Raw genomic sequence first — 57,671 nt, 5'->3', positions numbered from 1 at the left:
ATTCTGCTAACTCCTTCATGTCTAGAACAAGTCCTGTAAGTCCAGGAATTTCGTCTGGCGTGGGAGCATCAGTTTTAGGAATTTCATAGGCAGGAACGACACGAGTGCAAAGGCGAATCGCGTGATCACCACTTCCTTCTGATAATTCAGCGTGAACGCCCGTTCCGTGTCCAACAGCAAATTCAATTTGATGCCGATAAAGCATCTCCATCGCTTGTTCTTCGGCGTACTGTACAGGGTCGAGCTTACCCAGAGATCGCTGAGTTGCTTTACGGATGAAAATGCCGCGATGATTGGGGTCAGCAGATTCAACGCTGAGTTCAGGCTGAAATAGCCATGCCTGATCCGGAGAGCGATCAGGTTCTCGCTGTTCATTCACGAGAAACAAACTGATAATCCAATCGGAGCCAACAGCACGAATTTGCCCACGCACATAGACTTCGCGCTCTGGGTCGATCCGCCAGGACTTCACTGCACCTGCTTTTAGAGCAATGGGCGGAGATTGCCCAATAACCGGATACCTACGCCATACGGCTTTAGGTGCGCCTGTTGGAGTCTGGAGGTACTCGCTCTTCGTGCGATCGTATTGTCCCCATCCTGCTTTGATCATGATTGCTTTGGCAGCAGCACTCACACAGAAGCTCATTCCCAGCGAGGAAGGAAACATCGTTTCGATCGCAGGAGTGATCGTTTCAGTTGTGCCGTCCTCGATCGTACTGGTCCCACCCACAGCCAGTTCATCCAGTTGCTCAGTACTTTCATCAACCGTTCCAGTCTTCGCCGCAATCAGTTCATCAAGCTGTTCGAGTTGATCGTCAGATTGAGCAGGGCGATTGCGTCGATGTAGGGGAGCCAGTAGCCCAACGAGATAGCGATCGCTGACTCGCGCTTCATCCACTTCTTCGTATTCTCCGCCTGCTGGACCTAATAAGTCCGCTAAGACAGCCTCCTCTAACTCGGCTCGAATTTGGTAGTAGGAAGGAGGCTGTAGAACAGGTGCAGCATCAGAGGATGGCACTTTGTTGTTTTCCGCAGCAGGTGGCTCAGCTTCTGATGAGGGAGTTGGGACAAATTGCATCTCAATCAGATTGCCTTGCCCCTCACCTTGTTCTTGATCGGTTGCTACGAACTGAGGCTGCAATAAGTTGGATTGCTGCCAAATGGCAGGAGTAATTTTAGGTTCAGTTGGCTTTGATTGTTGAGTCTTAACAGGTTCCGGTTGTTCCTGAAGCACCTGCACGATCTTGCCCGCGATCGTTTCCGATAAAGTGCTATCCCCTAAAACATCCGCATCGTCTGATAAATCAAGTCCAGCAAGCAAGACATGAAGAGACTCATCAGAAGCTGAAACGACTGCACTCCAATTGAGTTGAGCAGTACGATCGCGCAACTGTTGATTGATCTTTTCTAGATCTAGATTGCCGGGAAGAATTGCTGGGAGCTTGATAATCTTCATGAGTCGCCGAGGTTCCAGAGTTGGGGATCAAAGGATTGTAAAAGCAGTGACGGTTTCTTAGCAGGAACGAGAACGAGTAGGGCACGCATCGCTCTTGTCATCGCAACATACAAGGTACGCCGTTCCTTGACGAGAATCTCAGTGGCGGCTTCGGAGGGAGTGCCTTTTGGAATTGTCGGATAGGGGGTTTCTAGAAAACCTGCGATCGCAACGATCGGGAACTCTAATCCTTTAGCAGCTTTGAGTGGCAGAATTTTCACCCCCTTACAGTTAAGGTCTAAGTCTTTGCTGGTCATGAATCGTGCTTCAATTCCCAGATAATTCAACTGCCCAGTAATGTTCTTTCCAGCTTTTTCAGTCGGAACGAGAATCGCACACGCTCCAAGTCCCAATCGAAATTCATGTGCAGCGGTGCGACAAAATTGAGCGAGTAAATTTCCTTCTGAAGCGCGATCAGAGATGGCACGAACCGCAGGCGGTGGACCTGTGTGAACGTAGAGTCGTTCCACATCGTCGGCATCAAGTGTGCCGTCTTGAAGATACGAGTAGGCAGCTTCCCCAATTTCTTGAGTGGTGCGGTGATTAATTTTTAGAACGCCTGTACGTCCAACGAATTTGAGGGAGTCATGCACGTCACTCCAGCGAAAACTGCTGCCATAGATGGATTGATTAGCATCGGCAGTGATGAAGAGGTGACTGGGTTCCGGGCAGAGTTGGATCAGACATCGGAGAACCGTGGGGCTGAGATCTTGAGCTTCGTCGATAATCACTGCATTATAAAGCGATCGCTCTGCAAGCTTTCCAGGGAATCGCGCTTCGGCGGTTTCCAGCACATTTAATGCGCGAAGTCGCAGTTGTGCCCAGGTCTCCAGTCCTTGTGCTGCAACCAAACGATCGAACTGCTGCCGTAAAGTCCAAATCGCTTGGCGCTGAATTTTGTTCAGTGGAATGTTACGACCTGTTCGGGGTGTTGTCTGATAGTCTTCCAGCGCTCTGATGCCTCTCGCATCGATCACTTCTGTGAGTTCTTCTAAGAGATATTCTGGTCGCAGCCGTTGGAGAATCAGTCGTTGCGCCTGCTGTTGCAGCACATTTCCTTCCAAGGCGGCAAGCGTTGTTGGAATCGCTTGTTGAATCAGCTTCAGAAGTTCTTTCGTCGAAGCGACCTTTGGTTGTCCTGTGAATTGAGAGGCGATCGAATAAATCAAAGCGTCGGCTGTTTTCACTTCCACAAACTGAGCATCATTGCCTAGAAGCTGTTGCAGCAGTTGTTCGGAGAAAGTCACCAGGGCATTTGTATAAGTGGTAAAGAGAATGCGGGGATGCTCGATTCCTTTGGCTTGAAGTTGACGCAGGATTTCGCGAGTCCGATAAAGGGCGACAGTACTTTTACCTGTGCCGGGACTGCCTTTGAGGAGGGTTGGACCTGTTGCTTTCAGTGCCCAGGTGACAAATTTCTCCTGCTCTGAATTGAGTTTGAGCAGAAAGCCCAGTAGATCGCCTTCTTTGAAGCGCAGCAATTCATCAGAACTCCCGGTCACAAAGCTGGGCTGTCTTAAAACCAGATCGAAGTTGGGAGCAGTGATGCAGTCAAAGACGCGATCTCGGACGGCATCCGATACATCTGCTTCCAGCAAATCATCGAAATTGCGACAGGCAAGCAGAACAGGGTAACAGGCTTTGGGAACGAGCAAGCGCTCGAAGAGTTCTTCAGTGAGTTCGACAGGTAGAAGAGTTGAGGTTTCATTGGGCTTAGGGATCGCTGTTTCAGGGGTGAGAAGCGTATCGAGATTAGAAAGGGCACCAACATCGATTTCTGTTTCTTCAGCGACTAATTTGCTGCCGCGATAAACATCTTTGCGGGCATCGACTCCAAGCAGTGCCACCCAGCGATCTCCATAGGTATAAATAATACGGTAGTCACCGGAGCGCAAACGGTAAATGTCGCCTTTGTACCCGTGTAATTTCTTCTTCAGGCTACCGTGGGACTTGGGATCATCCCGGAGCACCTCAATTTTCTCCAATATCTGTAAGACTCGCTCTTTCGGAATCGCGAGAAGCTGATTGGTGAAGGTGGGTTTGTGAATAATTTCAAAGGGCACAGGCGTTCGGAGGCTGAATCGCTACTTCGTGTGGACCTAGAACATGATCGTAGAGAAGTGTTGTCTACGGATACGACAGAGTTAATCTTGGCACATCATAGCGAACAATTGCTTAAACGAGTATTGGATTATTGCGCCCAATCTTCCTCAGTATAATGTCTAGGACATCTAGCGCTTGAGGATCGTGAATAGAAGTTCCATTTTTTAGCTGTTGATAGACATCCCAACAGCGATCGCGGGTTGCTTTGATCGAGGGAACAGAGATGATCGATTTTCCGACTGTTGTGCTAGTCATCATCATCACCAGGTGCCCAATGTTCAGAAAAGCCCTCTAAGCCAATCATTTCCAAGTAGTCTTCAGTCGTAATGCTGACATTAAAATCCTCTTTCAACTCGAAGTTCTCTTCATCGCGTCCGACAATTTCTCGAATAAAGCGATCGCGCACCCACTGATAGACTTTTTCAAAATTTCGGTTGCTATCCAGATAAATCACGGCAACAAGCGCTTCAAACATTTCCCCGTAGATTCCCGGCTCAGTTTCGGGCGGTCTGCGGTTTGGCTTATTCCAGGATGAGCAGAAATTAGGCAAGCCGAGCGCGATCGCAAATTTGGTTAAAGATTCCCGGCAGGTGATATTTTGTCGCCAGTCATCCAGGTCCTGATTCGTCAGCGATAGATGAGTTTCAAAAAGGTAGTCTGCGAGAATTGCATCCAGTAGTCGATCGCCTAAGAATGCCAAACGTCGATATTGCAGCACGATCGCTTGCCGTTCTGATGCTAAAACGCTTGGAAGTTGAAGAGTTGAGAGATCTGTGAGTGCAAGGCGAAGGAGATCGTCGCGCTGAAAGTCAGGAAGCGCGAGCGCTTGCTTCGCCGCTTCGAGCTTGATGTTGAGCTTGTAAGTCATCAGGGAACTATGCCGCAGCTAAAGAGTATTTTCTCAGGATGCTGGAAAACCAAAGAATTGCGGCTTCGCCATCTTTGATGATGACATCCGTTAAATCGCGATTGTGAGCCAGAGTGTTTCTAAGGCTTTGAAGTTGGGTAAAACGACTCTGAACTGCTCCTTTACTGCCAAAGTAGGATTCAAAGTACTGCCAGTTACTATTGCTGACAATTAATTCACAGTATTCAGACATATCAAAGAATTGCAGTCGCTTCTTGAGCGATTTGAATGTCTCTAAATTTTCAGAGGGATTGTCTCTCAGGTATTTCTGAACTCTACCATCGATTTTGGCGACGAAGTGCTGTGGAATATAGGAGTTGGGATTAATGTCTTCCTCATATTCTGTGGCAATTTCTAGAATCAATTGACGAATTGCAAGTTCTGCTTGGTCAAGCCGCTGTCGCCACTGATCTATGTCGCGTGAAACGTGAATAGTCGATTTGCCCTGATAAAGCTCATTGAGAAATTTGTTAATTCCGAGAGCGAGAAGCCGTCTGCGTTCTTTGATAAATGCCAAGTAACCCTCTCGGCTCATTTGCCAAAGTTCAGATTCAACAGGAACAAACTGACAGCGCAGTTGATTTTCATCAATGTTGAGTAGGTATGCTGATGGATCAGTGTTGAAGATGCTGTGATTGGTTGCAGAAGTGAGCAGAGCAATGTTGGCTAACTCATTGACCAGGCTCTTATCGTAAGAAGAGTTGGAACTGAAGATTTTGTAGAGCTTGCTTTTGGGGAAAATGTGATGTCGCTCGATCGAATAAGTGCGCCCCACAATATTGTTGTAGAGGGGCAGTGAAGGATCAGCCCAGTCAGCGGCTCCGTTGCGACGAACGAGGATGTAAAAGATTTGGTAGAGTCGGCTTCTCACGCCCTGTAGCTCTAAATCAGCCTCAGTCACTTCAAGATTTCCACCCCGGACGAGAGCGACCATTTTGATCAGTTCATCAACGGAGTTGGTTTCTTTCAAAGTTCTGACATCTCGATCGAGCGATGATTCAGAACTGCTGCTGTATCGTCCCCACATCAAGGCATTGTAGACCCAGTATAGAAATTTATCGCGTGTTTGGGTGTCTGGAAACTTGAAGCCGTTGTTGGAAATGTAATAGACAAGCGGGAAGAAAATATACGGCGTACTCAGGAAAGAAGTGTCATCGATGTACCCGTGTTTTGGCAGAACATTGACGAGATAATCGAGGGATTTCTCAGTTCTATTCCAAGCATCGATCAAATCATCTTTGGTTAAGCTTGAAACATTGTCGAAGACTCCACGAGAAGTTGCAATCACGGAAATGCAGCGAGTGAAGAAATCTAAGTCGAAGTGAAAGTGGACTTTGCTGTATTTTTCGGCTGCCGATCGCATTTTATCTTTGCAGTCTTCCCAACGTCCGGTGATGAGCGCTAAAGCCAAATCTGCATCGGATAGCGGTGTACCTGCGCTGTTCACAAGATTGAAGATTTCAACCACTTGCAGCGGATCTTGTTGTTCCACTTCCTGAATGTAATATTCGTAATTTTTGATGTTGTCGAGACGGTTTAGGCGTTCTAGCTGGGTGAGGAGATACCCAGAAAGTTCAGGATTGCTGCTGGCGACGCTGGCAATGTAAGCACCTGCCCCTTTCTGTAACAAGTCAGCAACTGCAATCCATTCTTTCTTTCCACTCATCAGGGTTTGGGTGAAGTATTGGAATTCCTCGGCTTCTAGATTGAAGTAGAGATCCGTTCTGGGCGGTTTGCCTTCGATCCAATTCGGCGGAAAGCCTTTGATCAGTGTGTAAAGGGTAGTAAGGCGTTGTTGCCCATCCAGAATTAGACGAGTGAAGGTGTTGTCCTCGGTGGGAGTACTGCCTTTGATTTTCGAGGGTATCTCAGCTTTCCAAACTAGAAAAGCACCTGTTGGATAGCCTCGGTACAGGGATTGGAAGTATTTTTTCACTTGCTCGGAGTTCCACCGGAAGCCGCGCTGAAATTCTGGGAGAAAATAGCGATTCTTTTGAATATCGTCAATGAGGGATTGAATTTTCTGCGTGGTTGCCATCGCGATCGGGACTCCGGGGGAAGATTGAGGTTAGTTGATGCCTTGGAGTTGCCGCAGACGAAACAACACATCTTGTAATTTCTCCATGCGATCCCAAAGCTTGTCAAGGGACTCTTTATTATGGACAAGCGATCGCACCGGGTGCATAATTTGATGCCGAAGTTCGTTCAGAGTGTTCAATTTTTCAAATTGCTTTTTGCTGGGATACCCTATCTGCTCAAATAGCCTCTCAGTTCGCGCTAAATCGATTAGTGAAGACAAATACAGATATTGAATTGGATCATTATCAAATCCTCTATCTTGGTCATTTTGATAATCCTGCTTAGCAGATTCATCCAGCTTGGCAAGAATTTTAGTTTCATCCAAATTTATTCGGATCAACTTTCCTAAGCGAGTTTCAAGCTCGCATAGCAGAGCAAAAAGGTAGAACTTGACTTGTCTAGAATTCAAATTGGCAACTGAAACTAAGCCTACAATGCGGTGTTCGTGAGAGAGGAAGAAGAACAGCCGATCGTTGTTCACAAATTCTTTGATCAAGTCAAGTACAGAAGTTTGAGCAGGCAACACGTCTTTGAAATTCACCTGCGATCGCACAACTGTTTCATCCGTCCATTTTCCCCAGTCCTGTGTGTGGAAATAGTCATAGATCGGTTTGTCAATGCCCTCGTCAATCGGCAGGACATCGAAACAATGGGTTCGCATCGTCTGAATTGCTTTTTCGGTGGACGCTGCATCTTCAGGAGACAATGAAGACCAACGGGCACGACCGACACCAATCACAGCAGCATCTACATCTACTGCTCCGGCTCTCAAAAACAGTTCATCTCCCAGTGCCATTGCTGCTCCTCTAACCAAGACGGTTCTGTAGAGCAGGATTGAAGCACAATTTTCCTTGTGCTTCTTGGCTTTTTGCTTACTATGCAAGTCCTGCTCAACTTCTCCAGCGTAGCGCTTACAGATGAGTTTGAGTTGGTGGTTCAGGTGCTATCGGACACACAAATTTGGCAAAGAATTTGAGCATTTTTGCGGTCTTGGGTTTTATGTTGGGGTTTAGGCAGGAATTTGCGATGCTTCAGGAATGATCGTCTGATATGCCGATCCAGAGAAAGGATGAAAATCTTCTGCCCATTCGGTGGTCAAATTGCAGAGGAGACGGTACTGGAGCGGAGTCGGAGGAGGATTAATGCGTTCCACTGAAATCTTGACTTTGTGGGGAAACTGGCAGACCAACTCAAAAAAGTCTTGCACTAGATAGCGGGGGCAGAATCCAACGATGTGTAATTTTTTGGTACGTAGAATTAAGGCTCTGGAATCGACGGGATTTTGAAGATCGTGCATGACCTGCAATTCCTCTCCAATTTGCAGAGCTTGAATATATTGCTGGCTTTCGGGTGGAATGTACCGAAGTCCGTGTGCGAAAAAGTGAACGTGATACTGCCCCTGCGGATCGCGCTCTGGACAGGGGAAAACTTCAAAGGAATCCGTTGCGCGTCTACCGCCGCTACGAGCGAGGAGGGCAATGGGATCGTCTTGATGTTCAGGCAAGTTGAGCCATTGCACGAAGTCTGCATAGTCTGGACGAGAGGGGCGCAGGAGGCGATTCGCAAACAGGGGAAACAGTTCTGGTGAGCCGTAGGTTTGATGAAGGTCGGGAAATGACAGCAGGGGTTGGAAATCTGCTTTCTGCTGTGCCTCTAAAGCCCCTTGAAGATAGGCAAAGTGATACAGTTTCCCATCGTAGGTGAGCTTACCGATCGGGAACCAGGCGCGTGAAGATGGGTCTTGCCAAGCGAGGAAAAGCATTGTCATAAGAGAGTCTCCCGCAAGCCGAGGAATCTGGTTTGGTTGATTTCAAGGATTTGACAAGCGAATTAAATGGCAGTCTAAGAGATACGAGTTTGAGGGATTCTGAAAAATGTGTTCTCATATCATCTTCTAAATATGCTGAAGAAGAGGTGGCGATCACGAGGTGATTGGGGTAACTCAGGAGATAAAACATGGCAATTCTGGAGAAACTTCACACTCTATTTCACATATCTCTCCTAAGATGGGCATGGGGAACCATGAGAAATGTACGCCAGTTTCTCAATCCAGGTTGTTTCTCCACCCTTACCAGAATATGGATCAAGCGACTCACTTTAATCCACTCACAGCGCTACCGCCTGATGAAGTGCCATTGAAAAACGCACCTTTGGTTCGTGTGCTTGCTCAAGTTCGTTTCCCGCTGATCCTATCGATCGAGCGAAAAGAGTTTGTGAGCGGATTTCAAGAAGCACTACGGAAACAGTATCCCATTCTACAACCAGAGCAAACTCAGGGGTTTGTGGTGGGTATGCAAGGAATAGTACCGACTGAACCTCGGACAACATGGCGATTTACAGACCTAGGTGAAAACTGGCGAGTTACATTAGCACCTGACTTTGTTGCACTGGAAACTACTGCTTACTTAAGCCGCAATGATTTTCTAAAGCGATTAGAAGTAGTGTTGGCTGCGCTGGAAACATATATTCAGCCTCAAGTTGTGGAACGTCTTGGACTCCGCTATATCGATCGATTGGTTGGAGAAGATGTCAATCAGCTTGCAGATTTGGTGCGCCCTGAGATTTCAGGGATTATCGGTTTAGACATTAGAGCATCTGTTCACCAAACTATTAATGAATCACTATTCAATCTTCCCAATGGAGAGGAGCAGATTGTTGCTCGATGGGGGTTAATACCTGCTGGTACGAGCTTTGACTTGTATGCGATCGAGCCAATCGATCAGCAAAGCTGGATTTTGGATTTAGATATGTCCTTGTCTAAAAATCGCGAGTTTAACATTGGAGTGCTGATGCATGAAGCACAACATTTCGCTGAACGGATCTATACTTTTTTTCGATGGGCGGTGACTCCAAGCTTTTTGCGGCGCTTTGGAGGTGATGCATGAATACTATGTCTACAAGAAGGTTAGATGCTGTTGCCAGGACTTCTGCTTTAGGCGCAATGGGTCACACCGCTGCTAGTGCAGTGGGCGTGCTGATCCTGCATCTACCTGGAACGGCATCCCATGATGTGCCAATGAGTTCTGCTGCATTAGAAAATTTTAGAAGAACCACAAGTGGATTACCTGTCCACCTGGCTGTCTCGGATAATGAGGCTTCTAATTCAACTGAGTTGACTCAGGAGGCTTTGAGTGAATTGAGGCGGTTGAGTGGATTAACTTGGGATCAACTTGCGAATCTTTTTCAGGTTTCACGCAGAACATTGCATTTTTGGGCTAGCGGTCAGGCGTTATCGAAAGCGCATGAAGAAACTTTGCATCGGTTGTTGGGAACTGTTCGATCTATCGATCGTGGAAGTGCTAGCCTAAATCGTAATCTGCTTCTGAGTCCTGATGATGATTCCCAGCTACCGATCGATTTGCTAGCAGAAAGAAAGTATGAGGAGGTAAAACAACGTTTGGGAGAGGGGAATGCGCTGCCAAAACCGCAAGTTGCCGCATTGTCTGAAACTGCGATCATGTCTCGGTTACCTCCTCCTCCAGCGGATTTAGTAGATGCACTACAAGATCCGGTGCATCGAGAGGTTGAGCGATCAAAACCTGCACGGGTGGTAAGGAATCGTAAGCATGACGCAAATCAATGACCGAGGAGATTGGCTGCAAGCAGTAACTACTTCTCTTCAAGCCTGGAGACAAGGGGATTTTGTCCTAGGAGAACAATGGTTTGTTTTACGATACAACCTTCAGAAGCCGATTACGCAGGAAGCGATCAGAGATGCTCAGGAAGGTGTGGATCTGACAGAGGTTGCAGTTCAGGGTTTGGTTGTTGTGACGCAAACTTGCGATATTGTACGTTCTTGTGAGGATCGCCCATTTGTGGAGGTTGTGCCGTTAGTTGAGGTGGAGGCTGCATCTTTACAGGAGGTGCAGCGAGGGAGACGACCTCAGTATGCGTTTATTCCAGGTGCGGCTGAGTTAAGTCTTGTAGCAGATCTCGATCGGGTCATGACGATTGAGAAAGCCGTTGTTACAGAATGGGAGCGGCAAGTTGGGTGTATCAGTGATCAGGATTTCAGAAATTTAGGGCAAGCATTGGCTCGAAAGCGAGTTCGATTTGCATTTCCAGATGATTTCACTGAGTTCATTAGACCACTCCAGAAACAGCTACAAAGCAAGCATAGTAAGAATAGCCCTGAAGGAGAGGCTTTACGATCGCTACAAGAGATTCGGGTTCAAGCTTCTCCTGCTTGGGATGCAGTTTCTATAGAACTGATGTTTTGGTTTATTCGGAATGAGGAAGACCTTCAGTTTCAGGGAATCAGTTGGAATAAATTGCTTGAGAAGTGGTTGAGGTTGGTTTCTGCTGCTGGACGTTTTCAGCGTGTGGAAGGTGTTGTAACAACGTTAGAAGATATGACGGCAAAAGAGTATGTGCAGAGCGATCGGCTCGATTTAGACCACCTTTCTATTCAAAGTTGAGAGGATAGTACATCATCTGGTAGTCCTAGTTTGTAAAGGCTGGGTGGGAGGTAGCGACCCTTGCGGTATCTGCAAAGCAGCGCACACTGTTTCTAGTAGAGTCTGTCCGAAGTTAGCGGTGTCAGTCATGCGCTGATGTCCTCAATGCTGTTTTAACTTTACCAAATTGGGCTAGAATAGGGTGATTTGCTCGTCTTGGGGTGGATCTCGTCAGCTTTTTTCTGTTTGGTGGTTTTGCCTTTGTTTTTTGGTCTTTTCTTGTCGTGTAAACCTTGGGCGACTTCTTCAGCATAGCGATGCCTTTGGCACAGCAAAGCTGCTCGTGGTTTAGTTGCAACAGTTGATGCTTGCAGCGCGCTTCGCGTTCGAGGATTTCGCGTAGAGCCGTTTCGCTGATGGTGAATCGAATGCCTTGCTTGGTGGGGTGGAAGTCGTGCCCTAAGTCGAGGTCAACTGTATGCGATCGCGCTCTGTTTCGCCGTAAGCTTGGGGAGATTTGAAGGTTTTTGAGGCAATGAGTTTTTATATTTCGCGTCATGCAGAGGAGGAGCGGGAACGGCGAGAGATTCCAAGGGAGTTTTTGGATGAAGTTTTGCAGAGTCCGCAGCAAATTGTGGACGATCGAGATGGGAAAAAGGCGTATCAGTCGCAGTTTGAATTTGGGAATGGTAAAACTTATTTAGTTCGGGCGATCGTGGCTGATAATACGGAACCTGCGATCGTGATTACAATTTATCGAACCAGCCAGATTAAACGCTATTGGAGGCAGGAATGAAGGTTATTTATGATGCTGAGGTGGATGTGTTGCGGATTGTGTTGAGTGATGCCCCGATCGAGGAAAGTAATCAGGATCAATCGGGGATCATTTTGGACTATGACGAGGCGGGAAATGTGGTTGGTTTGGAGGTTTTGAGTGCTTCTGTGCGGGTGAAAGACCCGCGATCGCTCGAACATATTGTGATGGGTTGAAGATTCATAGAATGCTCAGTTGTTCATTGTCTGTTTGAGGTTTTTTGGCTGCACTGGTTTTTCCTTTTGTTTTTTTACTTTTGCCCTTTTTGTCATGTAAACCCTGGGCAACTTCTTCAGCATATCGATCGTGGTTCAGTTGCAACAGTCGATCGAGGACTTCCCGCCGCGCCGTTTCGCTGATGGTAAAGCGGATGCCCTGCTTAGTTTGGTGAAAGTCGTGCCCTAAGTCGAGGTCTTGCCAACCATAGACGATCGCGACTTGTTGATCCATTTCGAGGTGCAGCGATCGCAGTTTCGCAATGTCGGCTGCGGTCTCGCTTGCTTCGTGGAAGCGGTTGTAGGTTTTGGTGAGTCCTTCTTGTCGATCGAGCATGATGGATTGGCGATGGGTGTAGTAGGTTTCGCCGATCGTGTTTAGGGTTGGGAATTGGGTAGTGAGGTCTGAGGGATTGGGTGTGGGGAAAGGGAAATTATTTAAACAGTCAGTAGGAGCAAATTGCAGTGTTTCGCCAAGGCTACCAGACCAATATCTAGCCCAAAAATCATAGATACTACTTTGTAATATAGTAAAAGACTCACCACTTGCATCAATAAATGCAAACATTTTGTTAAGAAGAATAGTTCTTTCAGTTAACCAAGCAAATGATAAGTACTTAGAAACAACTGGGCAAACAAGAGTTTTGCTCTGTTGCCACGTAGCTTCATAAAGGGGTTTTGTAGGATGCTTAAATCTCCACCAATAGTCAGCCAGCTTATATCTTTGATTACCAGCTTTTTGACGCTCATCTTTTACATTTTCAAGAACGTGCTGCCATGCACCAGAATACTGAGAAGCTTCTTCTTCAAGCATCTCTCCAAAATAAATCACGAATCTGTCTGATTTCAAAGAAGGTGAATTGTTAAAATCATTTGCAGTGATACATGGAAAAATACAGGAAGCACTTTTTTCATCTTTTTCAAGGATTAAATAACGCTGCTCAGGCGTTAGAAAAAATCCCATGCCATGAACATACGATCCTTGATAGGAGTTAACAAGTTGAGCAAGTTGATTTGGCTGTTTATAGTTTCCGTCGGTTAGCTGAGAGCTAATGCAAGAAACTTCTAAATCATCAAGTGAGCGTCTGCCATTCCATGTTCCTTTACTCCAAAATATTTCCACAAATAAAACAGAAGCATCGCCAGACCACTTCCTTGAAGTAAAGGCTGAGTATAGTTCTGAACCACTTTTTGTCAGTTGCGCTAGACCCATATCGTGGGTGTCTCCTTCAATAGAAGTTTTAGTTCCGATAAAGCCTGCCGTTCCTTGCTTCTTAATTAGCAAATTACCTCTCAAATAGAAGTACGAAATTATATCGCTATTTCCCTTTTTGCCAAATGCAATATCTGACTTTAAACAGTTCAAATAGTCATTACCAAAATGTCCACTAAGATAGCGACCTCCAAGAAATGGAGGATTACCGACGATCGCACTAAATCCCTCTCCTTCCAAAAACACCTCTGGAAACTCTAGCAACCAATGAAACGGTTTTCGAGGCGCTTGAGTCTCTGGATTTCCCAGATTCATCATTCGCTCGGTACTCGCTTTCAGAGATTGAATCTCTAGAGATTCTTCCTGCGTTTCCTTCCGTTCTAGCTCTTTCTCAATTCGCTCAGAAACGACAAGTAAATCTTCTGTAAGTAAATTCGCTGTTTTTCCTGCATCTGCAAGCGCTCTAGCAATCAAGTGATCACCTACAAACCGCAATCGATCGATTAACTGTTCTGCTTCTTTAAACAGTCGTTCTTTCTCCTCTAAATCCTGAATCACATTCGTACTAAAGCTCTCTAGCTCTCGACGTTTCGCGATCGCTTCATCTAAGATTGGTCGCCAAATTTGCGAAGCGATTGGATAAGTCGTCGTTGCACGATCCGGCTTCAAATTCAAATACTCAATCTGTTCAGCGCGAGTAATTCCCAACAGCGAATCGCCCCACTTCAGCGCATGATCCAAAAACGTAAACGGTCGCCCTTTCGACAGTGTCACCAGCCACAGCGACAACTTCGCCATCTCCACCGCCAACGGATTCTTATCCACCCCATACAAACACCGATCCGCCACAGTCCGCTGCGCCACTAGCACCCGCTCCTCCGGCTCCTTCGGAATCGGACACTCATCTGGAAGCGCGATCGACAGCGTTCCCTCTGGCGCAATCACAATCTGCCCCGGATTTTCCGCCTCCGCCTGCGTCCACGCCTCCACCAATTTCCCCGCCAAATAGCGACAAGTCTGCACCAAAAACGCCCCACTGCCCATCGCCAAATCGCAAATCTTCAATTGCAGCAATTCAGAAGCCGATCGCAGTTTCCAGTCTTCTTTCGCTTTCCCCTCAGCCACACCCTCATACACCAACGGTTCCAGCGTGTACTGCACAATCTCCTCGGTCAAATTGCGCGGCGTATAGTGTGTTCCGCTCTGTCGTCGATCGACTCCTTCGGTGACATACACACTGCCTACTGAAATCACGATCGGATAGTCCAGTGTATCTTTCCGAATCAATCCAGCAAAGGGAAGAACGCGATCGAACAAATTCGGGTCATTATTGCAAGCCGTCCGTAATCGCTGCACCTCGCGAGGTTCAATCTCTGCATTCAGCAATTTCTTAATTGCAGCAGGTGATTTCCCCATCTGCTCTTTCAAAAATACCAATAGCTTGTCTTCACCCTCAACCTGATATCGCTCCAATTCTGCGAGTTCAATCTCCGGTTCCTGATAGCGCGTCCCCACCAATCCCAACACTGGAACCGTCGCCCGCACCGCCGTATGATCCAGCAAGCCCTCATAAACGTGCCCAATCTGCTCAATATCCAATGCTCGAAACGACAATCGACGCGGCTCGACTCCTCCAGGTACGCGAATCTGAAGAATTTGCAGTGCCTCTAACAAATGCAGCGCAATCCGATTGTTAATCCGCAACGGATCAGCCTCAGATTCTAACCAGTTCGTTCCCTTCACTCTGCCTTCTAAAAATGGAAAGCGATCGGGATCGAACAAACTGCCACCATACGCAGGAAGCTGCAACGTATTGTGAAAAATTCCGCCATACACCGCTCGAAACGTTGCTAACAATCGACACCACGCATCCGATCGCCGCTCTAACACTTCTTCGCCGTACTGATCCGCGTGCGATCGCAACTGTTCGCGCAACGTAGACACGGCATAGTGCTGGTCATAAATTGGATCACCCAGCAACAATAAGCCCCGCTCCTCTGCACAAAACAGAAACACCAACCGCATCATCACCGTCAGCGCCGCCTCATAAAGCCGAGGTTCTGAAATGTCTTTCAGCAATGCGCCGTTTTGATCTTGGTCAAGACGTGCGATCGCGCTCACCAACACCTCCACCGCCCGCCGCACCTGATAGCCTAACTGATCGGTCACTTCTTGCTGATCGGTCAAACTATCCGCCAGCAGCTTCTCTAAAATCTGAGAGTCATCGACTCCAAAAAATCGCCGCACCCCCAGCAAGCTCCGAAACGCCCGCAGTGTCAAATGCTCCTCGATCCAAAGCGAACTGTACCAGGAAATAAATCCGGTCGTTTCTCCTTTAGGAGCGTTCACCAGCATCCAATGTTCGCCATTCGTCACTAATCCCAACCGCACATTGCAAGCATGAAGCAATTCCATCATTCGAGTTGCAGGACTCGACGACGATCGCGATCCCTTCAATGGCTTTTCTAATCCCTGCCCCGATGGAACAATCTGCACCAATAGCCGAGGCTTTCCCGCGTCTGGTGTTCCCGTCGGATTTACCACAACCCAATCTGGTCGAATCGTCTCGCTCTGTTCCGCGATCGTCACGCTCAACCCCGCCGGAATCTGTTGCCCACTCAGCAACACTTCATCCGGCAATTCCAACGTTTGCTTCAGTACAAATTCCACCCAAGCCCGGTGAATTGCCACTTCTGGCTTCAGTCCAGCCTGATTATCCTGCCACTCTTCAAACGCCGATCGCAGCAATTTCAAATGTTCTGGATCATGAGCGTCTAACCCAGCCGGAAACGTCTTGAGCAGCACAGGCAAACTCAAAAACGGACCCGACGCTTCAACCAGAGATAACCATTCAGCGTGATGACGAGCAGTAGACATAGATAGTTACGGAGATTCAATCAGAACGGGACCTTCGGGAATAAATCGAGCTTGATAATTCGTCTTCTTATTTCTACCTTGCAACGTTCCGATCACGATTGGAGTTTTGAGCCGCTCCAATTCTTGCACCTCCCAAAATACCGCCCAAGTTGGACGATCAGTAACAGTCGATTTAGGACGATGAATCCCTTTTCCTGGATACCGACCGCGACGCGATCCAACATAGCCAACATACAATCCGCGCCAAGTCGCCTCTGAATTCAACGGCTGATCGCCTTTCACATGAGACGCATAAATCAAAACTTCGATCGCTTTGTTCGACCTCAGTTGCTCGACTTCTGCAAACAATTCAAAATCTATACTGCCAAACGCCACTTTCGGCACATCATTAGCCGGAAACTCATCGGAATCGAGTTGAAGCGCGATCGCTTCTAATCCAGAAATCAAGTGCATCTCTGGAACTGGAGCAAGCAGTGCGAAGGCATGAGTCTTTTGCATAAATCAGCAGCCGTTAAAATCAGCTTTTCTAGCCTACTAGGGACGAATAAGCTTTTGGGGAACCAAAAACATGACTGCCAGAGGAAATAGCCGTGCCGTAGGATTTTCAAATCGCTTCCGAATCAGTGCCGTTTCTTGCTCGATCTCGATCGGAATCTGTTCTGCTCTCGCTTTGAGGCTGTTCATATTCCGCTCAAACTGTTCCCGCTCTGGATTGCTGAAAATCTCAAGCTGTTCGACTTGAGGTTCCTGCAACTCACTGAGAATACTTTTCTGTAGCTCAGTCAGAATCGCAGTAATATCCGCAACCTCTTTATCCGCCCGATTCTGCAAATCCTGCTGTAGACTCGTCGATCGATCTGCTTTTCGTGCCTCTAGCGCCTGCATTGATGAACTCTCACACTTGTCCCACATCTGAGCCAATTTCTGCTGCATCGCTTCAGGAACGGTTCCTGGCAAAACTGCTCCCAATGCCGATTGCAGTTTGATCACTCCTAATCGGCTAAATCGTCCCTCTTTCAAGATTCCACCCGCCGCGATCATCTCTTCATGCAAGCGTTGCTGATCACTCCCTAAAATCACTAATCGCCCGTATGCGACGACGGCTGGAGTATCCAAACCCGACTGCGACGAAACCACTCTCGCCGTCACCCGATGCAACTGCTTTCTGCCCTCAGTAGACCAAACCTCAGCCCGCAATAACCGTAGACACATCTGCACTAGGCGATGGTTCAAATGTGCCAACACCACATCATCTCGCCCATGTGCCGCATCTGGATCAAAGACGATCGGGCGAATCTCTTTTGTATGCGGATGCTCTAATCCTTCCGCACAAGCCGCCCAACTGCTTTTTAACTGAGGCAAATAAAACGATCGACCCTGCACTCCTTCGATCTCTGCTTCGATCAACGCGGGCTGATCCGCTAACTCCAACCCAATTTGCACCACTGATTCGATGTTCTCTGGAGTTAATCTCAAATTTTGCCGCGTCTCATGCAGTTGTTCGCGCAGCTTTTCAATTTGATCTCGCACTTTCCGCTCAAACTTCAGCATCCGGCGCACAGGTTCCGATTCGCGCTCTGCGATCGTCGTATCCAGCGTGACTCGTTTCCCTAACATCGCTTCTTCTAACTGAGCCGCGATCACAGAACCCACTTTGCCCAAGTCTTCGCGAATATTGTTCACCTTCAGCGCCGCCCGCATCAGAAACTCTAAATCGCCTTCCAAATCTCCTGGTCGAGTTGCCCCTGTTTCTTGATTCTGATAGTCTTTTCCCACGAAGTGATAGATCTGCACTTCACTCGATCGCTGTCCATGTCGATCGACCCGTCCGTTCCGCTGCTCCATCCGATTCGGATTCCAAGGAATCTCATAGTGAATCAGCCGCGAACAAAAATTCTGTAAATCTAACCCTTCCGAAGCCGCATCGGTTGCAAGCAAAATCCGAACCGGAGAAACTGCTGGATCAGTCTGGAATGCAGCTTTAACGGTTTCGCGATCGTCGCTGTCCATCCCACCGTAAAGCATCATTAGGCGATCTCCCTGCACAAATCCCTCTGATGCCAGCAAGTTATAAAGCCATTTCTGCGTCGCTCGGTACTCCGTGAAAATAATCACTCGCTCATTCGACCATTGCCCATCGGGACAAATAAAGGTGTTAATCCATTCCAGTAACTGAGTCGCTTTCGCATCCGGTTGTCTTGCAGCAACTTCTGCCCACTGAAGCATCTCACGCAACAACTCCTGTTCTTCCGGTGCAAGGGCACGAAAGAGTCGGCTCGTATTGTCGATCGATTCATCCGTCGCCGCTTCGTACAACTCATCATCTGCAAACTCTTCTTCGACCTGCTCGATTTGCCGCCGCAGAATGCCCTCAACGGGTTTAGCACTCAAACGACTCTGGCGACGACGCGCCGTAGTCAAAGACGATTGATGCTGTGTCAAAGTGGTGAGAAATGCTTCTGGTGAGGAAAACAATCGTTTCTTCAGCAGCTTCAGCACAAATTCCGTCGCGTACTTTTCGAGATTATCCCCTACGCCTTTTGTGCGGAGTTCCGTGTATCGCTTTAGCGCCGCGTGAACCTGTCGCTCTGCTTGTGGATAATCCACCGAGAGCGCTGCCAATTTTCGCTCTGGAAACATTGGCGACCCGTCCCAGTTCTGCATTTCCTGCTTTAACCGCCGCACCATCACGACCTGAAGCTGATTGCGATCCGGATTCACACCTCTGGCAAATCGCTGAGAGTCCAATAGTTCCAAAAGTGCTGTAAAGCTCTCTGGATAACCGTTGTGAGGCGTTGCTGTCAGAAACAGCTTATGTTCAAAGTGAGGAACCATCTGGCGAATCGTAGCGGTACGCTGAGAGTCGATCGCATATTGTCCACCGCCAGAGGGAGCCACATTATGCGCTTCATCGACGATCAGTAGATCGAACCGACGTGGATAAATCGACTCGCCTTCGGCAGGCAGCACTTCTCGAAGCAATCTCAAAGGTCGATCGCGCTTGAGAAAATCGATCGAGGTAATCAGTCGAGGGAAATGAATCCAGGGATTGACGTGAATCCCTCGCTGCCGCCGCAAGTCTTTCATCAATTGACTATCCACAATGCGGAAATCTAGCCCAAACTTATCTCGCATCTGATCGCGCCATTGAATCTGAAGTGAAGACGGACACACAATCAGAATCCGCCGACACCGATGTCGAATCACCAATTCTTGAGCAACTAAACCCGCTTCGATCGTCTTCCCCAATCCCACATCATCCGCGATCAGCAAATTCACACGCGGCATCTGAATCGCCCGCACAACGGGATCAAGCTGATAATCTTCGATGTCGATTCCGCTCCGAAACGGAGCCTGAAGGGTACGAATGTCGGCAGAAGACGAAGCGCCCCACCTTACCGCATCGAGAAACGCATCGAGTCGGGCTGGATCATCAAATCCCGTCGGTTTCGGCAATTCCACTCGCTCAAACACCTGTGTTCCGGGTTCTAACTCCCAAATTACCTGAAGTTCTTCGCCTAGACCGTCATCTTCGATCGAGGATAACAACACGAGATGTTGAGCAGGTGTGACTTTGGAAAATAAAACACCAGCGGGCAAAGTATTCTGACGCACATCAGTCACCACATACAGCCGCTGTCGCACCTTAATCAGTTGTCCCTGCTCTGGAATGGCTTTAATCGCGCTCATGATAATAAATACAGAATCTTATATGAGTTGAGGCTGGGCAAATCGGTCACTCCAGCTATCATACTCATACGGGTATAAAATGACCCCTGGTTGTAGAGATTAATTCCTGATTGAAAGTTTCAAGATTATCTTTTTTCAGGCAGCGATACAGTTCTCCTTCAGGGGCCCTTAACTGTTCTAAAGAAATTCAGTTTGTTCTTCCTCGAAAATCCTAAGATTCAGACTGTAGTGTTCATCAGAGGTTCTATCTATCAGCTTCGTGAACAGAATGTTAAAACACAGACCTTTCAGCCAAAACTTGATGGTTGCTGGACTCAGTATCATAGGTTTGAGCAGCTTACTCGCTCCGCGTCTGCTTGCCTCGTCTACTCCCACAACTTTGCCACAATCGTCAAAGCAGCCATCATATATCCCAGATACCTTGCGATCGCAGTCAGGAATTGATTACGCCCCGCTTCAACAGTTACTACAAGCTAAAAAATGGCAGGAAGCCAATCAGTTGACTTCGGTTCTAGTCCTCAAAGCTGCTCGTCAGGAGCAACAGGGTTATTTAAGGGCGACGGACACACGAAATTTAGCCTGCTCAGATTTAAAGACGGTCGATCGACTCTGGAAGGCTGCCAGCGGTGGACGCTTTGGGTTTAGTACCCAAGCAACCATTTGGCGAAACCTCAAGGGAACCAGTTATGAAGATTCCTTGCGATTCGAGCAGCAGGTTGGCTGGAATTCTGATCTTCCACCCGCTACTGTTCCAGCAGGATTTTATCCCTTCCGACCCGCAGGTCAAACAGGCATCAAAAACGCTTTCGGAGGCTGGTGGATTCGAGAAATGCCATTAAGGTTAAAACAGTGCGGCATCAATTGACGTTCTTCACAATGTGTTAGAAGAATTGCTGGGATTGGAGCGGGACGGTTAAGGATTTCCAGTTCTTGATGAGGACGATGATCAATAGGAACGACACACGACGAGTCTTGACCTAGAAGTTGATGAAAAGAACTGGGGAAAATTTAGATTCTAAACAATCAACTCACGCTAGAATTCTTGTCATTGGTTAGTCCCAGAAGGTCAGTTGAAATTTATGAAGCTTCCCAAGATTCTCGCTTTCGCGAATCAGAAAGGTGGGGCAGGCAAATCTACAGGAGCTGCCCACGCAGCAGAATGGCTGTCAAAGCAAGGGCATTCCACAACCCTCATAGACGCTGATGGACAACAAAGTAGCTCTGTCTGGCTTAAAGAAATTGGTCTGCCTTACCAAGTTATTAGCGATCCCGAAACCCTATTTGAGGCTTTGCCAAAACTATCAGAAGAGTTTGATGTTGTGATCGTAGATGGCCCCGGATCGCTCTCCGAGGTCACAAAGGCAATTCTAGCAAGGTGCGATCTTGTCCTCGTCCCCTCTCGCGACTCCATTATTGATCTTCGCAGCACTGGAAAAATTCTTCAGTTTATTCGTCATGCCAAAGAGCTTCGTGCAGGAATGCCTAAAGCTGCGATTTTCTTAAATGCAGTCAGCAAAGGCTCGGTTCTATTAAGAGAAGCGCAAGAGGCGCTGGGAGATAGCCTTGTTCCTTTGATGGAAACTGTAATTTACGATCGCCAATGTATCAAGGATGCACCCGGTCAGGGTTCTACTGTTTTCGGAATGCGAGGAAAACCTGCGAAAGATGCCGCTACAAATTATGAAGCTTTGTTCAATGAAGCAGTGAGGTTCTTCAATGGCAAATAGGCGCAGTCTGAAAGATGCGATCAACTCAGATTCACAACTTTCTGAATTTGTGTTTGGCGAAAAGCTGATCGAGCAAGTCTCATCAGAAACGACAGAACAGGTTGCTTCTTTGTCTTCCATCCATCGGACTTCATTGCAAAAACGGCGCTACTTTGATCAGCAGAAAATAGAGGAATGGGCAAACACAGAAATTAAAGCAAATGGAATTCGCTCTGCTCTATGGGTCAGACCCCTATTAAATGGTGAATCTGGAGAGTATGAGTTAATTGCAGGAGAACGGCGCTACCGAGCGGCTCAATTTCTAGGCTTACCCACCGTTCCAGTTAAGATTTTTCATCTAGACGACAAACAAGCACTGCTTGCCTCCCTGGTTGAAAACCTTCAACGACAGGATCTCTCTCCTTTAGAAGAAACGGAGGGAACTTTAGACGCTCTGGCAATGGAGCTAAATGCTTCGGTAGAAGAAGCGATCAGCCTGCTTTACCAGATGAATAATGCCACCAAAGGAACGGTTAACCAAAACGTTTTGGTTAGTCCAGAAGCGGAGCAAGTTGAAAAAGTCTTTAAGTTTCTGGGGCGCTTATCCTGGAAGTCATTTGTCTCTAGCCGATTACCTCTGCTGAAGAAGCCCCCAGAGATTCTAGAGGCTCTCAGAAGCGGCAAGATTGAGTACACCAAGGCAATGGAGATCTCCAGGCTCAAGAATGAAGACCAAAGGCGAGCTTTGCTTGATCACGCCGGAGAGCATCATCTGTCTCTGAGTGAAATCAAGGAAAAAGTCAAATCTGTTCAAACTGCTCCTTCGGACGAGTCTGATGACCAAATTTCTCTAGAACAAAGAGCCGTTGACACCTTTCATCGAGCAAAGAAAGCAAAGATTTGGAGCGATCCTAAAAAACAACGTCAAATTGAAAAGCTCTTAGCACAGCTAGAGGCACTGATCGAAAAATAGCCGAGACGAGAATTCAGCGGCGGCTAGTTTGAGCTAACCAAAACGTTTTGGTTAGTTTAAGAGACCAAGACTTAGTGCCTATCCGAAAACCGTAGGATTTATGAGAGACTGAAGGGAAGGGAGTTTCAGAGGTTTTATGCCCATGACTTTCACCGAGATCGACCCCGCTTTCCGCCTGCCCAATGAGGTGTGGGAACGCATTCAAAGTGTCATTCCATCGGAGCGTCCTAAACCCAGAGGAGGACGACCGAGAATGGAGAATCGCGCCGCCTTAGATGCCATGTTTTATGTACTGCGAACGGGCTGTCATTGGAAGGCCTTGCCGCGCAGTTTAGGCGCTGCCAGTATGCTGCATGACCGCTTCAGCGAATGGGTAGAGCAAGGGGTATTTTTAGCGATGTGGGAAGGGGGGTTAAAGCAGTACGCCCAAGAAGTGGGAATTGAGTGGGAATGGATGTCGATGGACGGGGCAATGGTCAAAGCCCCATTGGGGGGGAAAAGCAACTGGGGCGAATCCCACTGACCGAGGCAAGTCTGGGACAAAACGCAGTCTCTTGACGGATGGGAACGGCATTCCACTTGCAGTCGTGATTGATGGCGCAAACCGACACGATATGAAATTAGCAGAAGCTACGCTAGAAGCACAGCGAATCATCCCAAAAGATTGTCCAGAAGGTGAACGCCGCCACTTATGCTTAGACAAAGGGTATGATTATGCTGAAATTCGCGAGTTAGTGAAAGCCTGGGGATACGTGGGGCACATTCCGCCGCGAGACGAAAGTAAACGCATTATTGATGACATTCCGAATTACCGAGCGAGACGCTGGGTAGTCGAGAGAACACACTCCTGGATGAATCGATTTCGACGGCTCTTGATTCGCTGGGAGAAACGCTCTGAGAATTACTTGGGAATGCTACACCTTGGCTGTGCATGTATTGTCATCCGGGCAATTCAAGTTTTCGGATAGGCACTTAGAGGTTTCAGTTTTGGTCGTTCCCACCGCGCTGTACGGCTACCTTGCAGTTCCCCATTGGGGTAAGGTGTACCTGAGAGGTCATCCTTTTGCTGAAATGGCGTTGATGTCTATCCGATCGCTCCAAGTTCTTTGTTCCACCACGTTCCGTGTTTTGTCCTGAAGAAGACAACATGTTTACAAGATTTACGCCGATTTTTAGGGTCAGAGCAACGAAGTAGCACCCTGATCTCATTGTTTCTTTGATATTGATACTCCTCTAAAAAGTTTTCGCAAACTGGACAAGGATGTTCAGTGAGCTTGCCTACTTCTTCAGATTTGGACATCGGGCGTTCAGCAACACCCAAACGCTGATGGGCACGATCCAACGCAGGCTGAAAAGCATTCTGATTCCAGTCAATCAAGTAGCGTTGCCAGTCCCGTTTCCCATCCGCGATCGCATCCAATGACGCTTCCATCTCTGCGGTTAATCCAGCATCAATTAAATTTGGTAAAATTTGGGATAAAACTTCGTCGGTTTTCAACCCCACTTCCGTTGGAATCATCACTTTTCCCTTCACTTGCACGTAGCCCCGCTCCTTAAGAATTTTCATCGTAGTAGCGTAGGTGCTAGGGCGACCCACCCCCAAACGTTCGAGGGTTTGAACCAACTTTGCCTCGCTGAAACGCGCTGGGGGTTGACTTTGTTTTTTCGTGTGAGCCGCTTGCTTCAACGTGAGAGGCTGTCTGTCCTGGAGCGTTGGCAATTGAGCATCTTGCCCCAAGTCATTCCAGTATTTTGTATATCCTGAGAAAACAACAATACTGCCCCGCGCTTCCCACACCAATTCACCAGAACGGATGACAGCACGAGTCTTCTGTAATCGAGCCGAACCACATTGAGATGCCATCGCCCGTCGCCAGATCAAGTCGTAAAGCTTGAATTGATCGGGTGATAATTGGCTCTGGATCAACTCTGGCGTAATTTCAAGATAGGTGGGACGGATTGCTTCGTGCGCCCCCTGTGCCCCAGATTTGTCACGATGTTTAACCGTTTTGGCGGGCACATTGTCAGGATCATACTTGCCAAGCCACTGCCGCGCCGCATCGCAAAATTCAGGCGCAAGGGTTACGCTGTCCGTCCGGTGATAGGTGATCAACGCCTTTCGTCCCTGCGGTAAATCCACCCCTTCAAACAAAGCCTGAGCGATCTGCATGGTCTTCTCCACACCGAAACTGTAACGAACCCCGGCTGCTTGCTGAAGGGAACTCGTCGTCAGTGGTGGTGGCGGATTTTTCTTCACCTCTCGTCCTGCAAACTCGATCACATGATGGGGATGAGATTGGGCGATTTGAACTAATTGATCCGCCTGAATTTGGGATAGCACTCGCTTCGATTCAATCTGCTTGGCTTGGGAGGTATCCGCAGCGTCGTCGGTTTGCAGATCGTCACTGTCGCTATCCGCAATTTGAAGCTCATCAAGTCCACCCAAGTAGTAGGCTCGAAATCCCTCCCCATACTCAACCCAGACGCTCCAATAATCGGTCGGCTTGAAATTCTGAATCGCCCGTTCCCGATCGCAAACGAGGTGCAAGGCTGGTGACTGCACCCGTCCTGCACTCTTCCCACCGCTCGACTGCCACAGAATCGGAGAGACTTTATAGCCCACCAGCTTATCGAGGCACTGCCGCGCCTGCTGCGCTCCGACCAACGCAAAATCCAACTCTCTCGCATTTGCGATCGCCGCCTTGACCGCAGCTTCGGTAATTTGAGTGTACGTCACGCGCTTGTACTGCCCTTTTTTAAGCCGTAGCTGCTGCATCAAATGAAAACTGATGCCCTCACCTTCTCGATCGGGGTCAGTCGCCAGATAAACCATTTCAGCGTTTTTAGCGGCTTCTCGAAGTTGAGCAATGATTTTTTTGCCACGATCGACACGTGGTTGGTAGCGGCACTCAACCTGATTAGGGTGGAGCGTAAAGCCTAATGAATCTTCTCCATCTTGAGCCAACTCCGTGATGTGTCCCAACGAAGCTTGAATATTCCAATCTGACCCCAAAATAGACTTCAGCGTTCTAATCTTATTTGGCGATTCAACAATCAGTAGTTTGGTCATGGGGATTGTTTGGTGCATTGATTTGGATACGTTCACAGTTCAGAAGTTATCGTCCCTGCGCGATTTCAGAACGAGACGGCTGCTGGGGACGATTTGCTTGCTTCTGGTATTCATTGATCGCGTTTTGCATGGCGATGAAATCTTTTCGACTTAACTGGAAGCTTGGGTTAGAAAAATTAGGATCTCGCTCACTGGTGGGCTTGGCTTCCTGATCTGTTCCTTTTAGCTGCGCCTGCCCCAGTTGTTTGATGTGATTCAGTTGCTCCTCTCGCCCCATTTCCCGTGCCGCTTGAAACCAGGTGATTAACTGCGATCGCGTTGGAGTGCGAACTGCTTCCGACTCTGAAGCATCGCGAGTCATCGCTTGATGAGCAGCTTCTGACAACTGAAATTCAGGATTGCTATAGCTGGAGTCGCGCTCCTTGACAGGTAATTTAGCTTGTGAAGTGCCGTCCAGCATATCTTGAGACAACTCCTTGATGCGCTCCGAATACTTTGTTTGACGATCCAAAATTCGGGCATCTAACGACCAATCTCGCATTTCCTGTAATGTTGGGCTGTGCTCGTTCATCTCCAGTTGAGCGATCGGAACCACATTCGACGCAGACAATTCAGAAACAGGCTCAGGCTTTTGAACCGAAGATTTTACCGTTTTATAATCTGATGGTTTTTCAACTCCCGCAGACTGCAACTGAGTTTCTAGTTCAACAATCTCCCCAACTACACTTTGAGTAGCTTCACTCACTTCTTCTAGGTTCTCCTGGTGTAGCTGTTCCCGTTGCTTTTGGGACTCTATGTGAGTTTGCGTTTGCACGTCCTCGTTGGTTTCAAGTTCTTGACGGATTTGTGCGATCGCTTCTTGCCAGCTAACGCCTTCCTCCTCCATAATTACGAGCATTTCTTCAGCAACATCCGCAAATTCGAGCGTTGAGTAGTCTACTTCAAGGTTACGAATTGCCAGTTCAATGTCAATCGGCAAAACAGGCATATCATCAAATTCTGAAGCAGGGGTTACGCCGCTCTGAATCGGGGTATCACTTCTTTGAAGTAAAGACTCCAGTTGAGCGACCACGGCAACCTGATCCGCTAGTTCAAGCTCTTCGACATAGGGAGGCAGTTCTTCTAGTAGCGCCTCAGTTGCCTCCTCGATCGTTTCTAGATTGGGCAACTCAATTCCCAGCATTTCCCGCGCCTTTTCACGCTTCTCAAAGGCAAATAAGGGCTTATTATTGTCGTAGAGGCATTGAAGAACTTGCATTGCTTGCTCTGCACCCACGCGCATCTCCATGCGATCGCCAATTGAAACAAACTCAGTCTGCGCGGCTTCGAGCAGTTCTTCATCCAGGTAGTACCGCCCACCTGTCGCCTTTATCTTAGGCGTGACTAGAACCAAGCCATCATTGCTAGTTTTCCAGACCTGAAGCACCTCATCCTGTGTCTTCAATTTTGCTTGGGTAGTGTCAAAGAACTCCTGGCAGCTTGCGATCGCAGACATTTTCACCGGACGCTCATCCAGAGCTTTATCGATATCAAAGCCTTGCTTCATCAGTAAGCCTTGGCGGACGCTTCCCTTGGCATCGGCGAAGTTAACCAGCTTACCGTTCGGAAACTGCTCAAAAGCTCGAATCACGTTCCCTGTAAAAATCTGGCGTTTTTCTCGCCCCAAGCTCTGCCGCTGATCAAACACATCATAGACCTGAGTGCCCGACATCGTTTGCTCTCGTCCTTCCACTAAAATGCCGTTGGCACGCTCTGTATTGATTCTTGACAACGGGACAACAATCTGACGAGTCGAGTCTGCAACCTGAATCTGCATCTTCCAGTTTGAGGGCAAGGTCGGATTAGCACCTGCGCCGGAGCGATCCATATACTTCTCAACCACACCATAGAAAATACCGTCTTTTTCGCTAGAGATCAGCACAGGCTTTCCAATGGGCAGCTCTCGCATCGTTCGAGAAACCTGAGCAAACTGGCCATGCAGCTTCTCATCTAATTTCTGCATTGCCCCAGATAACTGATTAGTTTGTTCCTCAGCATCCAGTGTGGCGTATTGCTGATTGAGCCTAGCTCGATGCTGAGTGCGATACTCCAGCGTTTGAGACTGCAATGCGCGAATCGTTTCCGTTGTTTTCGTCTTAGCGAATCCCTCAAACTCCATCTGATCATGGTGATCGAGTCGCTCGATCGGACTCAACTCTATTTCAGAACGCACAGCATTGACCACTTCCAGCGTAGTCATCGGCTTGCGTTGAGCCTTGGCATCCATTACCTCTAGATACACCGCAGCCGTGAACGGACTATCAATGGCTGCTTTAGCCGGGGAAAGCTCCATCCGCGCCAGCGTTTTAGCATCAAAATCAAGCGTTTCCGCCTCTAGGATGCTCTGACCCATTGCTTTCTCACGCTCAACCAGTTCGCGATACTCCTGCTCGATCAGGTTATAAACGGCTTCTTGTTGAGCGACGGGTAGAAGGGGAATGCGCCCTGTCACTTTGTTGACCAAGCCATCAGTCTCAAAGCTGTCGATTTCTGATTCCTCAGCCAGCCCGCGAATTGGATAGCCCAACTTGGCATGAAGGTCAGGACGATTTGCCATCAGTTCCAGCACAACCTGGTCGCCATACTCATTCATGAAGTCGGTCACATTCCCCAGACTAAAGCCACTTTCCCTGGCAGCCGTTGTATTGGCATTGAGACTCGCCATTTTCTTCAACAGCACCGCAGCCGGACGCTTCTCAGCCGGGATGTTACCCATCAAAATCGTAAAACTTGGATTTTCAACCTGTCCAGTGCGATGAATTCGCCCCAGCATTTGCATGAACTGGTCAATGTTGAGTTCAGGTTGAGCAATAATCATGCGCCGGGGACGCTGATCCACAAACTTTTCTGAAGCATGAAGGCTAATCCCTGTCGAGCCGGAGCGATTCAGAATCAGGACATCCAGATTGCCAGCGTTAAAAGAATTGACGTTTTTAATCGCGGCAGCCGTGCCTTTCTCGCCGCTGGTGCGAACTTGGTAAAACTGCTCTCCGTTTGGGGCGTACTCTAGTCGGTCTTCGCGCCCGGTTACTTCATTGGTGCGATACCCCTCTTGCGTAAGGCGATGCTGAATATAGTCGATCGGGGAAACTGGAACACTACTCCAGTGGGTCTGATCAATTAGCTCAGAGCATTCCTCATACAAATCCAGGGCTTCGCCTTCAAGTACCTCATCGCTGAGTCGGTGTCGAGTGCTGTTGCCTGCATAATCTTGCAGCGTAACTTCTCGCGATCGCTCCAGATATCGACGCAGCAAGTCTCCCACATCTAGCCGGATGGGATCGCCAGGGCGCAATCCCTGCTCATCTGCCGATCGTCCAATAATTGACCCCATCGTGTTTGCCACGGTAATCACAGGTTTTTCACCACGTTGCAGCGAGTCGAGCGTTTCCTGAACGGTTGCCTCTGCCTTCATCGCCAGTAACGTTTGACTGATGACGTTATGCATGATCGCCGTGAAGTTGGTACTCGTCGCTCCGGCTCCACCCGTCGTGTTATCTCTTAGCTGTCGTTTGGCATCGGCTTTAAGAGCATCGTCCAATCCCTTGACAGACTGCTTTTTTGCGAGGTCAAATTCCATGATGCGGCTCATCGCGCCTGCCAGGTTTTCTGCCATTTCGGTATCGACCGCAGCGACTTTGGCAGAAAACTCGATCCCCTCGTAGGAGCGTTCCCGGCGGATGTATTGCCCTGCTTCACTAAGCTTGGCGGCTAACATTTGCTGAAGCGGGATGCCTCCCGACTGAATCATCGGCACCAAGTTTTCTTCATTCTCAACCGCATGGCGCATTCCAGTTTTGGTTGAATACAGCGTCATGACGTAAGGATTTTTGGCGTAGGTGGCAGAGGAATACACTACGCCTGCGGAGCGGTTCACCAGCTCCCGTACAAAATCAGCGCGATCGAGTGCCTCAAAATTTCCTTTCCACTGCTTTGCAGTTCCCCCGGCGTTGTGGCTTTCGTCCAGGATCAGAATTGAACGCGAAGCAAAGGTGCGTAGGAAATCACGACGGTCAGTATCCTTACCCTTAACCGTTTGCATCTGAGAGTAAGTGGTGAAGACAGCATCGTACTCCCCTAAATCACCCGCTACAGTCAATTTCTTGATCAGCTTTGCGTGACTATCAGCCGCCGCTGTTCTAAGCTTGGTTCCGTCAGGTAGGGGAATGTTGAGTCCGTTATTTGTAGGCAGAGGCTTAACATCGGTGATGCCAATGTCGCTCAAGTCCCGCATGATATCCCCATACAGTTTGGGGTCTTGCGTCACAAAGATCGGCGTGAGTCCTTGCTGTCGGGCATACTCAATCACACCTGCTACAAATCGCCCTTTGCCGATTCCGGTCTGATCGCCAATGATGAAGGACTCATTCTTTTCTAAGTTTGCGATCGCAAGTCCTAAAGCATCGACCTGCTCTGCACTAAAGCGATTGTGCAGCGCCTCGGTATCGTCAATACCAAGCTTTCCGATCACATAATCATCAATCTGACCGACTCGACCTTCAAGGCGCTTTAGGGCGTTGGAGACGGCGGTTTGCATATTGACTGGAACCAGTGTCTCAACAGAGTTTCCCTGACTGCGAGGCGTGTAGGGAACCTGCTTAATCTCTTGCTCTTGAACGTCTAACTGCTGTTGTGTCATGTCCTGCTCTCCTAGGTGCATACTGCTACCATTCGCTCTAGCCACTCGTCCAGCGTTGTCTCTCGGATTAGTTTTTTGATCTTCGGAGTTGCTGAGATGGTCTCCAGCGGAAACTCCAGAAGGTTCTGTTCCTCGGTCAAATCGTTCGGGTGCAGGAATATCAGACGTTCCTGAAGCTCGAAATTGTGAACTGTCAGCGCCTGTGCCCATTCCAAGTTCGGCGCGTCCATCGGCGGCAATTCGATTTGATAAAGTTGAGTCTGCACTACGGCTTGACGCATCCGAGTCTGGGCTGTCTGAGAATCGTCCTGCATCATCCACTCCAGCCGCCGCATCAACTGGTTCATGTAATCGTCCATTCGCTGAAGCGGTTTCCCACTGCGGCTCAAAACTACGGTTAGCTGGCGAACGGTTGAATCTTGAGTCAGAGGGAGCCATGCGTATTCGGCTTCGAGGTACATCCGGAATCAACTCCTTAAGGTCATTAAAAGTGGTGTAGGTTTTTGGCAAATCAGCCGCAGGCAAGCGGCGCTGAGATTTACCGCGTCCTTCAATCACAATCGCGTCAACGGGGAAACTGGTGCCCTGCCTTGCATACAAATTTCCGGCAATGCAAAAGTGCTGAGTAACGTTGTAGTTATCGTAGAGGCTTTTATAAAACGCTCTGTTCTGAGCATTGTTATAGGTACCAGAAGCCTTCTGGTCATTACCCACCTTGTTTGACATCGGCGCGCCCAAAATCAGCACGGCTTGACCATCCTCTTTCATTGCTTGCAGAGCATGAAGCGCGATCGCGTGGTCTATTTGGGTAGTGTAGTACGGTTGAGTAGTAGAACCGCCTCGAACTCGCCATTCCTGGTTTCGTCCGGTCTGTAGGTCTTTTACCGCGCCGAACGGTGGATTCATAACCACGACATCCACAGGCTGATGGGGTAGATACTCAGCCGCATTATGCTGAGTCACCGTGTAGCCCTGGCGTTTGAGATCAGCAGCCCGATCTGAATTAAGTTCGTTGACGATCGCATGAGCGGGATTAGCATCTAAAATCAGTGCCCCATGCCCCGCTGATGGCTCGTACACTGTTTTGTCAGGAGTCAGTCCAGCTAACACCCCTGCAAGGTAAGCGATCGGGATTGGCGTGCTGTACGCCTGCTGACGAATGCTAGTAGACGATCGCGTTGCCAGATTTGGCTGGCGTTGGTACAGATCAACTAACTGATCGAATCCATCTCGCGCTGTGTCTGCCTCTGCCAAAATCACCTGCGCGGCTCTGACCAATCCAGACTCGATCGATTCCTCAACTAGCTTCGCTTCTAGAGAGCCTGAACGAACGGGAACATTCAGAACCTCGGAAGCGTATTTACGAGCGTCCACGATCGATGTAAATCTGCCTCCCTGAGCGAAGGTAGCAGCAAAGGCATCGGTTAGTCGCTGAAGTTGTTCATCCATTGATCATCACCCCTAGATTGGGAAGTCATAGCTACTGACTTAACGTTCTGGCTCGATTTTTTTGACCGTTGATTTCACCTCGCTGATAGCTTCGGATTTGAATTTAATCTGGCTGTTGTTTGTGATGTTGACCGGGTTTGCTGAGGTAGTTTGCGCCTGATAGATTTGGGCAACCCCTGTTGATCCTCGCTCTTTCAAAAGGTCGCGAAATTGGCGAAGATCCTTTTGCATTTGTTCGTAGTCAGTAGATGAAAGCTCCATCGGCAAGGGATCGGTCAGCGCCTCGCGGTACAGTTCCTTAAAGTCCCTGCCTGTGCCTTCCGCCCCTTCACGCCCCAATTTCTTAACGTGTTTTACTTGAGCATCCCCTCGTCCCAGAACCTTAGATGCCAGAAGCCATTCACTGAGTTCTGCTGGTGTTGGAGCAGGTGGCTTTGATGGAGCTTCGATTTCAAGTTCACGATCGAGGGTTTGAGTCCGTTCTTCGACTGTGCGATCGCGAGTCTTTTGACGAGGTGAAGTCGGCGAAACTTCAGGCTGAGTGGAAGACTCCTGCCTTGGAACGGCTAACTCTGGTTGACGAGACTGAAGAATATCAGCATCCTTGACCTTCTCGTAAAGCGCCTGAAAGTGCTGGGCATTTTCCTGAGACAGGGCTTGAAGAATTTTGCCATCGCGCACTTGCAAAATGTCATACCCTTCGTAATTGTCATGAATAGTAATTGCGCCTGGGTCATCACGGCTGAAGGTATAGCGATCTGCCTGCCCCTCGGTGCTTTGGCTGCGATAGGTGTTCTGTTCAGTTTGATCTAAAACATAGCTTGCAACAAAGACCGCTTTGGAGCCAGCAGGAGCAAGATCGCCAAGCTGTTCTATCTGTGTTTTAGAAGTTGGGTCACGATTGATTGCCTCTGCGCCTTTTTCAGCAAGATTTTCTCCCGCTTTCACGAACTCGGCTCTTTGCGCCGTTGTAGTGCCATCTTCAACGATCAGAATTTCTTCGCCCAGTTTCTCAAAGCGTAAAACCTCATTAAAATCTTGGTCTAAGACCGAGTAAACGGGCTGCGCCTCGTCTTGCCTTATCTTGATTGTGTAGCCCTCAGCCTGATAGCGATCGCTCTGCCCAAATTCCTCCAGCACGGCAAGCGCTGTCGCCGCCATTGTTTTCTGCTCTAACCCCTCCAGAAAGCTATTCGCAGAAAATTCTAAATCCTGCTCAGACTGGTCAGTCTCTTCCGCTTGCGATGATTCCTCTTGTTGCTGTTCTTCCTCCTGTTTTTTGAGTCGAGCTTCCATCTCTCGACGCTGTAGTTCTGCGATCAGATAGCCTAGCAACTCCAAAGTTGACGTTTGCAGAGATACAGCGCTACTTTGTGCGCTACTCGCTTGGCCACCGTTGACAAATAAATCACTCACAGGAACGACTCCTATACCGTTTCAAACTCATCGACTGCATCAAACTCTTCGGCTGCATTTTTCATCAGCTCTGCCAGCGTTGTTGCAACAGGTTTAGCGTTGTTATTTTTTTGCTCTCCTTCCTGGGGAAGTGGAGGAATGACACGGCTCAATTCTTGTTCTCGCACCCGAATATCGTCTACCGTTACACCTCGTTTTTTGGTTTGTTTCTTCAATCTCTTGATCAATCTGGCGAAGCCTACTTTCCCAACTTCTTCCTTCTGAAGCTCTGACTTCGTGATCCGAACTCGCAGGCGAAGTGGAACATTAGACTCTTGCTTGTTGGCATAGGCAGGATTGATAAAAATGCAGCTTCCAGATGGCAGTTTGAGAATCTCATCGGGTGCAATGATTTTCTTGGTGCGATCCTGGTCAGACATACTGCGACTGTTGCCGCTTTTGCCCGATGAGCGGCTCTTCTGCTTGAAATGGATTTCTTCGTCTCCCAAGTACTTTGAGAAGTATTCTGCCGATTCGTACTCACCAGGGTTAAACACAAATTTGGTATTACAGCCAGAAAGCACCGCACGCGATACCTCTTTGCCGTATGCCTTCTCTAGCTGAGTCATATTCTGATAGCCCAACACACCGCAGAAGCCAGCAGAGCGGCTTTCATTGAGCCAGTTTACGAGAGACGGCAGCGCGATCGTCGGCAGCTCATCTAAGAAAACCGCCAATGGGTCTATGCGCTGTTTAGCGACGTTTCGAGTCACGATCATGTGTAGAACCGTTGCCAAAATTGGGCCAATGATGTCACGGCGGTTTTGATCCATGCCAAAAATGAGCATTTGCTTGCCTTCTAAGTCCAGTGGAATCGTCGATTCTCCGCACAGGCAAGGCAAAATGTCCGGTGAAACAAAGTTGGTGAACATCAATGAAGCTGTTGCTGCAACGCTGGCAGATGTTTTCTCCGATTGCCGCATACTCATAAATTGCTCCCAACTAACTCGCACCCACGGACTCAGATCGGCAGCTTTGACGCGATCGATGAGTTCTGACGGATCAAGCGACAAAATCTTTTGACACATCAGAAAGTCTGCATATTGAGTTAGCTTCGCAAGTTGCAGCACCGCCTTGATCAGTTGATCGCCAGACATTTGGAAGAACGGATCGTCTCCACCCTTACCGCCACTCAAACTGAAGTTCTTGTTCAAAACCTTGGCAATCTGTCCAGCCGTTTCCGCATCATCTGCACTCTTCAAAAAATCGAGCAGGTTACACGATTCAGTTCCCTCAAATCCAGGTGCAAAAATTCTCACGTCGTAGCCCATTTTCTTGGCATAGGCAGCATGAGTCTCTGCTTGTCCGCCAGGAAACTTAAAGTCGTACAGAATGATGGGGAAGCCTTGGTCAACAACCGATCGAATCATCGGGTCAATCACTGAGTAAGTTTTACCCGAACCTGGCGCACCGCACACGGCGGTTCCCCGCTGTCCGTCAGGAATTAGAATCGTGGCGGTTTGAAGCTTTATGTTGAAGCGCTTGACGGCTTTGCCCTTCTTCTCAATCGGCTTCGTCAGCGGCATAATTTTGGGGCTATTAATCCAGGTCGTCAAACCATTGCGCTTGCGATCATTAATTTGTTGAACGGCAACGCGACGAGCTGCCGATTTCTCGGTTGCACCTGCCCATCGCGCCGTTGCCAGCTTTCCTTTCTTGTTGGTTTCTTCTTTCGTAAACCACCAGGCAGCCCCTCCACCTGCGACCAACATTAATAAGCCTTGGGGATTCCAAAGCTCTTTTTTGAAAGGCTCAAGCACTGGAGGGACTTGAATATCAGGAAGCTGGAACAAGTCTTGCTGCGTAGCGGCACTGGCGGGATGAGCGATGCTGAGAGTAGCTGCGATCGCGGCAGTATTGAGGAGTATGTGAACGAACTTAGCCATACAGGAATGAGTTGTGAAACCCTTGCAGTGAATGGAAGAATAACTGCGGGACTTGATTTGCACAGCCCAAATGGGGCGCATAAACCGCAAGACAAAATGCTGCGAATAGTGCTAATGAAAAACTGATCCATCGACAACTGGTTTCGTCGGCGATCGAGGTTGTAGGGCTTCAGCAGGTTCTAGCACCTCTAGCGGCGGCACAAAGCCACCAGACACCTCCCCTGTCACATACCTTCCAGGTGGCACAAAGGGAAGTAAAGATTTCTCATGAACCTTACCAATGGGGATGCCTGATGAAGTTGGAAAAATCCACGGCGTACAGGAGCGTCCTACGACGGGAAGGCGCTTACAGAACGCGAAGCTCAAAGAGACATCCGCCGTGCCCGTGCTTTGATTGATGTTTGAGAGCAGAACTCGCGCTGCTGAACCAAACGGGTGGTTTCCAGGAGGCCCTTTGCAACTCCAGGGTTTACACAGAATGCCAAACCCATCAGGCACTCGCTGCCCTGTGGCATCCATCCAGGCGGCTCCATGAAATTCAGCGTTGCCAGGAGTCGCAATTTCAAAGTGAGGGCAGGAATTTCCTTCACACCGTGCGCCATTTTGAACCATATCCTGGCTGGTGATGCCGCCGCTTACAATGCGAATACGCTCCTGTTCTCGATCGCCAGCATTCGGCGTTCCCAAGGAGATATCAGCGATTCCAGTCTGAATCCCTGGAGGCAGCGACAGAGGCTTAGGCATTTGACCCAGGGACAACTAACTCACCTTCAAATCTCCAAAGCTGCTCAGGGATAAGTTCTCAGTATTCTGAATCTGCCCAATCTCAATCCGGTCTAGCCCCGGAATTGACTCCACTACCTTAACTTGAGACAGTCGTTCTGGCGAAATTGCATTGACCGCAGATTGACCAAAATCTGGTAGCGCTTTGGTGATTTCTTCAACTTTGAGGTCACCAAAAAATTGTCCTAATTCTGGTAGTTCTTGAGGCAAGGCATCGGGTAAGTTTAGTCCCTCTGGCAAGGTGCTCAAGTTAGGTAATCCGCCTTGAAAGACGCTGCCCAACTCCGGTACAGCACCGTTTTCGCCTTTTAAGATACCGCCGAGTAAGCCTTGGACAATGGATTGCAGCGACCCGCCGATACGATCGCGACCAAGCAGATCGCCTAGCGCCGCTAAATCAGACAGCTTTCCCTGTTTCAGCTTGTCGAAAATAGTTTGAAGGGCTAACTCCTTAAGAAGTGGCACCTCCGAAAGTTTCATCGCTCCAGCATTGAGTCCAGCAGCTTGAAGGAGCTTCTCCGGCGTAATGTTGCTGAAAAAGCCGCTCATCTTATCTACGCCAAGCGAAGACAGATTAACCTGAGTAAGCGTCGATAACTGATTAAGACTTGCATCTGGCAAGCCCAACATTTCAAAATTGCCAACCTTGAACAAATCGTCGGGGCTGATTTGATCGCCCACTTTAAAGTCAGTGGGTAGCGGCGCACCCACCGCCGCAAACTGTTGCTGCAAGTCCACTGTAAAGGGGATGGTCGGAAAATCCTTAATTGGAATCTGAGGGATTTTTCCTAAGTCCTCGATCGCTGACCCAGACATCCCTGGGAAAGGAGCGATCTCCGCACCTGCTACCAGTGAAAATGTGAAGTTAGATAAAACAAGAAGAGTCGTTGCTGATAAAACATAGAAATACCTGAGCAGTTTTTGAAAATTTGGTCTGACCATTAGATTTAGGGATGCTAAATGCAAAAAAGTTGACAGATTTAGAAACAGGAAGACTAGCGTATTAACTGACTGATTACTTCAGTTGGGACTCCAGCCTGTTGAGCAGCAGCTTCAAGAGATACGCCGCGACGCAAAAGACCAAGCATTTGCTGGAGGCGTTGAGTCAGTGAACTTCCTGGTACGACAAGCTGCTGCGTTTGGGCTTGAGCGATCGCTTGTTCAAATTGCTGACTGATGTTGCCTGCGGGTGAACCTGGATTTGGATTCACCCGTTGCCCAGACGATTTTGCTGAAGGAAGGGGCGATACTCCGGGCTGACTGCGGATAGCCAGCGATTTCGGTTGGGGCATCATCGTGTCTGGTACAACTTCAACCGTGCTGTAATCGGTCTGTTTGCCTAAGATTAGACGAAATTGATAAAGACGACGGGTGTTAGCGCGATCGAGGGTGATGATCGTGAGCGGAACCTGGCTAGTGTCCCTCGCGGCATTGGGAAGGCGTAGATCCAAGTTCAAGGGAGTTGATAGCTGACGCAAATAGATAACGGTTGCGCCTGTTGCAGCATTGCTTTGAGTCCCTGAATTGGCAGCGCCGCTGATTCCAGCAGGAGAAAGCGGTGAATCAAAATCCACAACAACCCGCGATGGGTCGCCTACCCGAACCTGTTGGACGAGTTCGCCAGTCTTGATAAAACTCACCGTGAGTCCCCAGGTTGGAGAAAGGTCTAGCGTAGGGACAGCGCCCGCGCCCTGACTCTGACTGGCAGAGACTTGACGAAATGCCATTGCGTCAGCCGGGGTAAGCTTGAGAAGGATTGTGCCTCCAAGAAGGCAACCAAGAAACCATTTCAACGTTTCCACGGCACGCCCCTAAAAGCTAATAGATTGATTGACAAATACCTGCACCGATCGCCCTTGCGGGATCTGGAAGACTTTTGGAGAACTCATGATAGTCTGAATCGCTTTCTCGTTGCGACTGCTCAGAACTTCAGATAGTTTGCTAAATCCGCCTTCCAGCGCCGCCCCTAAATAGTTAGGAGGAGGATTCGTGTTGGCTGTGGTTGTAGAACTTACACCACCACTGGAGATCGACGTTGACGAAGAGCTTTGAGAGCGATTCAGAATGCTGCCGATATTACCTAGCGCACTGGCGAAAATCAGCATCAAGTCTTTTCCAGCAACACGACGCTGACGCTTGTAGTAATCCTCACCCATCAGTAAGCCGCCTTGATCATCCCGAATGACGATCGCGCCTGCCGGAGGACTAAACTCAGCCCCGTTGATGATCACAGAAATAACTTCTAAATCCACAATGCCAGTGTTGGGGTCAGCCTTGTTAGTGGTGACAATAAACTGTGTACCAATTGGAAATGCAACCGAGTTATTCCCGTCCAGCATTGGCTCATCCAGTTTGATCAGAAATCGCGCTGCCGTAGACGAATTCGGTGCCCACAGAATCGGCGTAAGGGTGGCTGCCTTTGCCGAGGTTCCAACCAGCAAAGCTCGAATGGGGGATGAGGGAGTCGTCAGCGTGTTGAGTCCAGCCTGCTTGTAAAGCGATCGGACATTTGTGCCCCGGAAATATTGAGAGAGTGGAGGAGCCGAACTGACGGGGGTACTGACAACCGCTGGCTTGCTGGCGGATGCCTTTCCAAGATCAGTAAGACTGCTGTTAGGCGGGCCTCCTGATTTAGCAGTATTGATGCTGGGGTTCGCCGCGATCGCGGCTCCAAATCCAGGCGATACCGTACCAAATCGCCCCGACACTGAAAGCCGCTGCCACTCAAGGTTAGGGTCAATCTCTGGCTTATCTGGCTGAGACGCGATCGCGTTAGCTGGAGTCAGAATTGGGCGCACAACAGGCGCAGATGGAGGAGGAGTAATCATGGCAGGACTGGACGCGATCGGGGCAGGTTGAGAAACTGGGGTGGCGACTTCAGAGCGAGACGCAGAGGGCGCTATAGGCTGAGTTTTGGGGTTAGCATCCTTCTCATTGAGCGTTGTTTTACTAGTTTTCTTATCAGCACTTGAAAATACGTCCCGTTGTTTCTGAAGCGCCAATTCAGCCTTGCTTTGAGATTCAGATAACCTGACCTTTTCAATCTCCTCAGCCGCCGGATCTTTCTTCGCTTGCGTCTGATTTTGGTCAACGGGCTTTGTAGCTTTCTGCTGTGGAATCGCGCCCTTGTAAAAGGTCATGACACCCAAAACAATCATCAAGCTTCCACCGCCAACAACCGCAGCTTTGGCCAAACCGTTGTTGTGAAAGCCAAGTTTGGGTCGGTTCTGCTCAGGATCTAGAGCCTCGTCGTCATCGTCATCGTCCTCATCGCGTTCAGCGTCAATTTCTTCTGAAGCAACAGAATTACCAGAAGTATAGGCAGGATCATGTTTTGCAAGGGATAACCCCATTGTCTCTGCCAGTTGATCGAGTGATGGCTCTTGCTTAACTGGATCGGTTGTTTGAGTCATTATCTTTCCTCTGACTTCGCATTGTCTAAAATGTTGGATTGAGGCGCTGCACTGCCATCTAGATCCTTCATTGAGACGATTTCTAATCCTGCTTGGCGAATGGAGTAGACAGCCGCTTCAAAAGGATTTGAGAATTTGCCCTCCTGGGGCAGTGAAGGGGTGTCAACCACTTGGAGAATAACTTCTTTGTTGAAGGTCACTCGATCCGTGTCTCCAGTGCCAATCTTCGATTTCACCAGTGTTCCAACAACCGCAACCTTCCATTTTCCGTCCTCAAGCTTTTCAGGCACCGTCACCGATTGAAAGATCAACGCGGTCTGAACTTGCCCGTTGAACACGTCTTTTGGGGTCATATCAGCAACAAGCTTTACCAAGTCAGGGCGAAAATTCTCGGCAAACGTAAAGCTGGCTTGAAACGCAGCGGTTGTGATTCTCTTCTCTCCTCCTTTAAAACTGACCTTGACCCCTGGATCGCTCATCAATTTAGGATTGCCTGATACATCGGTTTGAGGCGGTAGATTATTGCTCCAAGACATCAATAGAATCAATGAGTCTGTCACAAACCGCCTGACAACTTCAGGGGTTCGATCTTTTGTTGACATCGCACCGACCTTCATTGCCTGCCCATCCGTCATCTGAACTAGCGATGGAGCAGGCTTGCTGACTAGACCAACATACGCAAAGAACATGAACACTTGAAACAGCAGCGAGATGCCGCCTACCAACAGTCCGCCCAGTGCAACCATCGCGGCGAAATCTCGATTTGATTTGTCCGTTCGTAGTCGAGCAATTTTGCTGGGTTTTGCATTCGTATCAACTGTCATTTGATTCCTACCCGTTCTTAAAAATTACGAGATTATTCAGATTGAGACGATCGCGGCGCAGAGCGACCATAGACATTCGTTCCGACATTGATTCCCGTTGAGACGACTGCCGAGGAAGCCGCACAGATGCCGTTGAAGATGGCAATGCCGCCTCCCGTTGAAAGCCCGATCGCGAGGATTGGCGACAGCAACCCGATCGCGATGGAGTGTCCTAACGTATCCCCGGTCGGTCCGGCATTCTGAGCCGTCGTCGCAACCAAGCCTGTCACCAAATTGAGCGACATTTTGCACAATCCTAGCGACCAAAACCCAGTCATCCAAGCATAGATTGGCTTTGCGCCAAACGGCAGCAGTGAAAGACCAACGGCGATAGGGCCAAATAGACCTGTAATCAGCATTGAGATTTCGATTGCGTATTGAAACGCTCCTTGCAGCGCCACCATGAAGGCTTCGATCGCAAACATGATCGGCGACATTGCGGTTCTCACCACGGTTGACGCAGCGGTTAATGGATCAGAAAAAGCTTGCTGAAACTGCTGCTGAAGATCTTGAAGCCAGTTGCTCGGAGGACTATTACTTTTGTACGTTTCGATGTACTGTTCAGCCTGCGCTTTTGACTCCTGCAAGCATTGCTGAAGCTTTTCGTTGCTGGTGATGCCATCGCACCGCGATCGCAACTGCGAGATTTGACTTTGCGCCGTCGAGTAGTTGGCTAAGTTGCTCAGTGATTTCTGAAAATCAAGGTTTGCGCCAACGCTTTGAATAATTTGCTGGTTCGTCGCGTTGATATAAGAACGCATTCCCATCGTGAGTTTACTCAGGTTTGAACCACCGTTTGACAGCAGAAAGATCACAACGATTGGAAAAACTAACTCGACCGCCGCAGGTCGCAAGCCACCTTCTTCCATCTCCCGATAAAACTTAAAGCACCAGAAACCGACACAGGCGATCGCGAGCAGTACGCCGACATTATTGATAATCCCGTAGAGTGGCCCCGTTAAAGCTTGCTCCCAAATATTATCAAGGGAGGTTGAAACCATGTCCGAAATTGTTGCTGCATTGTTCACGGTATTACAACCGAGTCCAGCACAGGCTTGAGCGAGTAGAGAAGTTGATTGGATCACCATAGCCGTCGTTTAAGTGAAGAAACCCTGGGACAAAGGGGTACTCCTTCATCCCAGAAGAAATCAGGAGAGAAATTACTTCAGCAGGCGATATCCTGAGCGGTTAATTCGAGCGAGTTGATTTGCTTCCGCCTGTTGTTGAACAATTCGAGATTGTTGTTCACCTCGCATTTGTTCATTTATTCCACTGAGCGTTAGATTTGTAGCTGCACCCTGCTGTTTCAGACCTTCCATCGACGTTGCTTGGTTAGCTAACAGTTGTACCTGTGCAGCTTGTAACTTTGCAGAATTGGCATTTTGGCTGGAGTTATTTGCCAGTTGGCTAGACAGATTCCCAAGTTGTCCAGCACTGCCGCTCAATTGACCAGAAATCTTGGCAAGGATATTCCCGCTCCCGGCATTCTGTTGAGCAAGCAGTTTCAGGATATCTTGAGAAGACGTTCTGGACTGCGCCTGTTGTCCAATCTGACCAACATTCTGAGCAGATTCAGTAGAATCTTGACCCATTTGACCGGATTGCTGGGCAGACTGTTGAGAGCTTTGAGCAGCCTGCATATCCGTCGATGTAATTGCCGCAGAACCATTCGCAAGTTGTTGTGAATCGGCAGCCGTTTGAATGATGCCTTCCAGGTTTTTCTTGCTCTGGCGTTGCCCCTCCTGGCTCAGGGTGGTCTGAGCGACAGATTGACCGACGATCGTAGCTTCTAAACCCTGACCTTGAACGATCGCTGGAATGTCAGGGGTGCCTTTAGCCGTTTTAGCTTGCTCCTGAATGGTCTTACGAGCTTTGTTAGGGTCGATAATCCCCAAGTCTCCAGCCACTTTAGTAATCTCGCCTTCCAGCCCCTCCCAGGTTTGACCCACTTGGGATTGGATTTGCTCCATCAGCTCTTGGGGCTTGGCTTGAATTTGAGAGATCAGGTCTTGAACTTGCTTTAGCAGCGAGGCAAGAGGGTTCCCGCCGCCTTGGGAGGTCGTTTGAGCAAATGCTCCTTGTCCTGACGCTGCCAGAAGACTAATCGACAGTGCCAGTGCCGATAATCGCCGGTTTGTTTTGTGTGCCATACACTTCTCCTTAGAGTGAACATCTCCGGTGTTGCGACCGAAGCTTAAACAGCCGAGGTAAGACGGTCTTCCAGAGCGCCGATGTTAGGAGAAACCTCCTCTGGAAGCGGCTGCGAATCGACCCCACCGGGCAACCGAATGGATCTACTCTCGCGCAGGGATGCCGTGAGTTCCTCAGCGAATGCCACCAAGCCTTTGTAGGGGTCGTCGTAGTAGTCCATAAAGGCTTTTCTAGCTGCGGCCTCATGGGGGTTATTGGCAACGACTGCCAGCAGGATTGGGGGACTGTAGTAGCGCACGAAGGTCTGGGTGCTTTGCTCGTCGAGAAGCCACTGTGAATACATTCCTTCCTTAGCTGGGTAGAAGTTCTTACCAGCATTGCGGGCAATGATAGATGGCTCCAGTTTGAGGATGTTGACAAAGCTTTCTTGCGCCACAGGCTGAATACGCCCGATGAGTCGAGTGGAAATGTTTTGAATAATTTTCGGACCCGCTTTTGAATTTGCCAGCGTGTTGGGGTCTTGGGCGGCGAGCAGAACGCGAATCCCTGCCTTTGCGCCGTTTGCGGTTAGGCGAGAAACCAGTTGACCAATTTCATTCCACTCCAACAGGACAGAAAATTCATCGATAAAAAAGACGCTTTCCGGGTGAGAGAGGGTACGACGGAGAGCGGCGGAGTAAGCGGCAAGTGCCAGAATTGAAGCATCGTCGCCATCGGAGAGTCCGCGCAGAGCAAATACGAGGAGCTGCGCGTCTGTGTTGAAGGTCGAAGGACGTGCGATCGCGCGTCCCACCCGTGAGCTAACCCAGAATCGCAACTGTCGCTTAATTTGGTTGATGGCTTGAGCCGTGTTTTGGTCATCCAGTACCTGTTGAGGCAGGTCTACCAGCCCTTTTTCATCAAAGAACGTGAGGAAGTCCACTAGCGTTGGTGTGTGATCCCACTCTGTCGTTCCCACTCCGGATTGTTGAGCCGCTTGGTATCGGGTCGTGATGTCCAGGTCGTCAAAGAAACCGTTGATCGCAGGCACTAAAACTGAACGGATTGCCTGTTTGAGCATTCGATCCGTCGTCGTTTGAGCCTCCCCTGCTCCAAACACCATAATCATCAGCGCAGTGGCGAGAAACTCCTTGTAGTCCACCATCCGGTCTTTGTGTTCTTTAGGGTTAACGCTAGAGAGATCAGGCAACTCCATGAGATTGTTGGATTCCTTTCCAATGTCAAAGTAAGAGCCACCGACATAGCTTGTAAAATCCTTGAACGTGCTGGCAGCATCCGATGGAGGAAAGTCCATTACAATTACAGGAATGCCGCGTGCTAGAGCGTGAAGCAGCATTCCCGATACCATGACTGATTTACCAGCGCGGGTTGTTGCAAACAGGGCGATGTTTCGGTGCTGCCCATATAAGTCGATATGTACAGGGACACCGCCTTCATCTGAAACGAGTTCCAGTCCCTGCTTGTCAACGGGGCAAGGCTGCACCAAAGACATAAATCCAGGAGCCTCGCCGGAGAGATAAATTAGGCGGCGATCGAAGGGCGTAGCTAACAAACGATCCCAGGTAGTTGGCAGTGTTTGCAGCCAGATTTTCCAGGCATATTCCACCTCTCGATCAACCCATGCTGGGCGACGGAAGCAGTTTTGCAGATAGCGACAGGCAGAATCTAACTGATCGGGTGTTTTACGATGAACGAGAAACACCACGGCTACATTCAGCGGCAATGCACCTTCGTATAGCGATTCTTGAGCCGCAATCGCTTTTCGCTGCCGCATCGAGGCTCCCACATCAATGTTGGCGTTTTGAGCTGACATATTTTGAGCCGCGATCGTCTGGCGCGTGACTCGACTCATGTTTTCTTTAATGATGGCTTCATTGGCGCGGGTCAGTTGACAGAAGCATTCGGTATCCGTTACAGCATCTCGTGCAAAGATTTCCCAGAGGTAACGCAACTCAGATTCCTTGCTTGCCCAGCCTCCAGGCTTATCCATAAAGACGAGAGGCGCAACATAATTGCCTCTAACGTGAATAAAACTGCGATCTGCGAATGGAACGCTTTTAGTATCAGGAAACAGATGACTTGTGAAATGCACATCAGACTTTGAAGTTTCATGGATGCCATCGTCATTGAAAATCGTTAGCTGGGGGAGGTCTGGGCAGTCATCTGCACTGAAGCGATTCCATAATCCATCCTCCCAGAGCTGCTGCTCAGTCATCGGTTCGACCAGCAGCCCCATTTTGGTGGCGATGAGCTGCTCCCATCGAATAAATCCATCCACAAAGGCTTTTTCTAAGATTTCTTCGTACTTCGCCTCGCGGATTGCCGTTGCTGTTCCCGCAAATTTGTTCCAGTAGGTTTCCGATTTCGCTAGGACTTTTTCAATCCAGTCGTTTGCTTTAGCCGTGGCAGTATTAACCGTATAGCTGACGTAGAATCGAAGGAATTTCGGTTTCCGTAAGCCTGCACGAGTCAATTCATCAATTCGTTTCTTCTCTGCTAGAAGCAAGAACTGGACGGGTTTTAAGTCGGTTTTAAGGGCAAGCTCTGAGAGATGCCGCTGGCGGCTGTAATCTGACGAGAACGAGCCAAAGTGAATCGTGAACTTCTCGCCCGGAGGGAGATCTTTTAGCCCGTTTTCAATTTGGTCAAAAATGGCATCGACTTGATCAGGCTTCAGGGTTGTGTGAACCCCTTTCGTCTCAAACCCGAAGATGAATTGAAAGCTTTCGCTGTTTTCACCGCCTCGACGGAGCAGATACGCAGCCGTTTTTCGCCCGCGTAATTCAAACCGCACGATCGCTTCACAGGGAATCTCATTTTCAAACGGGAGAAGTTTGAGCTTCTCTTTGCCGTTATTGACTCGTTTAACCTTTTCCTTGGGTCGCCACTTCATCGTGCAAAATCCTTCTTATGTCAAAGTAATGCTCAAAGTCCAACGTCATTGCACCAGATCTCATTCAACTGAAATCAAAATGCTAATAGTCCGCACCCCGATTTGAGGGCATAGATTTGTATCGAATATGTCCTCGACTCCAGCGGCTCGGCGCAGGCAGAAACTTAGAAAGGAAGCGGTAGGGGCGTGAGCCTGTGAGTACCCACCAGGTCGCACATCCCCACACAATTAATCCAACCGTCCATTCCCATCCAAGGGCAATCCCGATTTCAGGAAGAATGTTGCGAGTCACGATGAAGATAAGGAGTCCAATCGCTCCCCAGGGAAGCAAGAGATCTGCTGGGATGGGGCCAAAGCTAGGTCTAGCACCCAGCAAGGGGTTGACAGGGCGAAATTTCGGTTCTGACATGATTGTTGCACTTGCTTAGTCAGTCTGAATCATGCAGCACCGCCTGTGCCTGCGATCGCACCCGTGAGGGCATCGCCCAACACTCCAATGATGAGAATTATGAAAGGAGTTTTTGCAAGATCCTTCCATTCTTCACCTTGTCTAGCAGCATTAACCACCTGCACCAAAGCAAAGATGAGATACATGATAAACAGCGCCCGGATCGTGTTCATCACGAGCTTGATAATGCTGGCATCTAGTCCTGTGAAGTTGGTCGTCAAAAAACTCTCAGCGTTCTTAAAGAACTGAGCATGAGCCGCATCAACCCACGAGAAGCCAAGCAGCACGCCGCCTAGAAGCCCAATGACCACACCAGTCGCCATCACAGGGTTTAATTGCAATCGCAACAGCGATCGCCGCCATTGACTCTGAAGTTGCAGGATCATCAATGGATTTGAATAGGCCCAGGCTAATGCGAACATAGCAGATAGAAATCCTTGTCCACATCCCAAAGAAGCGATCGCGCTGATCAGATAGATAGCAGATAGGAAGGGAGTTTGAAGGTAAGCCGTCCAGGGCTGTCTGTAGGCAGAAATCTTAGCGGAGTGAGATTCTCGATAGTCCGTGTCTTCGTGGGAGTAGTTCATGATTGTTGTCTGGATGCAGTGTGCGATTGCTCTCGAAAAATCTTAGTGCTGTGCAAAGTAGAGGAACTTTCTACAGGGTTCTTCTACGCCTCAAGGGGCGCTGTATGGAGGAACGTATCCATAGGTACAGCAACTTCTTCCATTTTTTAGGGTGCCTTCACACGATTCTACAGCCTTTTAGTATTTTAGGGTTATAGTTTTTTAGATTGACCCTAAAATTTTGCAAGACGAGATGGTAAATTCAATTTCACCCTTAATCAAGCTCAATCGCCGAAGCCGATGGATGTCTCGTGCAGGTCAGATCGGACTAGCTGGAGCTACTTTGGCGCTATTAATGCGGGTTGTCATTTTACCTCAGCAGCAAACGCAGCCTCAAATTCTTCCAGTGACGGCTCAGGTTCAAATCAAGGGGCAGCGGATTGAGCTTGAAGTTGCTGAAACTCCAGAGCAACTAGAGCGAGGGCTGATGCATCGTCCTGAACTCGCTAGCGATCGAGGAATGTTGTTTCGATTCGATACGGCACGACCCTTAAAATTCTGGATGAAAGACACCCTGATTCCACTAGATATTGTGTTTCTTCTAGATGGGAAAGTCAGACAAATCGCATCTGCTGTGCCTTGCCGTGCAAATCCATGTCCAGTGTATGATTCAAAACTAAATGCTAATGAGGTAATCGAACTCCCCGCAGGCACAGTTCAAAAGTTGGGAATTAAGGTGGGCGATCGCTTGAGAGTTCAGACGCTTAAGTAGAAGGTTATCTACCTCAGCCCCAACTTGTGAAAAGAGTTTTCTGAATGGTTGGTTTATAGACCACACGGAAAACTTATCGCTAACTTCGGTTATTTCAGATTGCGCGACGAGCGAAAGTCTTTGCGAAGCAGGTCGAGTTTCTCCTCACTGGAAAGACTAGCTTTGCTATACGCGGGGAAGGTCAATCACGATTTGGCTGCCTCGTCCAAGAGGTGCAAAGTACAGCAATCCCTGATGCCGGTTAACAATGACTTGATGGCTTAAAGTCAGTCCCAGCCCCATATGGTCTGATTTTGTCGTGACAAACGGTTGAAATAGCTGTGACTGCTTTTGAAGATCAATGCCCGCACCATTGTCGGCGATGCAAAACCGAACCCGATCGGGCTTCACTTCACCAGATAAAACAATCGTAGGAGGAGTGGTGCGCCCTGGATCGGTAACCGCCTCGATCGCATTGATGAAAATCTGAACTAGGGCTTGGCTAAGTTGTTTTGGATAGCACTGAATTTCAGGAAGCCTTGGGTAGGTTTTAGAAACGTGAATCTTAAAGGTTCCGTACTGACGACTCAGCCTGTCATGCAAGATCACCAGGATTGCGTCAACACAATCATTCAAATCAACCTGGCTTAATCCTTCCCGTTCCGCTTGAGCGCAAGTATTCAAAAACCGTAGCGTCGATTGGATATCTTTGAAGGAGAACTGCTCTACGGCAGCCAAACTTACCCAGGACTCCGAGATATCCCCCAGATGGATCGTTCGCAATGCCTCATCAATTTCCTCACTATCGACAGAATACTGCTGATAAAGCTCTAACAGTTCAAGCACACCGTATGAATCAGTTTGGGCTTGAGTGAAGCGCCCCTTCAGTCGCGCAAAACTCTCACTCAGGCGTTGAGTCGCGACAGACACCAAGGACGGAAATTGCAGGCTGCTCTGGGTTTCTGAAGCATGAAGTTCACGAACGATGACCAGCACTTCTGCTTCTCCATAGGGAACCAGTCGAGTTTCATAAGACCGCAGGGCATCTTCTACAAATAGCAAATAGTGACAGGTCTGCAATACCTGAGTGTCAATGCACTGCTGAATTGCTTGAGATAGACTCGTCGCAACCTGTTCCGGCAGAACCTCAAATATACCGCGTCCCAAAAACTCATCAGGCGGAATGATTGGGGAAACTCCTGTCGCAGGAAAGAAATCTAAATAGACACCAGTGCGACTCACGCGAAAGATCATGTCGGGAATCGCTCGAAGAAGAGCTTCCTTCGTGGCCAGCGTAGAGCAAAGTCGAGCTTCTGATGCTTGAAGGGCGATCACCGCTTCTAAATGAGTCTGCTTCTGCTCAGATCGCTCCTTTGCAATTGAAATAGCAAGCGCTGCCGAGGTCAACAGATGAATTTCAGGCTGATTCCACAGCACAGACTCGACACAATTGATGAACCCAATAAATCCCCAGCATTCCCCGTTTGACATAAGCGGGAGTAGGAGGTAGGCTTGCACCTGAAAAGCACACAGCAGTTGCTGATCTGACTCTGCTAAGTTTTTCACCAAGTCCATGCGGTGCTCTCCCTGAGACAAGTTTTCCCACAGAGTCGGAACTACTGAATCATGGTAGAAGCGTTGTCGAATAGGGCCCGCTGAGAACGTTGTTGCGATCTCTGGAGCACACCACTCTGCTACTTGGTATGCATAGGCTCTATCATCTTGATCGCGATCGTTCATAAAGACGCAGCAACGACTTGCTTGAGCAGTTTGACCCAAAATAGTAGCCACCTCCGTGGAGCAGTAGCAATTTCCGTCACTGAGTAATCGGTGTTGAACCTCAACTAGGGCAGAGAGATAGCGATCGCGCTGCGTCAAAAGCGACTCCGACCGTTTACGTTCTGTGATGTCGCGACGAATGCCCTCACAGTAATGAACTTGACTGCGCTTCCCTATTACATTGAGGAACGATTCACGAACCCACCGGGTTGAGCCATCACGAGTTTTAATTTCAGACTCAAGCGCATAAACTTCACCACTAATGGCAAGTCGTGCACAAATTTCCTGCCATCGACACGGATTAACGTACTGGCAATGAATACCTTCTACAGTTGCAGTCATTTCTTCGGAAGAGGAGTAGCCATGTAATCGCGCCAGAGGAGTACTCACCGCTAAATAACGCCCCGTAAGCGCAACGATAAATGCTCCCCCTGATGAAGCATCTTGTGAATTTTGATATCGGGATTCAATTCGATCGAGAATGTTTTGGACAAACGGTTCTGAACGAGTTTGATACCTCGGCAATGAATACTTCACTATTACCCTGACTGTTCGCGCAATCGACAGCATAGATTATAAATTTGCGAAAATCGCTGAAAGCGCTACTCTACAAATGTGCTCACATCGAAGGCTGAATTAGCTCATGCCGAGGGATGATGATCTTGACTCGATATGATCGCCATTTGTTCTTCACTTCGTACACTGTATTGGCATTCGCAAAACCTTTGAAGCTTAAGCCCTTTACAGACCGTAATAGCTTAAGCCATACCTGGCAACCGTTTCAAACACATTTTTGGAAAAATAATTGGAGATTGATGAATACTTTGCCCTTGCCTCAAACTCACCGTTAAATTAACCTTTACACTATGAGCATAGGACTAGCATCTCCATATTCATCTAGTTTCTAACGCGGTTTTCTGGCACCTGCATTTCTTGATCATTCCTCCTTAACTCGTTTACGATTAAGTGATAGACATGATTAGCAGTACCGATTTTTCACCACTAGTGGTAGGATCGCGAAAGATGAAAGTACTCCCCCTTCGCAGCGAGTCTTGGGGATAGATTAGGAGGTAAAGATTTGTAAAAACTGAAAAGCCCCTCACCGTTGAGGAGCTTTTGCCCTGTATTAATCTGTCGAAATAGTGTGGAGAACAATCAACCAAGTTGTTTGGCGACGACTGAGGTGTTGACTGCCTCCCTCAACAGTCCAGCAACAGATGTTGCGAGGACGTGCTTTGCTATGCATATTCTAGACGGAATTGCGTCAAAATTCAATCCCTAGCCGATCGGGATTGATGAATTTGTGGCATGGTCGCCGTCCTGCGCTGCATTCCGGTTGCACGTTCTATACGTGAGATCCCAATGTCGCAGTTTTTTGAAGAGTTAAAAGTTTCGTCTCCAGTCGCTCCAAAGCATTACCAGGAGTGGGCGGAGAGTGGTGTTTGCCAAGAGATTATCGAAGCAAACGTCGTGTCCTTAGAGGACGATTCCCCTTACAGCTATTTGCTTTATTCAGATCAACTGGCGCGCCGAAACGATGGTCGCGTGGTGGACTGGGTGCTGCGCCGCTACCGACATATCGAGATGGGCGGGTGGTGGTGTGCTGGCGAAGATTTGATTAAGCTGAACGACCTGGTTCGAGGTAATCAGTTTCAGACGTATGACGCGGATGCCCATCGATCGCTGTGGGGACAGTTCAAGCCAGATACCCCATACCTTGACGAAGATGGGAAGCCGATCAAGTACGAAGCTCCTCCCAAAACCGATACGCGGGTAATTGCGCTGCATGATCCTCGCCGACCCCGGCAGTGGCTCGACGCGCTGCTCGATTCCTCTGTCCCCATCATCATCGTGGAGGGCGCTAAAAAAGCTGGCTGTCTCATGACGCTGGGATACCTGGTTGTGGCACTACCTGGAATTTTCAACGGATATCGAAAAAATAAGCAGGATTTAGAGACCTTTGATCTCAGACTCATCGAGGATCTTCAGGTTCTTTGTGCTCCTGGTCGCCCCGTCTATATCTGCTTTGACTACGACCAAAAAATCAAAACCCGTCGTCACGTTCAGCTTGCCACAACTCGACTCGGCAGAATGCTAGAGCAAGCTGGCTGCACCGTGCGGGTCATCGATTTACCAGGGCCAGAAAAAGGGGTCGATGATTTCGTCGTTGCTCGTGGGCGACAGGCGCTTGAGGCTCTCCCTGAAACGGATACAGCCATGCCTTCAGAAGCATTGCCGATCGCGCCAGCACCACACAAGTCTTTCAATTTGCCGCTTTTTATTCAACCATTTCAAGCAGTTTGGAGCGCACTAGCCACCACGATCGCAGTCTGGACAAGTTTTCCTCCCGTCACAGAGTTTGGGCGGCAAGCCTTTGACGAAATTTACACAGCGGCTCCCACTTTAGAAGAGTGGGAAATTTTGAACTACGGCCAACTGACCTATAAATCTGCCTGTGTGGTCAACGTCCAAGACTTGGGTGAATTAGAGTTAAAAGCGCCGCAGTCGGCTCGTGTTGTTGCGCTCAAAGCGCCCAAAGGCACGGGAAAAACGAAGATTATTACAAAGTGGGTCGCAGAAGCCATTCAACAGGGACAACCTACCTTAGTTTTGACCCACCGAATTCAACTAGGGCAGGCCTTGTGCGCTCGCTTTGGATTGGATTATGTGACAGAGCTACGAGATTCAGAAACCGGACATCTGCTTGGATATGGACTGTGCGTTGATTCCCTGCACCCCAAGTCTGGTGCGCGATTTAACGCGAATCACTGGAAAAATCCGCTGGTTATTGTGGATGAGGCTGAACAGGTGATTTGGCATACTTTATCGGCGGACACCGAGGTTCGTCAGCATCGAGTCGTCGTCCTCAAGCAGTTAAAGCAACTCATACAGAATGCGCTGGCACCGTATGGGCATGGACGAATCGTGCTGGCAGACGCGGATCTATCTGACTTGTCGATCGACTTCATTTTGGGATTAGCCGGAGTGAGCGATCAGCTCGAACCCTGGATTATTCAGAACGATTGGATGCCAGAAAAAGGCTGGAATGTCTTTCACTACAACCAGTCTGAGCCTACAACCTGGCTGATGGGGCTGAAAAAAGATATTGCGCTTGGCAACCGTCCTTTTATTCAAGTGAGTGGCCAAAAACGCACCTCTAAATGGGGGACGCAAAACCTCGAAACTTGGCTAGAGCAGGAAATCCATCGTCGTTTTCCCGAAAAACGCATCCTGCGAATCGACTCGGAATCTATCAGCGACCCATCTCACGAGGCCTACGGCTGCATTTCTAAGCTCAATGAAATTCTGACGCAGTATGACGTGGTGATCGCTTCCCCCTCGATCGAAACGGGAGTCAGTATCGATATTAAAGGGCATTTCACCAGCGTCTGGGGCTGTTTTCAGGGCGTGTCTTCTGCGGACGCAGTACGACAATCTCTGTCGCGATTGCGTGATCCTGTGGATCGGTATGTCTGGATTGCCGCCTACGGCATTGGCAAAATTGGCAGTGGTGCGACGCATCACCAGTCGCTTTTGAAAAGTCAAACTAAAGTTGTTCGGGCAACGCTGAAAACCTTGCTGGCATTTGATCAGGAAGATATTGATATTACCGTTGATCCGATCGCTCAACGAACCTGGGCAAAGATGGGTGCCCGAATTAATGCCGGAATGCTGCACTATCGAACGACCGTTTTGGCGGGACTCAAAGCCGAAGGACACACCATCATTCCCGCTGCTCATGGCATCAGCGCCAGGACGCGAAAGAAACTCAAAATTCAACTCACCCACATCTCTACAGCGAACCAGCAGACAGAATGTGCTGCGATCGCAGCGGCGGCGGAAGTCACCCATTTAGAAGCAGGCAAGCTCGAAGCTCAACGATCAAAAGTTCCAGCAGAACGCCGCAAAGAACGGAAATATAAGCTTCAGCAACGATATCGAATTGACGTAACGCCAGATTTGGTAGGGAGAGACGATCAGGGATGGCATCCGCAAGTTCGGCTGCACTATTATCTGTCGATCGGGCGAGATCACCTCATTCAGCGAGATACCCAGATTGTTAAGAAAGCCCTCGAAGCGGGGGAAGGCGCAATTTGGACACCCGATTTAAACTCATCCTTGCTGTGTCATCAAGTCGTCGTCTTAGAAAAATTAGGGTTAGTAGAGTTTCTGTCGGGGATAGAACTTTGTAACTCTAACCCTAAGCTTGTTGCGTTTGCCCAAGCGCTCAAAGATGTCCCCTGGAAAACCAAAGCGGTTTTAGGCATCACAGTCAACGCCAAATCCTCTCCGATCACTGTGCTGCGGCAAATTTTAACGAGCAAGTTAGGGCTACGGCTTGCGCTAATTCGCAAGGACGGATCGCGAAATAAGCAGGAGCGAATTTATCGAGTGATTGGACTAGATGACGGCAGAGGCGCTGTTTTTGAGGCTTGGCTAGAACGAGATTTACTATCGGTAGTCACTGACGGTATAGATCTAAGTTTATCTGACTCGGCTACGGTGGCGGAAGCTGCGTAGCCCGCTCTGCTCATAGGATACCCTTGCCTTACTTCACTTAGAAGCAGGGAGTTTTTTGAGTTTCGATGTGAAGAGAGACTCGCACACTATTCCCCGAAAGAGGACTCAAAAAAGTTTTCCGTATGGTTTGAAAGTTGACCGTACAGAAATTTTTCCGTATGGTAGAGATACAGACAATACGGAAAAATCATGATCAGTGACCACCTACAAGCAGAGCGACTCCGGCTTCAGCAGCTAGAAGACGCAGTTCGATCGACGGGTCGAGTTGCTCCAGCAAAATGCTGGCTTGCGGAATCCCATGAGACTAAAAACTTCAAGACCTACACCTACATTCGGCTAGTGGCGGAAAAAGCGAACGGCAAAATTAGCAGCCCATCGTTGGGGCGACCGGGCAGTGTCCGTCATCGAGAGTGGCAAGCCGCGATCGCCCGGCGAGAAGCGCTCAACGAAATCAATCAGCAAGCGATGATGCTTGAGGAATTGATTCAACGACAAGAAAACAAGCAAGAATGCATTGATAAAGCGGTGCATCTTGATAGCATGGGGTGAAGTACCTGTCAGCAATGGAGCGAAGGCGATGTACGCACCCGTTACAAAGCTTCTGACGTTTGAAGAGTTTCTAGCCTGGGACGATGGGTCGGGCAGAGAGTTTGAGCTAATTGATGGGGTTCCCGTGCCATTATCAGAACCAAATGCGAATCATGAGGACTTGACTGAGCGGCTGTGTGCCTACCTGGAAAGTCACTGCCAGGACAATGACCTGCCTTATGTGTCTCGTCAGTCTAAGCAGATTCGGCTCAAAACAGAGCCAGGAGAAAAGGAAAAAAGCCGAAAAGCAGATATCGTCATATTTGACAAAGACGAGTGGCAGCGAATGAAGAGTAGCTCTAGCTCTGCGGCGGCATATGTTCCACCGCCTGGGGCGATCGAGGTCGTTAGCAATAACTGGAAGGATGATTATCTGACAAAGCTTGCTGAATATGAAGAGTTGGGCGTTTTGGAGTACATCATTGTGGACTATGCGGCATTCGGTGGGATTCGGTTTATTGGATCTCCGAAACAGCCAACGATCATGATCTATCAACTTGAGGATGGAGAGTACTTACCAGGCAAAATCTTTCGAGGGCAAGACCGGATTGACTCTCGGCTGTTTCCAAATATTTCCCTGACGGCTGAACAGATCTTTGCGATGAGTCGTTGATAGGGAGATTTTAAGCAGAAAGCGATCGCGGTTTTCTTGATTGAGCTTAGAGAATGGTGCAACCGTGAAATCTAAAAAATAAAAGTGGCACGAAGCACAAGGGTGAGCAGGAGCAACCATAGCAGGAATAACTTTAGGACTCTTACAAAAATAACTTGCGTAACTTTAAATCTAGAACTGCTTCACCGTACAGGTCGCAACGCTATTGGTTATGCAAGTTAAAAACGTAAGGCTCCTTAGTCGAGATATTTTAGCTTTTCCAGTCTGTATGAGAGGAGATTATTCCGTATGTTTGAAAATTAAACCATACGGAAAACCTGATAGTTGCCTTCTATCACTATCGATCCAAGTCATGGTTAAGCAAATTTGCGTGCTGACTATTCTTTCCATTTATGTTTTGAGCCGCCAGCTTCAAGAGTTCTTGCACATAGGCTTCTGCCTGCTCACGCCCAGATTTTTGGCTAATCTGCTGAACTTGAGGGCTGTGAACTAGAGCTTTTATATCAGTATTAGAGCCGCTCTGAAGGATAAATTGGGCGATTTCTAGATCCACTTCACGAGTAGATTGCTGGTGCTGGCTACGCTTGCGTATTCTTTGTGCCAGTGTTTCATAAAGGTGCTGGTAAACCTGTTTCTGGTGAGCCGTGTTTAAGTGCCCAGATCCAGCTAAAGCACCAGACGCTGACGATGTTTTAATTGTCTGTGGCATCGAAACAGGTAGAGACACCGCCTGATGCTCCAATCGACTCTTTAAAGTTTGTAGGTGGTAAAGCTTGCCCAGCCTTGCACTATTGATAGTTTTGCCCTCGACTTCGATTAACAGCCGTTGCCCTCTAGGAGATTGATGGATCTGCACAGGTACTCCAGATGTTTGCAAGTGCTCAACGAGTTGCGGAATAGAAGCAACGTGCTGAATTGTTTGATTGAGTAGTCGGCGGATCTGCTGCGTTGCTGAGGGCGGCGCTCGGTCAATCACAGATGGCACGCCTCCGGCTAATCGCTGCTGGAGTCGAGGCAGGCTATAGGCTCTTCCCAGTTTTGTACCCGCGATCGCGATGCCATTAAGTTCAAACGAAATACCCCTGGGTTGACCGTCCACCGAGCAGTTCAGGCGAGTAGAAACTCCCATCTGCTTCAGACGATCGCTCAAATCGGTAATCGTCTCGATCAAGCGATCCTGATTCAATGTGTGATCGATCAGATGCTGAAGTTGTTGCCGAACAGAAGATTTTCCAATTGTTCTGCCCTTTTCAATTTCTCGACGAGTGGGTTGGGCGCGATCGCTCTTCCAACTTGAAGTCACCGGAACCAATGCATACTCGCTTTCAAGCTGCCGCAAAACAGCTTCACTGCGCCGAAAGTCCCATGAATCTGTTACGACTTGACCACTACGCTGAACTCGATTTGCAACAATGTGAACATGCTCATGGTTCTCCGTATCAGTGTGCCGCGCCAGCACGTACTGATTTCGCTGAAAGCCCATTGCCTTCAAGTATCGATCTGCTATTTCTTGCCAAACTTCATCGAACAAATGTTCACCTGGACTCAAGCTCAAAGCGCAGTGATAGACCGGACGCTGAACCCGCAAGCTGCGTTGACGAACCTGTTCAAACTCGATCGCCAACGCTTGAGGTGTCATGCCCTCCATATTGCCGCCGATGAGTTGCGCTCCTGGCTTTTCTAAAACGTAGGCAAGACATCCTAAAAAGTCTTTTCCTTTAACCTGTTTGCCGATCATCGCTTACGTTGTTTTGGGTGAGGTGTTTCGTCGATTTGCGATCGCAACTGACTAATTGTTTCCTTCAGTTCATCTACTGCCAGATGGAGCGTATTCAGGGTCTGAATGATTTGATGATCGGATGATCGATGCGCCGACTGTGAACCAATAGCAGAAGCGATTTGATTGAGGTTAGAGCCAACACGATTGAGATTGCTATGCACCTCACCCAGCTTGAAGTAGGTTTCTTCAGCAACCTCAGTGATGTCATGCGGCAGTTCAGAAAACCCAATGACGCACCGAACGTACTCGCTCACCGAAAGCTCAAATTGGGCTGCTTTCGCTGCCAGTTGCTTTTTCTCGTCCGACGTGAGGCGTAGTTCAAATCGCTCAGTTTTGACTTCTAGAGACATGGTTTTGTACGGACAAAGGGCATGGCTCGCTAAGGGCGGAATTAGGAATACAAGCGAGAAGTCTCGTCAAGGCACATCCCGGAAACCAACCTACGGGGGTGCCACCAGGAGATCCTGTAGGAATGCCCTGCTGAATGCTAAGTCTGTTTCAGGGGTGAATACCCTGGTAAGTGCTTAGAGAAAGGCAGAAATGAGCATTGGGTGGAACTTATCGCATCACTCCTCGAATAAGTCATTTATAGCACTCCCAGGAAACCCCTCTGAAGCAACTTCCAAACTCTCCGAATGGCTGTCATCTACGCAGAAAATTTATAAAGCTGGTTGAAGCTCTTCCCAATGCCTGAAAGATAGTAGTACAATTGCGGTCAAGGAAAGCTCTAGAAGTTTCCTAACTTGTTGATCTAAATGACCTCCTTGGGGTCATGAGCAGATTTGCCTGTATGAGCAACTTGATACCATCGAATAGCGCTGCCAAGGTGCAGGCTGAGTTGGTTGTTGATGCAATTTCAAAACTGGAAGCCCTTCCTCAGAAAACTCCGACACAAAAACGTGAACTTACAACGCGGGAAACTGTGTCTGCGATGTACGGAACGTTGTCGAAGCTCAGGTTTGAGAAGGGCTACTCATTCGATGAAATTGCCGACTTTTTGAAGGAGATGATTGGACTTGATGTGAGTCCAAAAACACTGCACAACTATTTTGCAGAAGAAACTAAGTCTCGTAAAAAATCGGCTCGTCAGCAAAATCGGCGCTCTAGAGGGACAGATTCACCTGCGATCGCGCAGCGCTCGATCAAGACAACGCTAGACAATCACGGCTCAACATCAAAACCAGAATCATCCAGCCCTTCGACTACTACCCCTGAGCGCCAGCTAGATTCAAGCGCTGAATCAGGCTCATCTCAGTTTGACCTTCAACAGGCTTTAGCAGAGATTCCTAATGACAGCGAAAAAGCTGCTTCACCTGCTGCTAATGCCTCCACAACCTCATCTGAGCCGCTCACAAATGAAAGGTGGGTTGAGCCAGAATTCAACACTATCCAAACTAGACCGAAAAAGCGTAGGAGCTAATCGTTTATGACTTCCACTCTCAATCGCATTGTCTTTATTTTCAATAGTCCGGACGATTTTTAGGAGAGGGAATCGACAAGAAAGCCATCGATCTA

General features: G+C 48.7%; 41 protein-coding genes (1 of these 41 running past the window's edge). 14 read left to right on the top strand and 27 right to left on the bottom strand.

What is annotated here, in order from left to right:
* The 7 genes from drmA to ACKFKH_RS20265 all read right to left on the bottom strand — a co-directional run.
* Positions 1 to 1,456 carry the beginning of a DISARM system helicase DrmA gene (gene drmA, locus ACKFKH_RS20295; RefSeq protein ID WP_446860160.1) on the bottom strand. 2,540 nt of this gene lie to the left of the window's left edge, so only the first 1,456 of its 3,996 coding nucleotides appear in the window; it begins with the start codon at positions 1,454 to 1,456; its stop codon lies off the left edge, out of view.
* Complete coding sequence (locus tag ACKFKH_RS20290; protein ID WP_446860159.1) at positions 1,453 to 3,558, bottom strand: UvrD-helicase domain-containing protein; 2,106 nt, start codon at positions 3,556 to 3,558, stop codon at positions 1,453 to 1,455. The genes drmA and ACKFKH_RS20290 overlap by 4 nt, the downstream gene beginning before the upstream one ends.
* A 112-nt stretch (positions 3,559 to 3,670) precedes the next feature.
* Complete coding sequence (locus tag ACKFKH_RS20285) at positions 3,671 to 3,853, bottom strand: hypothetical protein (RefSeq protein ID WP_446860158.1); 183 nt, start codon at positions 3,851 to 3,853, stop codon at positions 3,671 to 3,673.
* Entirely contained in the window at positions 3,846 to 4,466 is a 621-nt protein-coding gene (locus ACKFKH_RS20280; RefSeq protein WP_446860157.1) for a ribonuclease III domain-containing protein, read from the bottom strand. Before ACKFKH_RS20280 ends, ACKFKH_RS20285 begins: the two co-directional genes overlap by 8 nt.
* A 7-nt stretch (positions 4,467 to 4,473) precedes the next feature.
* Positions 4,474 to 6,543, bottom strand: a complete 2,070-nt coding sequence (locus ACKFKH_RS20275; RefSeq protein ID WP_446860156.1) for a GmrSD restriction endonuclease domain-containing protein — start codon at positions 6,541 to 6,543, stop codon at positions 4,474 to 4,476.
* Positions 6,544 to 6,573: 30 nt separating this feature from the next.
* Positions 6,574 to 7,380, bottom strand: coding sequence for a hypothetical protein (locus tag ACKFKH_RS20270; RefSeq protein ID WP_446860155.1), 807 nt, complete (start codon positions 7,378 to 7,380; stop codon positions 6,574 to 6,576).
* Between the two features lie 213 nt (positions 7,381 to 7,593).
* Entirely contained in the window at positions 7,594 to 8,352 is a 759-nt protein-coding gene (locus tag ACKFKH_RS20265) for an HIRAN domain-containing protein (protein ID WP_446860154.1), read from the bottom strand.
* A 310-nt stretch (positions 8,353 to 8,662) separates the two neighbouring features.
* On the opposite strand from ACKFKH_RS20265, the gene ACKFKH_RS20260 reads away from it, so the two are divergent.
* The 5 genes from ACKFKH_RS20260 (at position 8,663) to ACKFKH_RS20240 (ending at position 11,971) form a co-directional block, all read left to right on the top strand.
* Positions 8,663 to 9,469 carry a TIGR04255 family protein gene (locus tag ACKFKH_RS20260; RefSeq protein WP_446860153.1) on the top strand — a complete coding sequence of 269 codons (807 nt, stop codon included), beginning with the start codon at positions 8,663 to 8,665 and terminating at the stop codon, positions 9,467 to 9,469.
* The gene (locus ACKFKH_RS20255; protein WP_446860152.1) at positions 9,466 to 10,167 is read left to right on the top strand and encodes a hypothetical protein; all 702 of its coding nucleotides are present in this window, start codon (positions 9,466 to 9,468) and stop codon (positions 10,165 to 10,167) included. The genes ACKFKH_RS20260 and ACKFKH_RS20255 overlap by 4 nt, the downstream gene beginning before the upstream one ends.
* Positions 10,151 to 11,002, top strand: coding sequence for a hypothetical protein (locus ACKFKH_RS20250; RefSeq protein ID WP_446860151.1), 852 nt, complete (start codon positions 10,151 to 10,153; stop codon positions 11,000 to 11,002). Before ACKFKH_RS20255 ends, ACKFKH_RS20250 begins: the two co-directional genes overlap by 17 nt.
* A 514-nt stretch (positions 11,003 to 11,516) precedes the next feature.
* Positions 11,517 to 11,777 carry a DUF4258 domain-containing protein gene (locus tag ACKFKH_RS20245; RefSeq protein WP_446860150.1) on the top strand — a complete coding sequence of 87 codons (261 nt, stop codon included), beginning with the start codon at positions 11,517 to 11,519 and terminating at the stop codon, positions 11,775 to 11,777.
* Positions 11,774 to 11,971 carry a DUF2283 domain-containing protein gene (locus ACKFKH_RS20240; protein ID WP_446860149.1) on the top strand — a complete coding sequence of 66 codons (198 nt, stop codon included), beginning with the start codon at positions 11,774 to 11,776 and terminating at the stop codon, positions 11,969 to 11,971. The genes ACKFKH_RS20245 and ACKFKH_RS20240 overlap by 4 nt, the downstream gene beginning before the upstream one ends.
* Positions 11,972 to 11,975: 4 nt before the next feature.
* On the opposite strand, the gene ACKFKH_RS20235 is transcribed toward ACKFKH_RS20240, so the two are convergent.
* From ACKFKH_RS20235 to drmD, 3 genes are read right to left on the bottom strand one after another with little or no spacing between them, the layout of a single operon-like run.
* The gene (locus tag ACKFKH_RS20235) at positions 11,976 to 16,100 is read right to left on the bottom strand and encodes an Eco57I restriction-modification methylase domain-containing protein (RefSeq protein WP_446860148.1); all 4,125 of its coding nucleotides are present in this window, start codon (positions 16,098 to 16,100) and stop codon (positions 11,976 to 11,978) included.
* A gap of 6 nt (positions 16,101 to 16,106) precedes the next feature.
* Positions 16,107 to 16,598: a hypothetical protein gene (locus tag ACKFKH_RS20230; protein WP_446860147.1), complete on the bottom strand. Its 492-nt coding sequence runs from the start codon at positions 16,596 to 16,598 to the stop codon at positions 16,107 to 16,109.
* 36 nt (positions 16,599 to 16,634) lie between these two features.
* On the bottom strand, positions 16,635 to 19,790 hold the full coding sequence (gene drmD, locus ACKFKH_RS20225; RefSeq protein ID WP_446860146.1) for a DISARM system SNF2-like helicase DrmD: 3,156 nt from the start codon (positions 19,788 to 19,790) through the stop codon (positions 16,635 to 16,637).
* Between the two features lie 268 nt (positions 19,791 to 20,058).
* Between drmD and ACKFKH_RS20220 the strand changes: the two genes are divergently transcribed.
* The 4 genes from ACKFKH_RS20220 to ACKFKH_RS20205 all read left to right on the top strand — a co-directional run bounded on the left by ACKFKH_RS20220 (position 20,059) and on the right by ACKFKH_RS20205 (position 23,437).
* Positions 20,059 to 20,655: a GUN4 domain-containing protein gene (locus ACKFKH_RS20220; protein ID WP_446860145.1), complete on the top strand. Its 597-nt coding sequence runs from the start codon at positions 20,059 to 20,061 to the stop codon at positions 20,653 to 20,655.
* Between the two features lie 214 nt (positions 20,656 to 20,869).
* Complete coding sequence (locus ACKFKH_RS20215; RefSeq protein ID WP_446860144.1) at positions 20,870 to 21,517, top strand: AAA family ATPase; 648 nt, start codon at positions 20,870 to 20,872, stop codon at positions 21,515 to 21,517.
* Complete coding sequence (locus tag ACKFKH_RS20210) at positions 21,507 to 22,469, top strand: ParB/RepB/Spo0J family partition protein (protein ID WP_446860143.1); 963 nt, start codon at positions 21,507 to 21,509, stop codon at positions 22,467 to 22,469. The genes ACKFKH_RS20215 and ACKFKH_RS20210 overlap by 11 nt, the downstream gene beginning before the upstream one ends.
* 142 nt (positions 22,470 to 22,611) lie before the next feature.
* Positions 22,612 to 23,437, top strand: a protein-coding gene (locus ACKFKH_RS20205) for an IS5 family transposase (protein ID WP_446860142.1) whose coding sequence is annotated in 2 segments (ribosomal slippage) — positions 22,612 to 22,959 and positions 22,961 to 23,437 — 825 coding nt in all. Because the reading frame shifts where the segments join, the coding sequence is not laid out codon by codon here.
* 116 nt (positions 23,438 to 23,553) lie between these two features.
* On the opposite strand, the gene topA is transcribed toward ACKFKH_RS20205, so the two are convergent.
* The 14 genes from topA to ACKFKH_RS20135 all read right to left on the bottom strand — a co-directional run bounded on the left by topA (position 23,554) and on the right by ACKFKH_RS20135 (position 46,145).
* Complete coding sequence (gene topA, locus ACKFKH_RS20200; RefSeq protein ID WP_446860141.1) at positions 23,554 to 25,539, bottom strand: type I DNA topoisomerase; 1,986 nt, start codon at positions 25,537 to 25,539, stop codon at positions 23,554 to 23,556.
* A gap of 46 nt (positions 25,540 to 25,585) precedes the next feature.
* Positions 25,586 to 31,666 (bottom strand): strawberry notch C-terminal domain-containing protein, encoded by a 6,081-nt coding sequence (locus ACKFKH_RS20195; protein ID WP_446860140.1) that lies wholly within the window; start codon positions 31,664 to 31,666, stop codon positions 25,586 to 25,588.
* A gap of 39 nt (positions 31,667 to 31,705) precedes the next feature.
* A complete protein-coding gene (locus ACKFKH_RS20190; RefSeq protein WP_446860139.1) occupies positions 31,706 to 33,082 on the bottom strand; it encodes a hypothetical protein in 1,377 nt (458 codons plus the stop codon).
* Positions 33,083 to 33,093: 11 nt separating this feature from the next.
* Positions 33,094 to 35,007, bottom strand: coding sequence for a type IV secretory system conjugative DNA transfer family protein (locus ACKFKH_RS20185; RefSeq protein WP_446860138.1), 1,914 nt, complete (start codon positions 35,005 to 35,007; stop codon positions 33,094 to 33,096).
* Positions 35,008 to 35,118: 111 nt separating this feature from the next.
* Complete coding sequence (locus tag ACKFKH_RS20180) at positions 35,119 to 35,751, bottom strand: hypothetical protein (RefSeq protein ID WP_446860137.1); 633 nt, start codon at positions 35,749 to 35,751, stop codon at positions 35,119 to 35,121.
* A 15-nt stretch (positions 35,752 to 35,766) separates the two neighbouring features.
* On the bottom strand, positions 35,767 to 36,732 hold the full coding sequence (locus tag ACKFKH_RS20175; RefSeq protein WP_446860136.1) for a hypothetical protein: 966 nt from the start codon (positions 36,730 to 36,732) through the stop codon (positions 35,767 to 35,769).
* Between the two features lie 53 nt (positions 36,733 to 36,785).
* Entirely contained in the window at positions 36,786 to 37,517 is a 732-nt protein-coding gene (locus tag ACKFKH_RS20170) for a hypothetical protein (RefSeq protein ID WP_446860135.1), read from the bottom strand.
* 84 nt (positions 37,518 to 37,601) lie between these two features.
* Positions 37,602 to 39,203, bottom strand: a complete 1,602-nt coding sequence (locus tag ACKFKH_RS20165) for a hypothetical protein (RefSeq protein WP_446860134.1) — start codon at positions 39,201 to 39,203, stop codon at positions 37,602 to 37,604.
* Positions 39,203 to 40,027 (bottom strand): hypothetical protein, encoded by an 825-nt coding sequence (locus ACKFKH_RS20160; RefSeq protein WP_446860133.1) that lies wholly within the window; start codon positions 40,025 to 40,027, stop codon positions 39,203 to 39,205. The genes ACKFKH_RS20165 and ACKFKH_RS20160 overlap by 1 nt, the downstream gene beginning before the upstream one ends.
* Before the next feature lie 32 nt (positions 40,028 to 40,059).
* The gene (locus tag ACKFKH_RS20155; RefSeq protein WP_446860132.1) at positions 40,060 to 41,154 is read right to left on the bottom strand and encodes a hypothetical protein; all 1,095 of its coding nucleotides are present in this window, start codon (positions 41,152 to 41,154) and stop codon (positions 40,060 to 40,062) included.
* Between the two features lie 72 nt (positions 41,155 to 41,226).
* Entirely contained in the window at positions 41,227 to 42,216 is a 990-nt protein-coding gene (locus ACKFKH_RS20150; protein WP_446860131.1) for a hypothetical protein, read from the bottom strand.
* Between the two features lie 44 nt (positions 42,217 to 42,260).
* Positions 42,261 to 45,110, bottom strand: a complete 2,850-nt coding sequence (locus ACKFKH_RS20145) for a hypothetical protein (protein WP_446860130.1) — start codon at positions 45,108 to 45,110, stop codon at positions 42,261 to 42,263.
* A gap of 82 nt (positions 45,111 to 45,192) precedes the next feature.
* Positions 45,193 to 45,519: a hypothetical protein gene (locus tag ACKFKH_RS20140; RefSeq protein WP_446860129.1), complete on the bottom strand. Its 327-nt coding sequence runs from the start codon at positions 45,517 to 45,519 to the stop codon at positions 45,193 to 45,195.
* Between the two features lie 29 nt (positions 45,520 to 45,548).
* Entirely contained in the window at positions 45,549 to 46,145 is a 597-nt protein-coding gene (locus ACKFKH_RS20135) for a hypothetical protein (protein WP_446860128.1), read from the bottom strand.
* Between the two features lie 232 nt (positions 46,146 to 46,377).
* Here ACKFKH_RS20135 and ACKFKH_RS20130 point away from each other — a divergent pair, with 232 nt between their 5' ends.
* Entirely contained in the window at positions 46,378 to 46,896 is a 519-nt protein-coding gene (locus tag ACKFKH_RS20130) for a DUF192 domain-containing protein (protein ID WP_446860127.1), read from the top strand.
* 165 nt (positions 46,897 to 47,061) lie between these two features.
* On the opposite strand, the gene ACKFKH_RS20125 is transcribed toward ACKFKH_RS20130, so the two are convergent.
* Positions 47,062 to 49,191 carry an ATP-binding protein gene (locus ACKFKH_RS20125; RefSeq protein ID WP_446860126.1) on the bottom strand — a complete coding sequence of 710 codons (2,130 nt, stop codon included), beginning with the start codon at positions 49,189 to 49,191 and terminating at the stop codon, positions 47,062 to 47,064.
* Between the two features lie 825 nt (positions 49,192 to 50,016).
* Here ACKFKH_RS20125 and ACKFKH_RS20120 point away from each other — a divergent pair.
* The 3 genes from ACKFKH_RS20120 to ACKFKH_RS20110 all read left to right on the top strand — a co-directional run bounded on the left by ACKFKH_RS20120 (position 50,017) and on the right by ACKFKH_RS20110 (position 54,376).
* On the top strand, positions 50,017 to 53,175 hold the full coding sequence (locus ACKFKH_RS20120) for a plasmid replication protein, CyRepA1 family (protein WP_446860125.1): 3,159 nt from the start codon (positions 50,017 to 50,019) through the stop codon (positions 53,173 to 53,175).
* A 189-nt stretch (positions 53,176 to 53,364) separates the two neighbouring features.
* On the top strand, positions 53,365 to 53,724 hold the full coding sequence (locus tag ACKFKH_RS20115) for a hypothetical protein (protein ID WP_446860124.1): 360 nt from the start codon (positions 53,365 to 53,367) through the stop codon (positions 53,722 to 53,724).
* Between the two features lie 28 nt (positions 53,725 to 53,752).
* Positions 53,753 to 54,376 (top strand): Uma2 family endonuclease, encoded by a 624-nt coding sequence (locus ACKFKH_RS20110; RefSeq protein WP_446860123.1) that lies wholly within the window; start codon positions 53,753 to 53,755, stop codon positions 54,374 to 54,376.
* A gap of 337 nt (positions 54,377 to 54,713) precedes the next feature.
* On the opposite strand, the gene ACKFKH_RS20105 is transcribed toward ACKFKH_RS20110, so the two are convergent.
* Both ACKFKH_RS20105 and ACKFKH_RS20100 read right to left on the bottom strand, forming a co-directional pair.
* The gene (locus ACKFKH_RS20105) at positions 54,714 to 56,114 is read right to left on the bottom strand and encodes a relaxase/mobilization nuclease domain-containing protein (RefSeq protein WP_446860122.1); all 1,401 of its coding nucleotides are present in this window, start codon (positions 56,112 to 56,114) and stop codon (positions 54,714 to 54,716) included.
* Entirely contained in the window at positions 56,111 to 56,506 is a 396-nt protein-coding gene (locus ACKFKH_RS20100) for a plasmid mobilization protein (protein ID WP_446860121.1), read from the bottom strand. The genes ACKFKH_RS20105 and ACKFKH_RS20100 overlap by 4 nt, the downstream gene beginning before the upstream one ends.
* Before the next feature lie 440 nt (positions 56,507 to 56,946).
* On the opposite strand from ACKFKH_RS20100, the gene ACKFKH_RS20095 reads away from it, so the two are divergent.
* Positions 56,947 to 57,576 carry a hypothetical protein gene (locus ACKFKH_RS20095; RefSeq protein ID WP_446860120.1) on the top strand — a complete coding sequence of 210 codons (630 nt, stop codon included), beginning with the start codon at positions 56,947 to 56,949 and terminating at the stop codon, positions 57,574 to 57,576.
* Positions 57,577 to 57,671 lie beyond the last annotated feature (95 nt).

This window comes from Phormidesmis sp. 146-20 (assembly GCF_052939475.1).
Note: the sequence above shows the minus strand (reverse complement) of the source record. Positions and strands in the feature narration are given on the sequence as shown.

Bases quoted from the DNA above. Each gene is read 5' to 3' on its own strand.
- ACKFKH_RS20285 (WP_446860158.1), bottom strand. From the start codon at position 3,853: ATGACTAGCACAACAGTCGGAAAATCGATCATCTCTGTTCCCTCGATC.
- ACKFKH_RS20280 (WP_446860157.1), bottom strand. From the start codon at position 4,466: ATGACTTACAAGCTCAACATCAAGCTCGAAGCGGCGAAGCAAGCGCTC.
- ACKFKH_RS20275 (WP_446860156.1), bottom strand. From the start codon at position 6,543: ATGGCAACCACGCAGAAAATTCAATCCCTCATTGACGATATTCAAAAG.
- ACKFKH_RS20270 (WP_446860155.1), bottom strand. From the start codon at position 7,380: ATGGCACTGGGAGATGAACTGTTTTTGAGAGCCGGAGCAGTAGATGTA.
- ACKFKH_RS20265 (WP_446860154.1), bottom strand. From the start codon at position 8,352: ATGACAATGCTTTTCCTCGCTTGGCAAGACCCATCTTCACGCGCCTGG.
- ACKFKH_RS20260 (WP_446860153.1), top strand. From the start codon at position 8,663: ATGGATCAAGCGACTCACTTTAATCCACTCACAGCGCTACCGCCTGAT.
- ACKFKH_RS20255 (WP_446860152.1), top strand. From the start codon at position 9,466: ATGAATACTATGTCTACAAGAAGGTTAGATGCTGTTGCCAGGACTTCT.
- ACKFKH_RS20250 (WP_446860151.1), top strand. From the start codon at position 10,151: ATGACGCAAATCAATGACCGAGGAGATTGGCTGCAAGCAGTAACTACT.
- ACKFKH_RS20245 (WP_446860150.1), top strand. From the start codon at position 11,517: ATGAGTTTTTATATTTCGCGTCATGCAGAGGAGGAGCGGGAACGGCGA.
- ACKFKH_RS20240 (WP_446860149.1), top strand. From the start codon at position 11,774: ATGAAGGTTATTTATGATGCTGAGGTGGATGTGTTGCGGATTGTGTTG.
- ACKFKH_RS20235 (WP_446860148.1), bottom strand. From the start codon at position 16,100: ATGTCTACTGCTCGTCATCACGCTGAATGGTTATCTCTGGTTGAAGCG.
- ACKFKH_RS20230 (WP_446860147.1), bottom strand. From the start codon at position 16,598: ATGCAAAAGACTCATGCCTTCGCACTGCTTGCTCCAGTTCCAGAGATG.
- drmD (WP_446860146.1), bottom strand. From the start codon at position 19,790: ATGAGCGCGATTAAAGCCATTCCAGAGCAGGGACAACTGATTAAGGTG.
- ACKFKH_RS20220 (WP_446860145.1), top strand. From the start codon at position 20,059: ATGTTAAAACACAGACCTTTCAGCCAAAACTTGATGGTTGCTGGACTC.
- ACKFKH_RS20215 (WP_446860144.1), top strand. From the start codon at position 20,870: ATGAAGCTTCCCAAGATTCTCGCTTTCGCGAATCAGAAAGGTGGGGCA.
- ACKFKH_RS20210 (WP_446860143.1), top strand. From the start codon at position 21,507: ATGGCAAATAGGCGCAGTCTGAAAGATGCGATCAACTCAGATTCACAA.
- topA (WP_446860141.1), bottom strand. From the start codon at position 25,539: ATGACCAAACTACTGATTGTTGAATCGCCAAATAAGATTAGAACGCTG.
- ACKFKH_RS20195 (WP_446860140.1), bottom strand. From the start codon at position 31,666: ATGGATGAACAACTTCAGCGACTAACCGATGCCTTTGCTGCTACCTTC.
- ACKFKH_RS20185 (WP_446860138.1), bottom strand. From the start codon at position 35,007: ATGGCTAAGTTCGTTCACATACTCCTCAATACTGCCGCGATCGCAGCT.
- ACKFKH_RS20180 (WP_446860137.1), bottom strand. From the start codon at position 35,751: ATGCCTAAGCCTCTGTCGCTGCCTCCAGGGATTCAGACTGGAATCGCT.
- ACKFKH_RS20175 (WP_446860136.1), bottom strand. From the start codon at position 36,732: ATGGTCAGACCAAATTTTCAAAAACTGCTCAGGTATTTCTATGTTTTA.
- ACKFKH_RS20170 (WP_446860135.1), bottom strand. From the start codon at position 37,517: ATGGCATTTCGTCAAGTCTCTGCCAGTCAGAGTCAGGGCGCGGGCGCT.
- ACKFKH_RS20165 (WP_446860134.1), bottom strand. From the start codon at position 39,203: ATGACTCAAACAACCGATCCAGTTAAGCAAGAGCCATCACTCGATCAA.
- ACKFKH_RS20160 (WP_446860133.1), bottom strand. From the start codon at position 40,027: ATGACAGTTGATACGAATGCAAAACCCAGCAAAATTGCTCGACTACGA.
- ACKFKH_RS20155 (WP_446860132.1), bottom strand. From the start codon at position 41,154: ATGGTGATCCAATCAACTTCTCTACTCGCTCAAGCCTGTGCTGGACTC.
- ACKFKH_RS20150 (WP_446860131.1), bottom strand. From the start codon at position 42,216: ATGGCACACAAAACAAACCGGCGATTATCGGCACTGGCACTGTCGATT.
- ACKFKH_RS20145 (WP_446860130.1), bottom strand. From the start codon at position 45,110: ATGAAGTGGCGACCCAAGGAAAAGGTTAAACGAGTCAATAACGGCAAA.
- ACKFKH_RS20140 (WP_446860129.1), bottom strand. From the start codon at position 45,519: ATGTCAGAACCGAAATTTCGCCCTGTCAACCCCTTGCTGGGTGCTAGA.
- ACKFKH_RS20135 (WP_446860128.1), bottom strand. From the start codon at position 46,145: ATGAACTACTCCCACGAAGACACGGACTATCGAGAATCTCACTCCGCT.
- ACKFKH_RS20130 (WP_446860127.1), top strand. From the start codon at position 46,378: ATGGTAAATTCAATTTCACCCTTAATCAAGCTCAATCGCCGAAGCCGA.
- ACKFKH_RS20120 (WP_446860125.1), top strand. From the start codon at position 50,017: ATGTCGCAGTTTTTTGAAGAGTTAAAAGTTTCGTCTCCAGTCGCTCCA.
- ACKFKH_RS20115 (WP_446860124.1), top strand. From the start codon at position 53,365: ATGATCAGTGACCACCTACAAGCAGAGCGACTCCGGCTTCAGCAGCTA.
- ACKFKH_RS20110 (WP_446860123.1), top strand. From the start codon at position 53,753: ATGTACGCACCCGTTACAAAGCTTCTGACGTTTGAAGAGTTTCTAGCC.
- ACKFKH_RS20105 (WP_446860122.1), bottom strand. From the start codon at position 56,114: ATGATCGGCAAACAGGTTAAAGGAAAAGACTTTTTAGGATGTCTTGCC.
- ACKFKH_RS20100 (WP_446860121.1), bottom strand. From the start codon at position 56,506: ATGTCTCTAGAAGTCAAAACTGAGCGATTTGAACTACGCCTCACGTCG.
- ACKFKH_RS20095 (WP_446860120.1), top strand. From the start codon at position 56,947: ATGAGCAACTTGATACCATCGAATAGCGCTGCCAAGGTGCAGGCTGAG.